47 protein-coding genes (1 of these 47 running past the window's edge) are annotated in these 57,671 nt (G+C 33.4%); 21 read left to right on the forward strand and 26 right to left on the reverse strand.

The genetic code is table 11. From position 1 onward, the window contains the following. Window positions 1-253: 253 nt before the first annotated feature. The 10 genes from nagA to OIU80_RS17445 form a co-directional block, all read right to left on the reverse strand. Window positions 254-1,378, reverse strand: coding sequence for an N-acetylglucosamine-6-phosphate deacetylase (nagA, locus tag OIU80_RS17400; protein WP_264288250.1), 1,125 nt, complete (start codon window positions 1,376-1,378; stop codon window positions 254-256). A gap of 10 nt (window positions 1,379-1,388) precedes the next feature. Continuing rightward, window positions 1,389-4,589 carry a LamG-like jellyroll fold domain-containing protein gene (locus OIU80_RS17405; RefSeq protein WP_264288251.1) on the reverse strand — a complete coding sequence of 1,067 codons (3,201 nt, stop codon included), beginning with the start codon at window positions 4,587-4,589 and terminating at the stop codon, window positions 1,389-1,391. A 282-nt stretch (window positions 4,590-4,871) separates the two neighbouring features. Next, window positions 4,872-6,059 carry an AGE family epimerase/isomerase gene (locus OIU80_RS17410; RefSeq protein WP_264288252.1) on the reverse strand — a complete coding sequence of 396 codons (1,188 nt, stop codon included), beginning with the start codon at window positions 6,057-6,059 and terminating at the stop codon, window positions 4,872-4,874. A 294-nt stretch (window positions 6,060-6,353) separates the two neighbouring features. Next, window positions 6,354-8,447 (reverse strand): GDSL-type esterase/lipase family protein, encoded by a 2,094-nt coding sequence (locus OIU80_RS17415; protein WP_264288253.1) that lies wholly within the window; start codon window positions 8,445-8,447, stop codon window positions 6,354-6,356. 129 nt (window positions 8,448-8,576) lie between these two features. After that, window positions 8,577-9,809, reverse strand: coding sequence for an MFS transporter (locus tag OIU80_RS17420; RefSeq protein WP_264288254.1), 1,233 nt, complete (start codon window positions 9,807-9,809; stop codon window positions 8,577-8,579). Between the two features lie 143 nt (window positions 9,810-9,952). After that, the gene (locus OIU80_RS17425; RefSeq protein ID WP_264288255.1) at window positions 9,953-11,083 is read right to left on the reverse strand and encodes a galactose oxidase; all 1,131 of its coding nucleotides are present in this window, start codon (window positions 11,081-11,083) and stop codon (window positions 9,953-9,955) included. A gap of 71 nt (window positions 11,084-11,154) precedes the next feature. Continuing rightward, complete coding sequence (locus OIU80_RS17430; RefSeq protein ID WP_264288256.1) at window positions 11,155-12,075, reverse strand: dihydrodipicolinate synthase family protein; 921 nt, start codon at window positions 12,073-12,075, stop codon at window positions 11,155-11,157. Window positions 12,076-12,170: 95 nt separating this feature from the next. Beyond that, entirely contained in the window at window positions 12,171-13,634 is a 1,464-nt protein-coding gene (locus OIU80_RS17435) for a RagB/SusD family nutrient uptake outer membrane protein (protein WP_264288257.1), read from the reverse strand. A 17-nt stretch (window positions 13,635-13,651) separates the two neighbouring features. Beyond that, window positions 13,652-17,089 carry a SusC/RagA family TonB-linked outer membrane protein gene (locus tag OIU80_RS17440; protein ID WP_264288258.1) on the reverse strand — a complete coding sequence of 1,146 codons (3,438 nt, stop codon included), beginning with the start codon at window positions 17,087-17,089 and terminating at the stop codon, window positions 13,652-13,654. A 520-nt stretch (window positions 17,090-17,609) separates the two neighbouring features. After that, window positions 17,610-18,842, reverse strand: coding sequence for an ROK family transcriptional regulator (locus OIU80_RS17445; RefSeq protein ID WP_264288259.1), 1,233 nt, complete (start codon window positions 18,840-18,842; stop codon window positions 17,610-17,612). A 486-nt stretch (window positions 18,843-19,328) separates the two neighbouring features. Between OIU80_RS17445 and OIU80_RS17450 the strand changes: the two genes are divergently transcribed. The 4 genes from OIU80_RS17450 to OIU80_RS17465 all read left to right on the forward strand — a co-directional run bounded on the left by OIU80_RS17450 (window position 19,329) and on the right by OIU80_RS17465 (window position 23,901). Further along, window positions 19,329-19,583, forward strand: coding sequence for a hypothetical protein (locus OIU80_RS17450; RefSeq protein ID WP_264288260.1), 255 nt, complete (start codon window positions 19,329-19,331; stop codon window positions 19,581-19,583). Further along, the gene (mqo, locus tag OIU80_RS17455) at window positions 19,580-21,172 is read left to right on the forward strand and encodes a malate dehydrogenase (quinone) (RefSeq protein ID WP_264288261.1); all 1,593 of its coding nucleotides are present in this window, start codon (window positions 19,580-19,582) and stop codon (window positions 21,170-21,172) included. The genes OIU80_RS17450 and mqo overlap by 4 nt, the downstream gene beginning before the upstream one ends. A 326-nt stretch (window positions 21,173-21,498) precedes the next feature. Then, window positions 21,499-21,993: a TlpA family protein disulfide reductase gene (locus OIU80_RS17460; RefSeq protein WP_264288262.1), complete on the forward strand. Its 495-nt coding sequence runs from the start codon at window positions 21,499-21,501 to the stop codon at window positions 21,991-21,993. Between the two features lie 450 nt (window positions 21,994-22,443). Then, window positions 22,444-23,901 carry a glycosyltransferase gene (locus tag OIU80_RS17465; RefSeq protein ID WP_264288263.1) on the forward strand — a complete coding sequence of 486 codons (1,458 nt, stop codon included), beginning with the start codon at window positions 22,444-22,446 and terminating at the stop codon, window positions 23,899-23,901. A 449-nt stretch (window positions 23,902-24,350) separates the two neighbouring features. Here OIU80_RS17465 and OIU80_RS17470 read toward each other — a convergent pair whose 3' ends face one another. Then, entirely contained in the window at window positions 24,351-25,346 is a 996-nt protein-coding gene (locus OIU80_RS17470) for a metal-dependent hydrolase (RefSeq protein ID WP_264288264.1), read from the reverse strand. Between the two features lie 478 nt (window positions 25,347-25,824). Between OIU80_RS17470 and OIU80_RS17475 the strand changes: the two genes are divergently transcribed. From OIU80_RS17475 to OIU80_RS17490, 4 genes are all read left to right on the forward strand, one after another. Further along, window positions 25,825-26,616 (forward strand): polysaccharide deacetylase family protein, encoded by a 792-nt coding sequence (locus tag OIU80_RS17475; RefSeq protein WP_264288265.1) that lies wholly within the window; start codon window positions 25,825-25,827, stop codon window positions 26,614-26,616. A gap of 220 nt (window positions 26,617-26,836) precedes the next feature. After that, window positions 26,837-27,574, forward strand: coding sequence for a CPBP family glutamic-type intramembrane protease (locus OIU80_RS17480; protein ID WP_264288266.1), 738 nt, complete (start codon window positions 26,837-26,839; stop codon window positions 27,572-27,574). A 56-nt stretch (window positions 27,575-27,630) separates the two neighbouring features. After that, window positions 27,631-28,797: a sensor histidine kinase gene (locus OIU80_RS17485; protein ID WP_264288267.1), complete on the forward strand. Its 1,167-nt coding sequence runs from the start codon at window positions 27,631-27,633 to the stop codon at window positions 28,795-28,797. Further along, window positions 28,797-29,507, forward strand: a complete 711-nt coding sequence (locus OIU80_RS17490) for a LytR/AlgR family response regulator transcription factor (protein WP_264288268.1) — start codon at window positions 28,797-28,799, stop codon at window positions 29,505-29,507. The genes OIU80_RS17485 and OIU80_RS17490 overlap by 1 nt, the downstream gene beginning before the upstream one ends. Before the next feature lie 248 nt (window positions 29,508-29,755). On the opposite strand, the gene OIU80_RS17495 is transcribed toward OIU80_RS17490, so the two are convergent. The 5 genes from OIU80_RS17495 to OIU80_RS17515 form a co-directional block, all read right to left on the reverse strand. Then, a complete protein-coding gene (locus OIU80_RS17495; RefSeq protein ID WP_264288269.1) occupies window positions 29,756-30,973 on the reverse strand; it encodes a hypothetical protein in 1,218 nt (405 codons plus the stop codon). A gap of 247 nt (window positions 30,974-31,220) precedes the next feature. Then, the gene (locus OIU80_RS17500) at window positions 31,221-32,138 is read right to left on the reverse strand and encodes a DUF4625 domain-containing protein (RefSeq protein WP_264288270.1); all 918 of its coding nucleotides are present in this window, start codon (window positions 32,136-32,138) and stop codon (window positions 31,221-31,223) included. Between the two features lie 28 nt (window positions 32,139-32,166). Beyond that, entirely contained in the window at window positions 32,167-34,599 is a 2,433-nt protein-coding gene (locus OIU80_RS17505; RefSeq protein WP_264288271.1) for a TonB-dependent receptor, read from the reverse strand. 9 nt (window positions 34,600-34,608) lie between these two features. Continuing rightward, window positions 34,609-35,115 (reverse strand): DUF4625 domain-containing protein, encoded by a 507-nt coding sequence (locus OIU80_RS17510; RefSeq protein ID WP_264288272.1) that lies wholly within the window; start codon window positions 35,113-35,115, stop codon window positions 34,609-34,611. Between the two features lie 466 nt (window positions 35,116-35,581). Beyond that, complete coding sequence (locus tag OIU80_RS17515) at window positions 35,582-35,896, reverse strand: hypothetical protein (RefSeq protein WP_264288273.1); 315 nt, start codon at window positions 35,894-35,896, stop codon at window positions 35,582-35,584. 616 nt (window positions 35,897-36,512) lie between these two features. Between OIU80_RS17515 and OIU80_RS17520 the strand changes: the two genes are divergently transcribed. The 13 genes from OIU80_RS17520 to OIU80_RS17580 all read left to right on the forward strand — a co-directional run bounded on the left by OIU80_RS17520 (window position 36,513) and on the right by OIU80_RS17580 (window position 45,390). Then, window positions 36,513-38,282 (forward strand): type VI secretion system Vgr family protein, encoded by a 1,770-nt coding sequence (locus tag OIU80_RS17520; protein WP_264288274.1) that lies wholly within the window; start codon window positions 36,513-36,515, stop codon window positions 38,280-38,282. A 6-nt stretch (window positions 38,283-38,288) separates the two neighbouring features. Beyond that, entirely contained in the window at window positions 38,289-39,215 is a 927-nt protein-coding gene (locus tag OIU80_RS17525; protein ID WP_264288275.1) for a hypothetical protein, read from the forward strand. Window positions 39,216-39,226: 11 nt separating this feature from the next. Beyond that, window positions 39,227-39,454 carry a hypothetical protein gene (locus tag OIU80_RS17530; RefSeq protein WP_264288276.1) on the forward strand — a complete coding sequence of 76 codons (228 nt, stop codon included), beginning with the start codon at window positions 39,227-39,229 and terminating at the stop codon, window positions 39,452-39,454. A 292-nt stretch (window positions 39,455-39,746) separates the two neighbouring features. Then, a complete protein-coding gene (locus tag OIU80_RS17535) occupies window positions 39,747-40,130 on the forward strand; it encodes a hypothetical protein (protein WP_264288277.1) in 384 nt (127 codons plus the stop codon). A 27-nt stretch (window positions 40,131-40,157) separates the two neighbouring features. Continuing rightward, window positions 40,158-41,561 (forward strand): HNH endonuclease, encoded by a 1,404-nt coding sequence (locus tag OIU80_RS17540; protein ID WP_264288278.1) that lies wholly within the window; start codon window positions 40,158-40,160, stop codon window positions 41,559-41,561. A gap of 13 nt (window positions 41,562-41,574) precedes the next feature. Beyond that, window positions 41,575-42,018 carry an SMI1/KNR4 family protein gene (locus tag OIU80_RS17545; protein WP_264288279.1) on the forward strand — a complete coding sequence of 148 codons (444 nt, stop codon included), beginning with the start codon at window positions 41,575-41,577 and terminating at the stop codon, window positions 42,016-42,018. A gap of 99 nt (window positions 42,019-42,117) precedes the next feature. After that, window positions 42,118-42,540 (forward strand): Imm30 family immunity protein, encoded by a 423-nt coding sequence (locus OIU80_RS17550; RefSeq protein ID WP_264288280.1) that lies wholly within the window; start codon window positions 42,118-42,120, stop codon window positions 42,538-42,540. 7 nt (window positions 42,541-42,547) lie between these two features. Further along, the gene (locus OIU80_RS17555) at window positions 42,548-42,937 is read left to right on the forward strand and encodes a hypothetical protein (RefSeq protein ID WP_264288281.1); all 390 of its coding nucleotides are present in this window, start codon (window positions 42,548-42,550) and stop codon (window positions 42,935-42,937) included. Window positions 42,938-43,212: 275 nt separating this feature from the next. Beyond that, window positions 43,213-43,494, forward strand: coding sequence for a hypothetical protein (locus OIU80_RS17560; protein WP_264288282.1), 282 nt, complete (start codon window positions 43,213-43,215; stop codon window positions 43,492-43,494). A gap of 100 nt (window positions 43,495-43,594) precedes the next feature. Next, complete coding sequence (locus tag OIU80_RS17565) at window positions 43,595-44,047, forward strand: hypothetical protein (RefSeq protein ID WP_264288283.1); 453 nt, start codon at window positions 43,595-43,597, stop codon at window positions 44,045-44,047. 18 nt (window positions 44,048-44,065) lie between these two features. Continuing rightward, complete coding sequence (locus tag OIU80_RS17570; RefSeq protein WP_264288284.1) at window positions 44,066-44,341, forward strand: zincin-like metallopeptidase toxin domain-containing protein; 276 nt, start codon at window positions 44,066-44,068, stop codon at window positions 44,339-44,341. A 5-nt stretch (window positions 44,342-44,346) separates the two neighbouring features. Then, window positions 44,347-44,733, forward strand: a complete 387-nt coding sequence (locus OIU80_RS17575) for a hypothetical protein (RefSeq protein ID WP_264288285.1) — start codon at window positions 44,347-44,349, stop codon at window positions 44,731-44,733. Between the two features lie 60 nt (window positions 44,734-44,793). Continuing rightward, window positions 44,794-45,390 (forward strand): suppressor of fused domain protein, encoded by a 597-nt coding sequence (locus tag OIU80_RS17580; protein WP_264288286.1) that lies wholly within the window; start codon window positions 44,794-44,796, stop codon window positions 45,388-45,390. 149 nt (window positions 45,391-45,539) lie between these two features. Here the strand turns inward: OIU80_RS17580 and OIU80_RS17585 are convergent, their stop codons facing one another. The 10 genes from OIU80_RS17585 to OIU80_RS17630 form a co-directional block, all read right to left on the reverse strand. Next, a complete protein-coding gene (locus OIU80_RS17585) occupies window positions 45,540-46,181 on the reverse strand; it encodes a GNAT family N-acetyltransferase (RefSeq protein WP_264288287.1) in 642 nt (213 codons plus the stop codon). A 412-nt stretch (window positions 46,182-46,593) separates the two neighbouring features. Further along, window positions 46,594-47,313, reverse strand: coding sequence for a 6-phosphogluconolactonase (pgl, locus tag OIU80_RS17590; RefSeq protein WP_264288288.1), 720 nt, complete (start codon window positions 47,311-47,313; stop codon window positions 46,594-46,596). A gap of 11 nt (window positions 47,314-47,324) precedes the next feature. Then, entirely contained in the window at window positions 47,325-48,833 is a 1,509-nt protein-coding gene (gene zwf, locus OIU80_RS17595; RefSeq protein WP_264288289.1) for a glucose-6-phosphate dehydrogenase, read from the reverse strand. Between the two features lie 20 nt (window positions 48,834-48,853). After that, window positions 48,854-50,260, reverse strand: coding sequence for an NADP-dependent phosphogluconate dehydrogenase (gene gndA, locus OIU80_RS17600; protein WP_264288290.1), 1,407 nt, complete (start codon window positions 50,258-50,260; stop codon window positions 48,854-48,856). 375 nt (window positions 50,261-50,635) lie between these two features. Continuing rightward, window positions 50,636-51,046 carry a 5-fold beta-flower protein gene (locus OIU80_RS17605; RefSeq protein ID WP_264288291.1) on the reverse strand — a complete coding sequence of 137 codons (411 nt, stop codon included), beginning with the start codon at window positions 51,044-51,046 and terminating at the stop codon, window positions 50,636-50,638. 301 nt (window positions 51,047-51,347) lie between these two features. Beyond that, entirely contained in the window at window positions 51,348-51,584 is a 237-nt protein-coding gene (locus tag OIU80_RS17610) for a heavy-metal-associated domain-containing protein (RefSeq protein ID WP_264288292.1), read from the reverse strand. Between the two features lie 151 nt (window positions 51,585-51,735). After that, entirely contained in the window at window positions 51,736-53,082 is a 1,347-nt protein-coding gene (locus tag OIU80_RS17615; protein WP_264288293.1) for a TolC family protein, read from the reverse strand. Window positions 53,083-53,106: 24 nt separating this feature from the next. After that, entirely contained in the window at window positions 53,107-56,208 is a 3,102-nt protein-coding gene (locus OIU80_RS17620; RefSeq protein WP_264288294.1) for an efflux RND transporter permease subunit, read from the reverse strand. 22 nt (window positions 56,209-56,230) lie between these two features. Continuing rightward, complete coding sequence (locus tag OIU80_RS17625) at window positions 56,231-57,298, reverse strand: efflux RND transporter periplasmic adaptor subunit (RefSeq protein WP_264288295.1); 1,068 nt, start codon at window positions 57,296-57,298, stop codon at window positions 56,231-56,233. 304 nt (window positions 57,299-57,602) lie between these two features. Beyond that, window positions 57,603-57,671, reverse strand: partial view of a helix-turn-helix domain-containing protein gene (locus tag OIU80_RS17630; RefSeq protein ID WP_264288296.1) — the final stretch only. The gene runs 528 nt beyond the window's last position; 69 of the gene's 597 nt are visible here — the last part of the coding sequence; its start codon lies beyond the right edge, outside the window; its stop codon occupies window positions 57,603-57,605.

The following is a 57,671-nucleotide window of genomic DNA, read 5'->3' on the forward strand; positions in this document are numbered from 1 at the left end:
GGTTTCTGTATCGATTTCCATTTTTGGTTTATTTGAGTTGGTTATTTATTAGCACGCAGGTTTAAACAGATCTTACTTTTATCTATTTTATGGTATTGCGTTAAGAAGTTAGTTTAAGTTAAATTTCTTATTGATAATTCTTTTAAAGATGCAAAAAACACAGAGTTAATTTTCAGGGGAAACTTTTTTATGACTCTGTGTTTTTGCTTATGATTTTAGAAATGAAGAATAAAGAATATCTTAGGGTTATGGTTTAAATAGTATTAAAATTTAATGTTTCTATCATTGATAAATCAGCATTGAATTTGACAAAACTTGCAGGATATCCAGTTTTTATTTTACCTAGTTTGTTTTCCATACCAATGGCACTTGCTACATGGCTAGTAGCCATTTTTATGGCTTCATCTGCAGATACGTTTAAATGGTTGTAGGCATTTTGTACAGCTTCCTGCATTGAGATTGTTGCGCCAGCGAGATTGCCATCATTGTTTCTATAAAAACCATTTTCTAGATGTGCATCAAAATTATCCCATTTAAAATTGGAAACTTTTCGTCCTAAAAATGTAGCATCACTAATTAAGAAAAATTTATTTTGTTTTAGTTTGTAAGCCAATTTTGCTGCAGCATAATCACAATGTGCACCATCCAAGATTACTGGAGCATATACATTTTCGTTTTCAAGAGTTGCTCCAACTAAACCAGGTTCGCGGTGACCAAATTGTGTCATAGCGTTGAACAAATGAGTTACAAGTTTTATGCCTTTCGAAAAATAAACTTGCGCTTCTTTGTGAGTAATTGTTGAATGTCCTATCGAAATCACAATGCCACTTTCTAACAGCATATTTAGTTGTTCATCGGTAAAACATTCTGGGGCAATCGTGATTACTTTTATAATATCTTTTCCAAGGCGTATAATTTCTTCAAGCTCTGTATTAGTTGGTTTTCGGACTTGGTCAATACTATGAGCACCACGTTTTAAAGGATTTAAAAATGGTCCTTCAAGATGCATTCCGATTACACCATTATTATGTTTTTGTTTGTAATTACGAACAGCTTCGATCCCTTGTAGAATGGTTTCATTAGATGAAGATATCAAACAAGGGAGCACATGAGTTGTTCCATATTTTAGACTTGAATCGTATATATCCTGTATTGTTTCTTCGGTAGGGGTTTGACTAAAATAATGTTTTTCTCCTCCATTTATTTGAATATCGATAAATCCTGCTGCAATGTGGTTTCCTTGTAAATCAATCGTTTCAATATCATTTGGAATTTCTTTTTGAACCGAAATTATAGTTCCATTTTCGATAATAATAACACCGTTATTAATTATTTCTTCACCAGTATGTACAGTGGTATTGATAATGGCTTGTTTCATTTTTATAATTTTATTTCTTTATAATTTTACTACTAATAGATGAATTAGCATCATTTGCTTTTAAAATATAAATCCCTTGTGCTTGATTTCCAAATGAAAATGTAATTTCTGTATTGTTGGGTTTTATAGTTTCAGTATGTATAATTTTACCCGATAAATCGAATATTTTAACACTTACTGTTCCCTTCGCATTGTTACTTTTAATTTTTACTAAATCATCTATTGGATTTGGCTCTAAAGTAATACTAAATTTTTGGTCTTTAGCTGGAGTTTTTCCTGTTTCTATACCCAGCGAAGGATTATCTGCAGGAAGATATGTATCTGCTCCGTTTGTTAACCAGTTAAGACTGAAACGTACAAAGTACATTTGGTATGTTGAGTTTTCTCCGTTTTCATAATAAATACCAATTGTACCGTCTTGCAATATGGTTAAACTTGAATATGCTGAGGCTCCTGAAAAAATAGTTTTAGGTGCTCCCCAAGTCGTTCCTTCATCGGTACTTAGTTGTACACTAACATTTTTGCGGCTTCCTGCAAAAGGAATAGAATGCAATAAACGATTTTTATCATACCCATCTAAGGTAGAAGTATAGCGTATAAAATCGCCATCGCAATTAGGATCTGTTATACTCGTTTGGTTGTATGCTGTTCCCCAAGTTGCGCCTTTGTTTGTAGAAATGTTAAATCGGCGTGTTCCCGAATTACGAATACTTATCATGATATTACCATTGTTTAATTCTACGACTTTGGCTTCATCTCCATCTAGTTCGGCTCTTCCTGTAGATGCTGACCATGTAACTCCGTGATCAGCACTAGTAATCATATAATTATTAATACGTTCAATTCCTGACACATCTTCTCTTACAGCAATTGCAGCAACAATTTTTCCGTCACGCAATTGGTGTGCTCTTCCAGAGGCAACAAATAATCCTTTCCAGTTAGGATTTGGACCATAAATTTGATTGGTAATATCTACAGGTGCTCCCCAAGTTATTCCGTTATCAGTACTGTGAATTACTAAAACTTTTGCTGGTGTTGCATTTGTTGATGCAAAAAAGCCTTTTTCGGCGGAAACGATACATATTAATTCGCCAGTAGTTTTATCCAAAACTAATGCTGCATCCCCCGCTCCGGTTGGGGCTCCAAAATTGGCTATAGTTAATGGTGCCGACCAAGTTTTTCCGTTATCAGTACTACGACGTACGACTGGGTCAATTTTGGCAGCCAAATCTCCTGCGTGATTCCATCTTTTATCTGTAACGGTTACAAGTGAACCATCGGCAGCAGTTACAATTGCTGGAATACGATAGTTAGATGAACCGGCATCTCCGGGTGTAAATAAAAGTGTATTAGCTAATAAGATCACGCGATTACCTGCAATTGTATTAGTCACAGTAGTGTAAGTAATGTTATTAGCAATGATAGATTCGCAAGTAGCATCTAATATGTTTCCTTCGGTTGCATTGGCTGCAACATCGTATGCTATCCAGAAATAATTATCGCCAGATAGTAATGCCTGCGATCCATTAACAACCAGATTGCCATTTGCAGGAGCAATAGTTCCAAATAATGTAGCTGTTGCAGGGTTAAAAAGTGCGTTTGCTCCACTAGTATAAATCTTGATATTGGTAACATCGGCAGTATTGGTTGTTCCCGCCATTGTAAATTTTAGAGTATTTACTGTAAGCGGATTAAGTGCGCCAGTGGCAGATACCTTTACTGCAATGATTCGTTGGTTAACATCTCCTAAACCTGTTGGTAATTCGGTTTGCACTAAGGATACTGAATTGATATGCATTTCGTTTGTTTGAGCAATTACCGCAGCTCCATTATTTAATGTACCAGGATGGTTATGACCTGAAATATCGGGAACTGTTACTCCATTTATATTTTCAAAATCCCATGCAGCAATTAAGTTAGTCTCTGTTCCTGTTATAATAGTTGTTTTATCAGTAAGAACTTCTGTGGCTGTCATTGCCTTGTTCCAAAAGCGAATATCATCTAATTGTGCATTCATATACGATGCAAAATTACTGACAGTCCCGAATAATAAATCTCCTGTATTAGTTACTGTGCTTGTACCTCCTATATTTGCTGTTATTTTGGTTTGTTGTAAAACACCATCTACATAAATTTTACAACTTGTTGTAGCAACATCAATAACCATTGCTAAATGATGCCAAACATTATCGGATATATTTGATGTACCATAAGGAGGCCCTGCAGCTCCTGTACTTGTGGTTAAATTAACTCCAAATTGTCCGCCACTTGCAGATGAGTTATTGATAAATTCATATCCTATTCCGGCGCCATTAGGTCGTTTACTCATAATTCGCTTAGCAGAATCTCCTGTTTTTATCTTGCACGTTACAGTCAAACTTTGCCCTGCTATGATATTAAAATCACTATGATTAGCTACCGACATATAATCGTTTATTCCATCTAATGTAAGCACCATCGGAAAAGCGTTGGAAGTTGTTGGAGATCCAAAAAGAGTTCCTGTATGGTTGTTTCCAGAAACATCGGGAACAGAGTTGCCAGTTATGTTTTCAAAATTCCACGCTGCAAGAAGATCAGTTGTAGGTGTATTAATAATTGCAGACATATCTGTTTGTAGTTCTGTAGCTGTCATAGCTTTATTCCAAACACGAATGTTATCTATTTGCCCAGCCCATTTGTAGCTATTTCCAGTATCAGATGTAGCACCTACAACAAAGTTTAAGACGTTAGAAAAATCGGAAGTAACAGAGGTGAATGTTTTGGCTGTATTTGCTAAAACACCATCTATATAACCATAAACGGTTCTATTGCTTGAAGCATCTATTACCATAGCGATATGATGCCAAGTACCATCGGCAATAGAGTTTGGTGAATATCCAGCGGTGCTAATATTAGCAGGCGTTCCTGTGCCGCTTATATTCATTGCAAACTTACCAGCATTTGCACCATTCCCTGTCCATAGTTCATAGCCGTTGCCAGTTGACCCATTTCTTTTGGCAAAAATGCGGGGTGTTCCTGTTGTCATTGTTGTTTTTATCCAACAGGTAATTGTTTTATTTTGACCTGAGCCAAAGTCTAAATCAGCATGATCTGCTACCGTCATATAAGTAGAAATTCCATCGAGGTTTAAAACCTTACCATTTTGTGCTTTTATACTTATGCAGTATAAACATATAAAACACGAACAAAAAAAGAGTAATAAATTTTTCATAGTTTTTAATATTTGGTTAAAATTGGTTAGTTAAGCGTAAGGTTTTAATCTCGAATAACTTGATGGAGTACTGCTCATTTGAGAAGTCAGGTTAATCTGACGGGGTGAAAAAATAGTAAACACATAGGAACATAGATTTAAAGTCGAAGTTTTAGTTATTTTTTTTTTGAAATCATGACTTTTTGTATAGTTCAACGTGGTTTATTTTGAGTGGAACGTCTTTTTTTTATTCTAAAAACTATGTTCCTATGTGTTAAAATTGTTTAGCCCTAATGAGTTCAGTTAGTTTTTTTCTAAGTATTCGTTGAGTATTTGTGTACAATACCATTCTTGGCGCGGTAAATGAAAAGGTCCTTTAAAAAGGTTTCCTTTAGCAGTCTGAGCAATGCTTCCGTCTCTGTGTAAGTACCCAAACCATTCTCCGTTTTCTTTATCATGGAATTTACTGTAGGCATATTCATGAATCATTTTATGCCATTTAGCATATTTTTCATCACCGGTCATTGTATAAGCTAGAAGGGTAGCTATGATAACTTCATTATGAGGCCACCAGAATTTCATGTCTTGCCAATATTCTTGAACGGGTTGACCATATACATCACAGAAATATAAAATTCCTCCATGTTCTTTATCCCAACCACGTTCCCACATATAATCAAGCATTTTACAACCTAATGCTATTAAATGCGGATCATTATTTCGGTATTTTGCTTCGTGTAGTATGAACCAAGCCCCTTCAATAGCATGTCCAGGATTTAAGGTACGGCCATCGATATGGTCTATTATAGATCCGTCTGGAGCCACTTGTTCCATGACGCATTTTATATCGTCTTTTACAAAATCACGCTCGATTTCGGCAATCCATTTGCTAATCCATTCGTCACAACGAGGGTCTCCAATGGTTTCTCTTAGTTGTTGTGCTGTATTAATCATAATCATTGGTGAACCAATTCCTTTTGATGGGCGAACGGAAGTATATTTAGGTTCTAATAAACCAGGAGTGGTCGAATATTTTATACATTCTCCAAATAAGGAGCGTGCCATCTCAGCAATTGCTTCGTCTTTGCTAGCTTTTGCATAAGCGCTCATGGCAATTACAGCAAATGTTTCTGAAAAATAATAACGACGTTTTCTAATCGGATTTCCATCTCTGGTTACATGAAAGAACATTCTTCCATCGGTATCGAAGCAATATTTGTTTAAGAAATCAATACCCGATTTAGCTCCTTCCAGCCATTCTTGTTTTGGTTCAACCGTATTGTAAAGGGTAGCAAGCAGCCAGGCAGTCCGCCCTTGAAACCATACTGATTTATCATCATCGATTAAATCGCCGTTTTTATCACGCATTAATAAATACCCTCCGTATTTGGTGTCTATCGAATGAGGGAACCAAAATGGTATCGTATCATTTAGTAATTGGTTCTGATAGAAATCTTTTAAGTTTATTAAATCAGTTTTTGAATAGCTCATTTTATATATGTTTTATACTTCGTGATTTTATGTTCACTCAGTGTTGATTTCGTATTAATTTTTATTTTATTGATGTTTTTGTGCGTATTTAATTTTTGTTTTTAACACATAGAAACATAGCTTTTTGTCAATAGTTAAGTAGGCATTTCACTTAGAATAAAATCTCAAGACTATGTGAAAAAATTAGGGTTTTCTAAAATTTTCTTCAATCTGTAATTTTTAAATCTATGTTTCTATGTGGTTATTTTTTTAGCACGCAGATGACCTAGATTTAAACAGATTTCAATTCGTGTTTTATTTTTCTAGTTTTAATTTAAAAGTAGAACACGGTAAGTTGGCTTCGTTTACCAAATTGGCTGTCGTATATGGTTTCCATGCATATAAAATTGTTTTTATCTTTTCGTTTTTTGGAATATCAATTAAGATTTGATTTTCACTAATTGTTGCTTTACTCTCGATGCGAATTCCTTTTTCGGTTACTAATTCAAAACCTAGTACTTCATTTTTATTTGCTGTAGCTAGTTGTTTTGTATTTGTAAAAGAAATTGCGATTACATTTCCTTTTTGAATTGCTTTTAAAGGTGATGGTCCATTTGCAGTTACAGGTTTTTCGTAGGTATTACGTAAGGCTAAAAGTGCCAAACGATCTGCAATTTGTTTTTTCTTGATAGGATGAACATTGGTAGAATCTCCATAATCCATGCTAATTGCCATACCGCTATTTGGGATTTCTTTTTGTATTTTGTTTTGCATATCTCTAAACGATGGCCATGTTGGACGATCGATACTCGATAATTGCACGTAATAAAAGGGTAGGGCAGTTCCCCATGCTTTGCGCAAACTATGTACTAATGTTGGCAGTAAATGTTGGTATAATTCAACATTGTGGGCGTTGCTTTCTCCTTGATACCAAAGAATTCCTTTTATCGGGAATTGGGTAAATTGAGTTACGCCTGCTTCATAATTATAAGAAGGATCGTAAGGGTGTCGTTGTTTCGGGTTTGTGGCATTTTTTAAGTTTACATCGGCACGAGATCTAACCCACGGCATGATAAAATCAGATTTGCGCCAATTGGTCAATACATCGACTACTTTATCATCATGTTCTAAGGTATATCGGTCTATCCAGGATTCTATAGGAGATCCGCCTACTGCAACTTGTATTAATCCTATTGGTATGTTTTCTTCGCGAATGATATGTTGCCCAAAATAATAGGCTATTGCCGAAAAATCTTTGGCACTAATAGAATCACTTATTGCCCATTTTCCTGAGAAGTATTTTAATTGATTGGTCTTTGCCAAAGTGGTAGAATCCCAAGCAATATCATCGGTTTCCTGAATCACTTTGAAGTTGAGTAAACGAAGGCTTGTATTGCTGATGGCGTTTTTAACTTCGGCAGTTCCATTTTCAGATTTTTGCAGCGGGAATGCCATATTTGATTGTCCAGAGCAAAACCAAACATCGCCAATTAGTATATTTTTTAGAACTAAATATTTCCCATTAGAAGAGACATTTATTTGATGTGTTCCTCCAGATTTCATAGCAGGAAAAGAAGCTTTCCATTTTCCGTATAGGTTGGTTGTAACAACTTCTTTATGATTGTTTAAAGTTATTTCTACTTTGTCGCCACCATTGGCATTGCCATAAATTGCTATCGGCTGGTTGCGTTGCAATACCATATTATCTGTAAAAATGGGTGCCAATTGTAATCCTCCAAAATCTTGAGTTATATTTCCATAAACGGTTTGTGCCAGAATCGTCGCTCCTTCTGTTGTGGGATGTAAAGCATCTGGGAATAGGTCGGGACGATTGTATAAATTTTCGTGAAGGTCGATTAGGTTTACTTTATTAGCAATGGCAATTTCTTCAATATGTTCCTGTATTTGCCAAAACCAATCTCTGGTTCCCGATTTAAAACGTTTATGCTCATTAAATATCGGAGTCATCCGACAGATGTATAATTTTACATTTGGATTTTGTTTTTTTAAAGTATCTAATAGCCAAGAATAATCGGCATCAAAATCTTCTTTATAATTAGGCCAATTTCTAGGATCGGTATCATTTAATCCCAAATGAATAATTGCAATATCTGGGCTATATGCTATTGCCTGAGCACATGCTGCCGTTTTATAATAAGGTGTACTTCCTTTCTTTAAAAGGGTTGCTCCGCTATGCCCAAAGTTTTTTACCTCATATTTATTTCCCATCAAAACCTGAAGTTGCGACGGATAGGACTCGGTTGTAGCATTGGTTAAGAGATAACCTGCCGTTACTGAATCGCCAATACATGCAATTTTTTTTATTGCTTGTTGTGCAACAATTTCAAGATTTGAAAGCATTGAAATTAAAAGCAGGTATAAAAATAAATATCGTTTTTTTGTACTCATTTTTTCTTAGATATTTTTTAAAATAATGCTTAGTATAAGCTGGGCAGAACGCAAGGCTCCGCCCTAGCTTATAAAAAACAAAAGCCAACTAATTATTTTAAACTTAAAAAAGGGGTGAACTAATTAATGCTATGCATCCATAAAATCATTGACTTTGGGACGAAGAAAACTTATTTGGACTATTAGTGCTACCAAAACAACTCCTGCCATTAGTGCAAAACCAAAACCTAAAGTTCCTGTATCAGCAGATTTTCCTAATAATGATGTTACTAATGCTCCGCAACCAACTCCAGTCATATTAAGTACTCCGTAGGCAGTTGCTCTATATTTGGATGATACAAACTGACAAATGATAGGCATATTATTGGCATCAAACATTCCGTAACCTATCCCAAAACACAATACTGCACTTACTACATGAAATAGTGAATCGCCGAAACCAATTAACATCAATGCAGGGATGGTTAAACTCAAACCTATTGCACTGGTGTAAACCCTGCCTTTGATATTTTTTTGTACCCATTTGTCTGATAAAATACCACCAAAGATTACTCCTAATAAGGATGAGAATGAGATTGTAATTGTTGCCAAGGGACCTGCCTGATCCATTGAAATTCCTAAATTATCTGAGAATAGGGTAGGCAGCCAGTTTTTGGTAGCCCAACCTGGTAAGCTGATTATGGCAAAATAAAATAAAATTACCCAAAAGGAGATATTAGTAAACAATAATGCTAAACCTTTAAATAATGGATAGCCTTCCTCTTTTATAATTACACTTTTTACTTCCGAAACTTTTTTCTCACTTAATAAGAAAACCAAAACCACTGAATAAATTATACCTACAATACCGAAATGATGGAAGGTAGAATGCCAAGAATATTTTGCAGCGATTGTTGCTCCAAAACCACCTAAAGCTGATCCTACATAAAGCCCTGTCATGTGAATACCTATGGCTAGTGATCTGGTTTTTTGCTGATGATAGTCGGCAATTAATGATAATCCTGCAGGAATATATAAAGCTTCGCTAACTCCCATAAGTGCTCTTAACCAATAAATTTGATTGTAGGTTGTTGCATATCCCATGGCGTAGGTTACTGCCGACCAAACAAATAAGCTTCCGATAATTAACCATTTTCGGTTTAGTTTGTCGGCTATAATACCTGATATTGGGCTCATTAAAGCATAGATCCAAAGAAATATAGCCATTAAGCGTCCGAAGTTTTCGCCCGAAACCAATTCAGGAATGTCAGCTTCCATAGAGGGTCTCATGGTAGCCAGCATTTGCCTATCCATATAGTTTAGTAATGCTACAATCCATAGCAACGCTACTATTACCCAAGGATAATATTTAGAGTTTTTCATATTTTGATATGCTTTAAAATCTTTAGTTTTTTAGTTTTTTTGATAATACATAGAAACATAGTTTTTTTTCACTGGTGGTTAATCAGGTGTTTTACTTAAAAATAAAACGAAAAGCACTATGTTTTAAATTGTTTAAGCCAAAGCTATTTCACTGTTCCCAACATTACATCTGGTGTACGTACCCCAGGCTTTATCTCTCCATTAGATAAAACAATTTTATCATCCCATATTGTTGCCGTTGTGGTAACATGAGCAAGAAAAGGCAATTCGCCAATTTTTAACCATTTATCGGTTAGTGTATTGTACAGCAGAACGTCGTTATAAAAACCTTTATGTGTCGTATTTAATAGGTTCTTTTCGGCGATAAGTTTTGATTTTTCTTCTTCAGATTTGGCTTGTGCAATCTGGGATAAATACGTTTCGATTTTATGAAATGTAGTTCCGTTATCTCCACCAAGAATTAAAATATATTCATTTCCTATAGCTACTCCTGCGCCAGCCGAAAAGTTAGTTGTGTTTTCTCCATTAGATATAGTGGCGCGACTTTTCCAAGTTTGTTTTTTTAAGTTAAAAGCAAAAGTAGTATTGTGTAGATCACTTATACCAGATGCCGTTTTAGTTCTTCCGCCTACAATATAAATGTTAGTTTCATTTTTATCTTTTTGTACTACAGCAATTGCATTTGCTAAAGCGAAAGGTAATTTAGGTAAGGCTTTCCATTCGGGTTTAGCATTATTTAAATCGATGCTAAAAACTAAATCAGAAGATTTTTTTGCTTCATCGCCACCTATTGCATAAACAACATTATTAATATGTGTAAGGGCAATATTGGTAACAGAAATCGGAAAATCTGGTAAAGATTTGGTTTCAACCTCGTTTTTATCAGTATTCCAATTTAATATATATGCTTTATTCGAAAGTCCGTTTTCATTTTCTCCGCCTACATAAACTACTCCTAAACTTGTTGAGGTATTTCCGGCGTAAGCAATTGGTTCTGGTAAAGTACTTAGTACGTTTTTGTTCCAGTTGTATTCATTACCATTTTTCTGTAATACATGAATTTCTTTTGAATAATGTTTTTTTCCTCCTTCCCATGGCATTTTATCCTGAAAGTTTGCACCACCAGTAACAATCAATGCATCATTGCTAATGCCATTAATTGGACCTGCAAAACCTAATGACAGACTTCCATCTGCATTTAGCAATTGCGCTGCTTTTTTCCATTCGACGTGGCTAATATTTGTTTTTTGCGAATAACCAACTGTTGTTGACATAATAAAAAAGGTAAGGATTAGTGAAAAAAAGGATTTATTCATAGTATTTGTTTTGAGAAAACGAACTAAGATTATTTTGATTTAAAATCATTGAAATTTAAACTTTCCACATCTTTTTTGAATAACTCAAATTGCTCGGTTGACATGTTTTTAACTGGTAATCTAAATTCGCCTAGATTATGTCCTACCAATTTCATATATGCTTTCCCTACAGAGATTCCTCCATATTTCCCTAACAATCGAATCATGTTAATTGATGTTTGTTGTAAAACTCGTGCCTTAACTAAGTCATTGGTATTAAATGCATCAATTAAATCATAATACAATGGAGCTGCATAGTTAAACGTACTTCCTACAGCACCTTTAGCTCCTAATACTAGGGCTGATAACATATTCTCATCACGTCCCCAAAGCATATCGAATTTCCCATTTTCATAACTCATGCAACTTTGGAAATCCATAAAATCTTCATGGGTATATTTTACTCCTGCAAAATTGGGAAGTTTACCATCTAATGCTCTCACTAAATCAAACATAGCTACATTAACTCCTGTTAATACTGGAATGTGGTAGTAATAAAATGGCATGTTAGGAACACTTTTTCCTACTTGGATACAAGCCTCTGCAAGCATATCGACATTTGCGGGTTTAAAATAAAATGGCGCTGTTAATGAAACGGCGTATAATCCTATTTCGTAAGCATGTTTTGCTAGGTCGATGCAATCGCTTAAACAAGTTCCGCCAAGAAATACCATTACTTTAAAATCGGCATCATGATTAGAACAGTCTGCCCAAGCTTGTGCAACTGCTTTTTTCTCTTCTAATGTAATCGAAACGCCTTCTCCTGTTGATCCATTAATAAAAGCACCTGTAATTTTGTTTTTCTTTAAAAAAGTATAATAGGCTGGAATTAGGCTTACATCTAATTTTCCGTTACTGTCAAATGGGGTGAAAGGTGCTGAAATAAGACCTTGTAAGTGTTCGATTTTCATGAGTTTATTTTTTTTAGTTGTTTGTAGTGCTTTGTTTTATTAGACTGGAAACTTTTAAATTCCCAGTCTAATTTTAAACTATAGTTCTTAATATCTTATTTACTAAGTGGATTTTGAACAATTTTTGGATTGAAATTAATAGTATTTTGAGATATAGGAAATAAGATTTCTTTATTAGCTGTCATTGATGGTACTAAGCTTGTTTTATTGAAACGAACTAAATCCCACCATGCTTTCCCTTCAAACGCTAATTCTTTTAAACGCTCATTTAAGATCACATCATCATTTGCAGTTTGTGAAGCATTTGTAAATGAAGCTGAAGCATCTGCTCTTTTCATTACTAAATTCATTTCTGTAGTTGGGTCCTGACCTAAAGCATTTTTAATTTCGGCTTTCATTAATAATACATCTGCCCAACGGTATATGATAATATCACTTACAAATCTTCTTGTTGTACCATCTACAGTTCCGTTATATTTTACCAAACCAGTTACTACGGGAGTAGGTCCATTGTATAAGGTTAAATAAGTAGCATTTTTTCTTGTATCAGTCGATGTAAAGTTAAATCTTGTGATATCTGGCTGTACTCTCGAAATTCCTGCATTACCTGCACCAGATCCTAAAGTTCCAAATGTTGCTATCGCTGTTGCAGCTGTTAATGGAGCAAAATCACTTGGCCCTACAAACATAAACGAGTTCCAGTTGTCTGATAAATTTGAAGGTAAATCGGCTAGAGAATAGCGAATGGCAAACAATACTTCGGCATTTCCTTTTTTGTCGTAAGCAAAAACATCTTTAAAATTTGGTAATAAAGAGGGAGCAGTTGGTATTGCATTAATTGCTGCCAAAGCGGTATTTAAATCAGTAAGTCCACCATTTAATTGTTTGGCTGTCCATAAGTTTACATCAGCTTTTAATGCATAAACAGAAGGAAGCGATAGTTGCGTCGTATTGTTGTTTGCATCTGGAAAATTAGCAATTGCCAAGTCGATATCCGATTTTATAAAAGCAAATGTTTCTTGTATTGTATTACGCGGAACAATATATTCAGATTGATTGGTGTTTTCAGTTGGTTTGGTAACAATTGGTACACCCCCCCAAGAACGAGCCATAATAAAATAAGCCAATGCACGCATGGTATATGCCTGAGCAATATATCTTTTTTGCTCATTTACTGTTGATGGGCTAAATTGTATACCCGGAACATATTTTAAAACTAAATTCGCCTGATGTATTACTGTATATAAACCAGCCCAGTCTGTATCTATGTTTGATGGGGTAAGGTTGTTGTTGTAATAATTTGCCAGAGTCAATGGAGATTGTACACCAGTAGTTATTTCGGCACTTCTAGCTCCTCCCAATAAATAATAGCTTTGTTGGGTTTGAGTTCTAAAGTTAACGTACATGCCGTTTACACCAGCTCTGGCATCATCTTCAGTTTTCCAGAAATTATCTGTGGTAATAACACTATCAGATGTTAGTTCTAAATCATCCTGACATGAGTTAAATAGAGAAAGACTAGTAAAAAGTATTGTGTATAAAAGAATTTTCTTTTTCATGATTTTAGTATTAAAATTTACAAAGTGATATTTAAACCAAGTATAATATTTCTAGGAACAGGATAAGTACCTGTTGAACCGGCCGCGCTTAGTCCTAAACTAGAACCTCCATCGATACCTTGTACTTCTGGACTTAAACCGCTGTATTTAGTAAAGTAGTATAAGTTACTTCCTGTTACATAAACACGTACTGCTGTTAATCTTGCTTTTTCAACAAGTAACTTAGGAAGGTTATAACTAAATGTGATTTCTCTTATACATAGGTAATCTCCACTTTCGTAGTAACGGCTATTTCCTTGAAACATATTGGTATTATAACCTGCTCCACTAGCTTCTGAACGGAATAAGTTATTTTGATTGGTTTGATCTGCCCAACGGTAACGAGGCACATCTGTAATATCTCCTTCTTTTTGCCAAGACTGAGAACTTTCTGCCAATAATCCGTAGTTACCCTGAAACTGTCCTAGGAAACGTGCTCTTGCTTCGTTGTAAATCGTAGATCCCAATGAATAATCAGTTCTTACTGTTACTGAGAATCCTTTGTAAGAAGCATCAAAGTTGAAACCTCCCGTAAATTTCGGGAACATATTCCCCATATAAGTTCTGTCTCTACTATCGATGATTCCGTTGTTATCTGTATCTTCAAATACAGCATCTCCAGCAAATTTTTTCCCTGTTGGGTTGTTTCCACCTGCTGTTTTAGTTACATAAGTATCGTGTACTTTTGCATTGTATGCATCTGCTTCGGCTTGAGTAGAAAGGATGTATAATTGTTTGTGTGCATAGAAGTCTCCAATTCTTTGTCCTTCTTGTAATCCTCCAACAAATTTGTAAGTACCACTTCCAGCATCCCAAATTTCGGTTCCACCAATTCTATTATTTAAATTTCCATTGAAAGGAAGTTTTTCGATAACATTTTTATTGTGAGAAACGTTTGCTCCAACATTAATTTTTAAATCATTTTGGTTGTAAACATTTGCAATAAGTTCTAATTCGAAACCTTTACTTCTTAATCCCCCAAGGTTTGTTAAAACTGTAGAGAAACCACTATTAGAAGGAAGTGTTAAGTTTGTCAATAAATCAGATGTTAGTTTATTGTAGAAATCTCCAATAATTCTAATTCTGTCTTCGTTTAATCCTAAATCAAAACCTCCATTTATAGTTTGTGATTGTTCCCATTTTAAACCTGGGTTTGCAATTTGAGAGTTTATAATTGCCGATTGCCCATTGTAACTATTAGGAAGTCCATTTGTAGTTCCTGAGTATAATCCTCCTGCTTGGAAATCTCCCAATGTTCCTAAGTTACCATTTACACCATAACTTCCACGAAGTTTAAGTGAAGAAACAAATTTAGGTGCAACTTTCCCCCAAAACTTTTCTTCTTGGATATTCCATCCAGCAGATATTCCAGGAAAAAAACCATATTTATTATCTGGTCCTAAACTTGATGAACCATCGTAACGGAATGATGCTGTCGCAAAATACCTGCTTTTGTAATCATAATTTACACGACCAAAAACACTATTTAAAACTAGTTTTGTATTGTTACTAAAAACGGAAATTGGTATTGGAGAAGAGTCTAGAGTTTGAGCCAAATCTGAAGGGCTTCCTTTACCAGATGCATTAAAAGATTTTATTGTTCTATCGAATTTAGAAACTCCCAATTTGGCATCGATATCACCAATTGTTTCTAATGATTTAGTATAAGATAAAACGGCTTCATACTGAACTTGTGCTATTTGATTACTTAATCTGGTTGCAGTACGAGTATTATCTACCAAACCATTGCTACCGCTTAAAAAGGCTTGTTGGAATGTGTTATCGTTTTCATTTTCATTATAAAGTGACATCGATGGAGTGAAAGTTAAATCTTTTGTGATTTTTAAATCTCCATCAACACTCATTTGTAATTTATTGTTTTCATTTATTCCTTTTACTTTGCCCATTTGATATAATGGATTTCCGTTGATGTTATTTTGCCCAGGAGCAAGAGTACCATCTTCTAAGTATAATTTTGTAGTAGGAGAGTTTCCTAAATACCTGTTGAAAACAACACTATTGGCTACCACTTGATTATTGCTCGATTTTGAGAATAATACACGACCATTAATTGTGAAATTATCTGCTAGTTTTAAAGAAGCGTTTAATTTACTTGTAAATCTTTGATATCCTGTAAATATGGTAATACCATCACCTTTTAAATAGCCTAAACTTAAATCAAAAACACCGCGTTCGGTACCACCACTAAAACCAAGGTTATGATTTTGAGTAATTGCATTTTGGAATAAAACGTCATTCCAATTGGTGCTTTTGTACATAATTGTATTATTAGCATTAAGAGGATCTGCTATTTCCTGCCAGCCTTTTGCTTGTAATTGTCCAACTGTTTCTGCTGACAAATTAGATTTTAATAAGGTTGCAAACGGAGTGTTATTTTGTAGGTTGTTACCTGTTCCGGCTGGAGTTGCTCCTGTTAGCTGACCTAATCTTGCAATACCAGTTGTTGTGTTCAATCCTGCAATTTCGGCTGCATTGTATAAACCTAAACGTTGCAGTCTAATATACTCTCCACCATCCATGAAATTGTATTTTTTGCCAATTTGACTACTTTGGGTTGATACATTATAACTAATCTTAAGCTTGCCCGCTTTACCAGTTGTTGTTGTAATAATAATTACACCATTAGAAGCTCTTGCGCCGTAGATTGATGTTGCAGCAGCATCTTTTAATACTTGAAGCGATGCAATATCCGCAGAGTTAATATCGTCGATTTGAGTACGAATAACACCATCTACAATATATAAAGGAGTAGCTCCAGATGGATTATCGATTGATGTACCTCCACGCACTAAAATATTTGATGCTTTACCAGGTTGTCCAGATGATGTACGAACTACTAAACCTGTAACGTTTCCTTGTAACGACTGAGTCACATTTGAATATGGTACGTTTTCTAAAACTTTTTTGTCAAGTTTAGAAACGGCAGTACTTAATGTTCTTCTGTTTTGAGAACCATATCCTACTACAATAACTTCATTCATTTGTTGTCCTACCTCTTTAAGAACAATAGTAAGTGATGTTGAACTAATAGCTACTTCTTGATCCTGAAGACCAATATAAGATACTAATAGTGTAGTAATATTATCTGGTACTTCTATAACGAAAGTACCATCAAAATTGGTTTGTGTACTAATATTGGTTCCTTTAGCAACAATATTTACACCAGGCAAAGCTTCTCCTTTTTCATTAGTTACAGTTCCAGTAACCTTTTTTTGAATTGGGTTTAATTTAGTAATTACATTTTTTTCTGAGGCTAAAATAGTTTTTGTAGATACTGTTGCCGACGCCTCTTGTGCAGTTAAGGCGAGTAGAAAAACAGATGTTAATTTCATAACATCTACGAACTTAGATGTAAGTCTAAAATTTTTAGGCTTACTTTTTGGTAATAAATTCATACTTTTGTAATGGTTAGTTAGTAATAATTTTCCTTCGTGGTTTATTTATTTGATTTCTAATCGTTATTCTTTTTGTTAAGAATCTCAGCCAGCAACGTTTTCTCGACCTGCTGGCTTTTTTTTTAGATGACAAATGAATTTCTTGTAAAAGGGTGTTTCCTTTTTATATATGTCTTATAGTTAATGTTCTTCAAACTTCCTTTAATCTGGAGAACGTATATTTAATTAATTTTTCAAGATAGTATCTTTCCAATAATAATATATCTGTCAGCTAAATATTGATAGGTTAGTTCAATATCCTTGCAGAAATAATATTAGAGTAGTAAATTTTTTTATTAACGATTCTCATTTTTAATGTAATTAAAAACAGTTATAAATGAGATGTATAAAAGAGGAGTATTAATATTATTATATAGATTACCTCCGTGTAATTTACTATCACGGTGTAAATATATAAATATATTTAATAAATGGTAAGTAATTATTAAAAAATTTTAATAATTAAAAGAAGATGTGAAATTTAATTGTTAATTAATGGAGATAGCATCTTTTCCTTTATCACGCAACAAGCCCCAATTACGCCTGCTCGACGACCTAAAGTAGATTTTTTAAGCTTCATATCTCTATTAACTAAACCAAGAGAATATTTTTTTAATGCAGACTGAATTGGTAAAAGGGCGTAATCCCCCAATTGTGCGAAGTCACCACCAATAACTAATAAATCAGGATTGAATATATTAAGCAATATAGATAAGTAACGTCCCATTTTCTCACTTTGCTTAGTAATCAAATCGATACACAGCGTATCTTCAAGATTTACTGCTCCAGTAATAATGGCATTGTGCTGTATGGCAGGAGCGCTATCATCAAGAATAACCTTTGATTGTTTTCCTTCTTTTATAGCATCTTTAAATTGGTTTATTAATGACCAGCCAGAAATTTCGGTTTCTAAACATCCTAATTTTCCGCATTGGCACATAATATCATTGTCAAAAATTGTGCTGTGTCCGAATTCACCAGAATAGCCTGATTTTCCATAATAAAGTTTTCCTTCGGTAATAATACCAATTGCAACTCCCCAGCTATAATTTACAAATATGATATTCTGTTCATCATCTACCACACCTTCACAGTATTCGCCAAAAGTCATTGCCCGAGTATCATTTTCTAAATGAACAGGTAAGTCTAATTGCTCCGAAATGATTTCTGTTAAAGGTCGGTTTTCACTAAAAAAGTAATTGTAACTAAAGCCTTCCATAGAGTTAATACGTCCAGAAAAGTTAATACATACACCTACAATCAATTTTTTTTCTACCGAACTATCTTCTATAAATGAATTAATTAAGGTGCAAAATTTTAATAATGATTCCTGTGTGTTTTGTAAAACAAAAGGAGTTCTTAAATCAACACTAACAAGTTCGTTTTTTATGTTTTGTAGACCAATAGACATTCCAGAAATACCAACTTCGACTCCTAAAAAGTAAGCGCTGGTTGGGTTAATACTATATAAAGAAGGTCTTCTTCCGCCGCTATTGGTAATTTTACCCATATCGACTACATATCCTTCTAGCAATAATTCATTAACAGCTTTGGTAACTGTAGGAACGCTCGATTGTAATTCAGCACTTAATTCAGCAATTGTTGCATTACCATCAGAGAGTAAGCGTTTTGTAATTGCCTGTCTTAGCATATGCCATTTTTGGCCAGAAAGGCTTTTGTCTTTGCTAATGTCTAATAAGTCTTTTAAGTTCATCGTATTGCTTTTTATATTCAGGAATGTATTACAAACTTAGTATAAATTTTAAACAATGATAAGGATTTGATTTTCAATATTAAAATATTTTTCTATCAGAAGGTATATTTTAAATAATTTTAAATAATTGGTTGATTAGTGGAGATGAATTAACCAAAAAGGGCGCAATCCCGATCACGAAACGTCGGGACAGACATGCAAAGGGCGTAGAGTTTTGAAATCTGTAGCAAAAAAATTATGCGCAAAGAATGTCATAAACATTGTTAACAGTTTAAACCGTTGTAGCGCAATGTATTATTATGATTCGTACCACACTGTTGAAATCGTTGGCTATGATCAAAATATGATAGAATTTAAGAAAGGTAAGATGAGAACTAAAAGTGAACACTAAACATAGTATTATTAATTTTTAGTGGTAATGATATTTTTTTTATCTTTAATAGGAATTAAGTATCTTATTATTAATAACTTATAAATGTGATAATTATGACTACAGCTACTTCTATTACTATTTTAAAACAGCAAAAAACACTTAAAACGCTAGCATCCATATTCCAATTTCTGGCATATGTTATAGGTCTGGTAACACTAATAGGGACAGTGTACCTTATTGCGACTCCAAGAGGAATTGGGGGATGGATTTTGCCTGCATTTACTTTTTTATCAGGATTTATTCTGTTTTTATTTTTATTCTCTTTTTCAAAAATTATAGATATTCTAATCGAAATTAGCAGCAAATGAAAAAGAGCTTCATCTGTTTGTTATGCATCTTAATATTAGGATCATGCGCTGATAAGAAAAGTAGCGAAAGCGAAACAGTAGATGTAGTTTTGGTTGGTGGCGGTATCATGAGTGTGACTTTGGCAAATATGCTAAATGAGCTTGATCCAGACATGACCATGGTTGCCTACGAAAGGCTTGATGCTGTTGGTCAGGAAAGTTCATCGGCATGGAATAATGCTGGAACAGGACATTCTGCACTATGCGAACTCAACTATACACCCGAACTAAAAGACGGAAGTATCGATACTCATAAAGCTGTTGAGATAAACGAATCCTTTGAAATTTCAAAACAATTCTGGTCTTATCTTGTAGCTGGTAATAAAATTGGCCCTCCCAAAACGTTTATTAACCCAACGCCACACATGAGCTTTGTGATAGGAGAGGATAATGTAAAATACCTTAAGAAAAGATTTTTGGCATTACAGAAAGAACCGCTTTTTACCGGAATGGAATTTTCTGATGATCAAAAACAAATCAATAATTGGATTCCGCTTGTAATGAACGGAAGAGATCCTTTGCAAAAAGTTGCTGCTACAAAAATTGATATTGGAACCGATGTTAATTATGGAGCGCTTACTAATGAACTGACTTCTAATCTTGTGAAATCTGGAAAAATGAAGTTAGAAGTAAATCATGAGGTAACCAATTTTAAAAGGAATGAAGATGGTACTTGGAAAGTGTATATTAAAGATTTAAAAAATAACACAACCAAAACCATTAATGCCAAGTTTGTTTTTATAGGGGCAGGAGGAGCAACATTACCCTTGCTAGAAAAAACACATATTCCCGAAGCAAAAGGATATGGAGGTTTTCCTGTAAGCGGGGAGTGGTTGGTGTGTAATAATCCTAAAATAATAGCGCAACATCAGGCCAAAGTCTATGGGAAGGCTTCGGTAGGTTCGCCACCAATGTCGGTTCCGCATCTTGATACGCGTGTTATTGATGGTAAAAAAGAACTTTTGTTTGGTCCCTTTGCTGGATTTTCATCCAAATTTCTTAAAAACGGAACTTGGGCAGATTTACCTGCATCGTTTAATTTTTATAATATAAGACCGATGCTGGAAGCTGGTTTAGACAATGTTCCGCTGACAAAGTATTTAGTAGAACAAGTGGTACTTACACCCGAACAAAGATTGGCAGCATTGCAAGAATATTTCCCAAAAGCCAAAATGGAAGATTGGGATTTAAAAATTGCTGGGCAAAGGGTTCAGGTTATAAAAATTGATAATACAACACAAAGAGGGATTTTGCAATTTGGTACCGAAGTTGTAACAGCATCAGATGGAAGTGTTGCTGCTTTACTTGGAGCATCTCCAGGAGCATCGACCTCAGTTTCGATTATGCTCAAAGTAATAGAAAAATGTTTTAAAAATGAACTCAAAACATCAAAATGGCAAGAGAAAATAAAGGAGATGATTCCGTCATACGGACAAAAATTATCCGATAATATTCCGCTCGCAAATGAAATAAGGAAAAACAATAGTGAGAAACTCGGAATCGTTTGGAAAGAAATCTATACTGTTGCTCCAAAAACAAATACTCCATAATTGATTTTTGGTTTTCAAAGAATATCCATATGCTGTAAAAGGTGTATGGATTTTTTTTGCATTTTAAGTAGCCGTAATAGAATGTATTACATAATTAAATGAATTTACTTTTAAAAATGATACGGTTGTAAAAACGGAAAGCAAAAGAGTAGAAAGTAATGTCTATTTCGTTTTATAATGTAGTTATGATTTTAGTTTTTAATATAGCTTAAAGGAAAAAATATTTATAAATTCGCCAGAAGAAATACAAACGAAATACTATTAACCATGCTATTTCTTATAAGATAGTCTGTTTTGTTTTGATGCCCCTGAAAATAATATAACCTATGAAGAATTTATTTTTTACGCTTACATTTTTAATCTGCTCTTTTACAAGTTCGAATGCACAAACCGAAGGTCTTGATGTAGGAGATATAATTCCAGACATTGATCTTCCGGATGCAAAAGGAAATGTGATTTCACTTTCTTCATTAAGAGGCTCATTAGTGTTAGTTGATTTGTGGGCATCATGGTGTGGACCTTGCGTTAAGGAGCAACCCGAATTATTAAAATTATATCAAAAGTATCCTAACAAGTTTATGATTTACGGTGTTTCTTTAGATTCTAAAAAACCAGCTTGGTTAGGAGCTATGGCAAAATTAAAACAACCTTGGACTCAAGTAAGTGATTTAAAATTATGGGATTCTCCAGTTGTAATAAACTACAAAATACAATCAATACCTTTTAATGCTCTAATTGATAAAAACGGAATTATTCTTGCCAAGAATATTCATGGAAATAAGTTAGAAGAACTCATTAAAGCATTAACTGCCGATAAATAATCTTTTCTTTTTTTTCAATTTTCTCCATCAACTTACGATTACGAATATTTTCTAATACTTGTAAAGATTGACGGGGCTGAGATAGCTATATATATACTGTAAAGAATTTTTCATGGCATCTTGGTGAGTAATCTAGCTATGATGTAAAAGTATAAAATTATAGTGTTGTACTGATTGTTCTTATTTTACAAATGGATACAATGTGTGTAATTTTTACACAATTTGGGTAACGCTTATACATCATAAATTTGTAAAAACTATCGTAAATACCTCATTTTCTATTAAAAACGATAATGGCATGAGGCTTGCTAAATATGATTTGTCCATTCTTTTATACAATTTAATTTGATCGTTGGATTCAGTAATTAACGACAAAAACGAATGAAAAAGAAGTGATATTTTAATTAAGAGCCATAATATAGAAATCGATAGTAATACAACAATATAAGCATGAAAACTGAAACAATTTCAAAACAATTATACACTACAAGCAGCGATACAAATAACAATGAACATTCTTTAGCAAGTTCTTTTTTTAGTATTAATAGCAAATCTTTTAAGAAGGCAATAAAAGAAAACTCTAGTCCATTAGGTTTTATTGTACTTATAAGCAGTTTCATATTAATGATTACTGGAGCTTTCTTAGTTTATAAATTCCAATCAGATTTTGATCAATTTCATATTGATAGAATAAACTCAACATGGGGTTATCCGTTTTTGGTAATAACGACAGTCTTTTTTGTATTTAAGGCCGGAGTTTTTCTATATAATTTATTTCTATATTTTCGTTACAAACCTATCGAATCAGTTTCAGATGAATTATTACCAACCTGTACGATAATCGTTCCTGCATATAACGAAGGTAAGTTGGTTTTGGATACCTTAATAAGTTTAGCAGATAGTGATTTTCCTGAACAAAAAATGCAAATTCTTGCTATTGACGATGGAAGTAAAGACGATACTTGGTACTGGATGCAACAAGCAAAAATAAAATTAGGAGATAGATTGTCAATTTATCAGCAACCTAAAAACCAAGGAAAACGTCATGCACTTTACCGTGGATTTGAATTAGGTACTGGGGATATTTTTGTTACAGTAGATAGTGATTCGGTTGTGAAAAAAGATACCGTACGAAATTTAGTTAGCCCATTTATTACTAATGAAAAATGTGGTGCTGTTGCAGGAAATGTTCTTGTTTTAAATAATAAGAAAGCGATACTTCCTAAAATGCTAAATGTAAGTTTTGTAATGAGTTTTGAGTTTGCACGTTCTGCCGAAAGTGTTTTAGGATCAGTTCTTTGTACTCCAGGAGCTTTAGCAGCTTATCGTAGTGAAGCAGTATATGAATGTCTTCCAGAATGGATCAATCAAACTTTTATGGGACAGCCTTCAGACATTGGCGAGGACCGTGCGATGACTAATATGATTTTAAAACAAGGACATCAGGTATTGTTTCAAAGAAATTCATATGTGTTAACTAACGTACCCGAAGATTATACAGGATTGTATAAAATGTTTATCAGATGGGGTAGAAGTAACGTACGAGAGAATCTAATGATGGCAAAATATGTTTTCAAAGATTTTAGAAAGGGACCTAAATTAGGAACAAGACTTTTATATATAGATCAAACATTAAAGATTATTATGGCATATCCATTCGTCTTATTTATGTTCTTTTTTATAGCAGTACATCCAATATTATTTTTTGGTTCTACACTTTTAAGTATTATGATTGTATCAAGTTTTTCAGCTTTATTTTATGCTAAAAGACATAGTATCTCTGAGTCATTTTGGGCTTATTCATATAGTATTCTTTTTACTTTTGGATTGTTCTGGATTACGCCTTATGCTATTGCTACTGCCAATAAAAGCGGTTGGTTAACACGTGGTTTAGCTCAAGGTAAATAAAAATATAAACAATGATGTACTTCGGTATAGCATTGTTTCACTAAACAAGATAATAGGTTTTTATTATCATGGTTACATATTGGAAAAGCATGAGTATTTATCTAAGTTTGAGTGTATTCTTGAACGAAATAATAAACGTAAGATAAACGACTAAATAGAACTAAAAAGGGGAGGTTTTTGGCTATCTATTTAGTAGTTTTGATTACTAGAAATATAAAAGATATCATTTGATAGTTCATCGAATTTACTTTTATAATTTCATAGGATAAATATTTTGGAAATCAAATCATGCTTTTCCATTATAATTTAATCTGCTTATTGCTGATAATCTGAAATTCAGTAGCTGTTTTATAATTCTTGCAAAATAGAATTTAGAGGTTTTTATAAGGTCATTTAAAAACTATAATAACATCAAAGTAAATACCAAAAATTAGTTACTGCTTGGGTTTCTAATTTCCCTTAATTCTATTTAAAATTCCTTTCATTAAAGCTTTTCCATCACGTTTTTGTTTAGGAACTTCTTCTGCTTTTAATTTTCCATTTTCATCTTTAAATACATAACTAAATGCAAATTGTGGCTGTTTTGGATCTTTAGTAAGTAAACCAAAACGCAAGTCATTAAAGTGATATTCATTATCTTTTTTAGTTACAATATACCATCCTTCACTCACTTTTTTTAAGGTTTCAAAATCAGAGTTTCCGCTAAGCTGTTCTGATAAGCTGTTGTTTTTTTTATAGCTTTCAAAAGTAATTGGTTTGCTATCAAAAAGAGAATAATCACCCAATAAATAGGCATCTTTAGTAGCTACATTGGCATTCCATAAAATACAATTAAAGGCAGTAGGTTTTACGATAAGATTATCATAAGAAATATGTTGCTGTTGCAATGCATTTTTAAATTGCTGTAAAGCATATAGTTTTAATCCGCAAGTTACTAAGAGATAAAACGAGCTAATGTATATTCCGCGTAAAACATATTTTTTCCTTAAAGAGAAAGTAGGTTTTCGCCAAGCTAAAATCAAACAAATAAGTAGCGGAAGTGTATAGAGCGGATCAATTACAAAAATAGTTTTTAGGGCTATGCGGTCAGTTAGTGGCCAGAAAAATTGCGTACCCCAAGAAGTAAACATATCCAAAAGAACATGAGTCAGTAAACACCAAAATACCATAAGACTAGCAGTACGGAAATTAATTTTCCCGCGTTCAATTTTGGCAATAGCCCATCCTAAAATAGGCGAAAGCAATCCAAAAAATAATAAAGAATGACTTAGTCCCCGATGTATTGCAACACCATCAACAGGATTTAAAAATTGTCCAAGAACAACATCCAGATCAGGGATAGTACCTAGAATTGCACCATATAAAATAGTTTTTCGTTGCAGTTTATCGCCTGCACATAATTCGGCAGTTGCAATTCCTAGCACAATCTGAGTAAAAGAATCCATGAGGTAATTATTGAGTTACAAATTTAAACAGAAAGAAGCTTTGATTCTGTTTTAAAGAAAATGTTTTTTTCACGCAGATTCGGCAGATTTCGCAGATTTGATTTTAAAAGTAGTGATAAAAAATTCTGCGTTCATCGGCTTAAATCTTTTGTAATCTGCGTGAAAATTTTTGCTATAGATTTACCTCGTTATTCGTAGCTCCAGCGGAATGGAATGATTATTACTAATATTACCTATATAAGGGATGCTGATGATACTGATTTACAAAAGTAAAGACGCGGATAAAAACAGATTTCTTTCTATTGCTTTAAAAAATCCGTTTTTATCCGCGTTCCCTAGGTAAAGGGGTAGGTAGTTTTTGCGTTTAATGAGTTCAATAAGTTAATAAAAGGGGAGTCTTCATTAATAAATCAATTAATAACAGTAAGTAGATTTTTTTTAGAGGATAATACTTAAATTTGATTACAAAATCTACACTATGAAGCGAATTATATATGCACTTATTGGTTTCTTTACCATTGGTATTTTATTTTATGCAGCAAGTACTTATTCAGAAGAGAAGAAATCAGATCCACTTCTTCCTGTGCACAAAGAATTTCAGCCAGGTATAATATTAACCTTCGATGATAATTATGTTGAAGACTGGTATAATGCCGAAAAAAGATTGCATCATTTAGGATGGAAAGCAACCTTTTTTATATGTAAATATGATTCTTTGACAGCCAAGCAAAAGAAAAAATTACACTACTTACAGGATATGGGACATGATATAGCTGCACATGGTTACAATCATGAGAATGCACTTAAATATTCGGCTAAATACGGTATCGAAAAGTACATAAATGATGAGATACTACCACTAAAAGCAGCAATGGGTAAGGATGGGTTTAATTTACGCTCATTTGCTTATCCTGATGGGGCTCGCAATGCAGAGCTAGATAAAGAATTATTAAAATATTTTGATATAATAAGGGGTACAACTTATGGTAAACTCTACCCTGATTCACAATTTTGTTATTATGAAGGAAACAGAGTTATTTACGGTTTAGGAATTGATGATGATTATAAACAGTTTGATGTAGCGTATTACAAAACCCTTATGGATTATGCCAAAAAGCATAATAAGATTGTTATTTTTTACGGGCATAAAACAGTAGAAGTTGCCGATGAAAAAATAGAAACACCACTTGCAGCTTTAGAAGAGTTATGTAAATATGCGATAGCTAATAATCTTAAGTTTTATACGGTTGATGATTTGAAAAATTTATAATTCATTAAACTAATATGCCTGTAGGTTTTCAAAATTGAAATAGAATTGTTCTTATAAAATGTTATTTGGCGTGAGTTATTAAAAAGAAATATAAGAAAAGTAAAAAGACATAACTGCTCATCGATTAATAACTATTTTTTATCGGTGGCAGAAGCGCTTTCGTCGGTAGGTTTTTTAATCTAGGTATTGTGCTACTACTTTTGAATAAAAAATATAACCTATGTCACCACTTACACCACTTATTTGGCTTTTAACGATTCTGCCACTTTTCATCTTTGCTTTTATCAATGTTAAAAAAGTAAACCTGAAGTTTCTCTTATTTTTTGTGCTCTACTTTTTAGCAGATTGCTACTTACAACAGTTTAGCCAACGCTACCTCAGTCTTGAATTTATTGGATTAAAATTTACATGGATTGGGAAAATATTAAGTTTGATTTTAGCGCTTGGAATTGTCTTTTCAGTAAGTAAAAAAGACCGTGAAGAAATTGGATTTACGGCTAAAAGCAATTCAGGTAAACAACTGAAATTTGGTGTTTTATTTTTCCTCGGATTTTTACTTTTTGATGTTGTTTTTAAGTTGATTTTGTTTCCAAAAGGGGGAACGTTTGATTTTGAAACTTTTGCATTTCAGGCAACAATGCCTGGTTTAACGGAGGAAATTGTATTTAGAGGAATTAGTTTATGGCTTTTGGATAAAGCATTTTTACCAAAATGGGATTTTAAAGGAATTAAATTCGGCTGGGGATTTTTTATAGTTACCATCTTATTTGGTATTGGTCATGGAGTAGTCATGACAGAAGATTATCAATTCAAATTTGATATTATTACAATAATTTACCTAACCTTAATTTCTTCTTTAAGCCTTGGTGTACTCCGAAAATTCTCGGGTAATCTTATCTATCCAATTCTTGGTCACAATGTCATTAATATAATAAATGCTATTATCAGAATATTATAATTAAAGCAACAACTTAAAAAACTATATTTAAATTTGCTTCATTTAAAATGTATTTAATGCAAGACACAAAGATTTTCTCAAATTATCTGGCAAGTAAAATAGCTGCGTTTAATTTTGATAAATATTACACCAAGAAAAATCGGATTTTGCTTCATGTCTTTATGTGGCTGAGTTTTTCAATATTGTTAATTTTGAGTTATGTGCTGGCATATCAACTTTCATATTTTGAAGCTTTTATTCTTACCGTTAGAATGACAACTGTTAATATGATCGTATTTTATATGTTCTTTTATTTGTTGTTACCAAAGATTTTTTCAGGAGGTAAAGCTAGAATGTTGATTTTATTACTGTTTACTTTTATCATATCTATTTTTGTTTGGATGGCAGTAACTTATTTTTTTTCGTTACTATATCATTCACTCGGTTTCGAAATTGGTAAAGGCGAACTAAAAGGCGCTATAGGAATGAGCGCAAGTCAAACGTTTTTGCAAGCAATTTCGGTAAGGAGAATGTTTTCTCAGGCATTTATTATTATTTCAATTTTATCTCCTTTCTTTTTTGTGAAAATCCTTTTTGAAATTTCTAAACTTTATAATAAAACTTTAAATATTCAGAGTCAGAAAGCGGCATTAGAAATTCAAAATATCAATATCGAAAAGAATTTTCTGAAAGCACAGCTCAATCCGCATTTTCTTTTTAATACGTTAAACAATCTTTATGGGCTTTCGATAAAAAAAGATGATAGTACGCCAGAAGTTATTTTGAATCTGTCGGATATTATGAGTTATACTCTTTATGAATCGAATACCGAAAAAGTAGCATTGGAAAAGGAATTGGATTTTATAAAAAATTATTTTGAATTAGAGAAAATGAGATATTCTGCTCATAAAAATATTCAATTTCATATTCCAGAAGGAGAAGATTTATCAGGGCTGTACATAGCACCACTTTTGACATTTACATTTATAGAAAATGCATTTAAATACGGACTTAAAGGAAATCAGAAACAGTTTATACATTTGGAAATAAAAGTTCAGGATAGAAAATTTTATTTCGAACTCGAAAATGATGTAGAGCAAGGAATTCATGATAATGAATTTGGCGGCATAGGAATTACAAATGCTCGTAAACGACTGCAATTACTATATCCTAATAAACATCAATTGGATATTGAAAATTTGGAAACAAAATTTAAAGTCAATTTAAAAATAGATTTAGACTAATGAATAAATTAATTTGCATTGTTATAGATGATGAACCACTTGGGAGAGCGGTTATTGAAACTTTCGTAAAAGAAATTCCATATCTAGGACTTTCTGCTTCATTTGAAGATCCAGTTGAAGCATTGGCATACTTACATAATAATGCAGTGGATATCGTTTTTAGTGATATTCAAATGCCTAAAATTAGCGGGATGGAATTGTTACGTTCACTAGTGTATCCGCCAGTGGTGATTTTTATTACAGCACATCGTGATTTTGCTTTGGATGGTTTTGAAGCTGGTGTAACAGATTATTTGGTAAAACCAGTTCGATTTGATCGGTTTTTAAAGGCTGTTAACAGAGCTAAAGATAAAATCTCATTAAGCCAGATGGCAACACTTCAGCAACAAATTCATACAGACAGGATATTTATAAAATCGGAAGGAAAGCTGGTAAAAATTTTATTTGACGAAATCCTTTATATAGAAGCGCAAGGAGATTATCTTAAAATTATTATTCCTTCGGGAAGTTTTACAACACAAGTTACTCTTAAAGCAATGGAGGAGATTCTTAATCTTCCGAATTTTTTCCGAGTACAGCGTTCGTTTATTCTTAATTTAGAAGCAGTGAGAAGTATTAATGGCAATACGGTAGAGCTGACTAATGGTAAATCGATTGCTATAGCTTTAAACAAAAAAGAAGAACTTTTTAGCTTATTAGGTATAAAGTAAAATAACAGAAGACACCAAAATATATTGGCATCTTCTGTTATTAATCAATACTTATTTAAAGTGTTTGAGAAAAAACTTAAACACATAGAAACATAGATTTTGTTCTCTTAAAAAAGGCATTACACTTATTTTAAATTCACATAGCTATGTGAAAGAAATATAATTTCTCTTTCTTGTTCTTTTCTACATATTTTGACTCTGTCTCTATGTGTTAAATAAATTTTTAGAATAAAATAAGAAAACCAAGTTTAATGGCCTTTACTATTTTCAAAACCAAGAATCGTAATTCTATATGGAGTAGTAGAGACTTTTATTTTCTTTGTAATAGTCATAGTAGGCAAGCTAAGTTGCAATAATTCTCCAGTAGTTGGAGAAGTAATGTAAGCAAAATTTTCAGTTAGTTCAATTTGGGGTTTCATAGAAGCATCTTTTGCTGTTTCTCCAATTACTTTTCCTTGTTTTTCAACTTGCAACGTAGTTAAATTAAATAATTTAAATTCTCCGTTATGCAATAAAACGCCTAGTTTAGTCTTATTGTAGCTTACTTTACATTGTAGAATATCGACACTTTGTAAAATTGGTTTAATAGTCTCATTTACAACATCAATTAAATAGGCACCTTTTGCAGCAGTATAACCTATAAATTTCCCTTGCGCTTTTGTTTCTAAAATACTTCCAAACCATGCAGTTCCAAAACCTTCAGGAAGTGCTATAAGTTTTTGTTTTCCAGAACTTTCAACTACAAGTACACCGCTTGCTGAGCCGAAAACAGCATAAGTTCCATCAGACGCATTTCCGTGAATTCCCTTTGTCGCAATTGTAGCTTCATGCAAGGTTTTACCTGTATTATCTATAATTTTTACTTTTTCAGGAAGTGTTCCTGCAACCGAATTGTCTTTTTCGGTAATGGCATACGTTCCATTCGTAAAAGTAGCCATAGCACCATGATGTGCTAATAAGCCAGCATTTATTACTTTAAATTTAGCTCCAGCCGTATTGATTTCAGATTCTTTGGCTACAGATAATGTTCCGTCTCCATCATTAAAAGTTAATAGCTCTCCAATTTTACTTTTAAAATGAGTAGGCTTAGACGATTGTCCTGTTAAAGAACCAAACTTTGGAATTCCGTCTACATCAACATGGTCACCATGACCTTCAAATCCACTGTCAAAAGTTTCTACAGTATTGTTTGCTCCATGAATGATACCTGCATATCTACCAGATTCAGTAGTGTAGATAGTTGACTTTGCAAATTTTGCATTAAAGAAACTTGAAGTACCATCAACTGGATTTACGAGTGTAATTTCTGTTGTTTTTTCATCAGAAAGTAATACTCTCAGAAATTTATATTCAGCCAAAGTTTCCTTTGGAGTTTCATTAGTATTGTCATCGTCGTCATTGCTACAAGAGATTGCAAAAGTGGATAAAGCGAATAGGAAAATTAGTTTGAAATAATTGTTTTTCATTGTAAGTGGGTGTTTAAGATAATATTTAGATTAATCCGTTGGGTGTAATTAATTTAACATATAGTAACATAGGTTTTGCACGCTCAAAAAAAGCGTTACACTTGTTTTAAATGCGTATAGCTAGCTTTGTGAGAGAATGTGTTTTTTGTTTTTTTTACAAATAAAATCTATGTTTCTCTGTGTTAAATGAAATTTTGCGACCCGAGCTAAGCGAGTAGACGAAGTAATTGCACCCAACAGGTTTTGATTAGTATTTAATTGTAATAGGCATTGATTTATATGCATTGAGATTGTAGGTTGTATTTTTATACAAAACGACCCAATTATATACACCAGATTCCCAAGCTTTCTCACCAGTTATTGGATTTGCATTAGGTAGGTTAGCATCAGTCGCAGCACCGATAACAATTTTTTCACCACCCCAAACATCATTCACTTTTTGTAAAGTCGAAATCTTTGATGCAGATGCAAGACCTTTATGCTCGACTTTAGAAATTACGATTACTTTTTTAAAATCAAGATTGTCAATGTTCTCAGGATGATAATTAGCGCTTTTTTTAATCAGTACAGAATACAATATTCCATCACCTTTAATCTGGATTACTTGCGCATGAGCAGTTAATTCATCATTCTTTTTAAAGATGAGTTCAGGTTCAACCCAGGTTCCCATATGGTAAATTAGAGTTTCGTTACGAGAAATCATATCTCTGCCAATTAATGGATCGGTAGGTAAATTTGCAGCATCGATAATCGTAAAATCTTCTTTAATTTCTAGTTTAGATCCATTGCTATCTAATATTATGAAATAGAAATCATATTTACCTTCTGGGGCCTCATTAGGAATATTGAAGTGTTTATGTACAGTTGTATTTTTGGCTCCTACATATTCAGCCCAGCTTAGTTCTAATTTCCAATCGCTTGTATATTTTTCTCCTTTTTTAGGAAGTATTTTAAGCTGCACCGCTGCAATTTTATCTCCAGCTGTAACATCGGCATTAAAGTGAAAATCACGACCAATGACTCCTTGCTTATTATTCGCAGAACCAATCTCTACATTGGTCATGGTTGGCTTTGCAACTTCAGGGGCATTATCATCATCATTGTTACACGCGGTAAATGCGCTAACAAATAGTAGAAATAAGGGGAATAATTTTGCTTTTTTCATAAGGGTTTTTTGTTTAAAAGGGTTCATATTATTTTTGATTAAGTATTAAAAAGGGAATTTTGATTGATAGAATAATGTTTCTGCTAGCTTCGGGAAGTTCTATTAATCGGTAAAAACTGGTATGATTTAAATATTTGGTATTAAACAAGTTTTGTACTTGCAAGGAAATGGCTAAATCCTGTTGCCTAGTTCTTATTTTTGTTCCCAATGCAAGATTGAAAATAGAGCTGCTGGCAGTTTTCTTTTCGGGTGGTACAATTTGATTTTGCTCAGCAGTAAAGCGATAATCCAAGGAGAAATAAGTATCTCTTAGATTTTTAATTTCTGGACTATATGTAAGACCAAATAAAACTGATGCAGGAGGAGAAAAGGGTAATGTATATCCTTTTTTATTGCCAGAAAGTTGTTCAGAATAAAGATATTCTACCAGAATTTCACCACTTAAATTTTTTAAGAATTGATAACGTGTTTGCAGTTCACAGCCATAGCGCATGACCTTACTTTGCTCATATTCAAAAATCTGATTGCCTGCTCCGTAATAAATATCATGCTGAGAAGTAGGGTTGAGGTAGATGTAATTCGGAAAATAATTAAAAAAGGGACTTAGTTGTACCGACCATTTATTATCCTGCCATTCTAACCCAAGATCTAATTGATAGGATTGTTCGGCTGATAAGTTAGGATCTCCTTTTTCGAATCGAAAATAATGATAATTAACTCCATTTGAAGCCAATTCTTTGGCAATCGGCATTCTGAAACTAGTTCCAGCATTTGCTTTCAAAGAGAATTTTTCCAGATTATAATTTACTCCAGCCGACCATGTAAAACTTTTGAATGTTCGTGTAAGTTCTTCCGAACGGTTTAAGTATTCAAAATTGGTTTGCCCATTAGTAGTTACTTCACTTTCAAACCAATCAGTATATGGTTTAGTTTTGATTCTGCCATAATCCATTCGTAACGCTGCGTGTAGCAACCATTTTTCATTTAGCTGAATTTTGTCATAAGTAAATGCGCCGGCGTTAATTTGAGTAAAAGCAGGAATTAGGAAACTCCAACCACCAATTTTATTTTGTTGCAACTCTGTGTTTATTCCCACGGTAAACTGATGATTACCTAATGAAAATTCGTCTTTTACAGAAGCGGAGAAAACTTCTTTATCGTATTGACGCTCTAAATCTTGAGGAGCATACATAGCATCGGGATATATAGGTGGCATATAACCATGATTTACATAATGGCTCCATTCACGGCGAAAATTCTTTTGAAAACCTATTTGAGTTTCCAATTGATGTTCTCCTAATTGAAATAAAGTGGTATTGCTTATCTTGGTATGATTTACTTCCTGATGTGGCATTTGTATATCACGGCTAGATTTATCATGTAGCTCCGTATCTACGTTTCGAGGTTCAAGTCCGTGCGCATTGGCAAAAAATCCAGTTTTACTATATACATTACTTAGATACATAACCGATTTAAATTTCTGGCTCACATATCCTGTGCTTGCATGAAAATTGAGCTCGCGCCCAGCAGTATTTCGCAAATGATTTTTATAAAGAGGAACTGCATAATTGTAAACCTGAACCACATTGGTAGGAACACGATAATCGCCGTAATCCATTGTAGTGATTCGGGTATCAAAGAACCATTTTTCATTACGACCAAATAGGTTAAAAGAACCACCATATTGTTCGTTATTGCTTTTGCCAGTAATATCAACGCTTCCACCCAAAGTATGTTTGGCTGGAATTGGTAACGGTTTTATATTGATGGCACCACCTATGGCATCAGAACCATAAATAAATGATGAGGGACCTTTAATGATTTCTACACGATTTACTGCATATTGATCTATTTCAAGTCCGTGATCTGCGCCCCATTGTTGCCCTTCGTGTTTAATGCCATTCTCGACAACAATAACCTGATTAAAACTTAATCCGCGGATAAGAGGTTTTGAACCTCCAGAACCGATAGAAATGGTTTTAACACCAGGTAATCTTTGGAGCGATTGCATCAAACTACCACCAAGATTACGCTGGATAAAACTACTGTTTACTACAGCTATGTTAAGCGATTCTTTTTTGTTGAGGCGTGTAGTATAATTATCTTTTATTACAACTTCTTGCAGTTCTTTAACTTCCTGATGTAAGATAATATCAGGTTGGATATTTGGATTTTTATCCAAAGAAAGTTCTATTTCAGATTGGATATACCCCGAATAAGTAACAATGAGTTTTTTTGAGTTTTTAGGAATTTTGTTAAAGAAAAAAGCGCCTTCTTTGTTTGTGAAAGTGGTTGTAAATGAGGGATAAAGCGTTACAGTTGCTCTTTCTAATGGTTTATGATTATTAGAAAATACTTTACCTGATATGCTGATTGTTTGTGCTGATATTTTCGTAAAAATAACTGCGAAAAAAAGCAACAGATAAATAATCTGTAATCGATTTGGTTTATATTCGTTCATCAAAATCACTTATTTAATTTTGATGCTTATACCTTTAATAGTCTGCCAGCCTTCTTTGTCCGTTAAGCGAATAAGGAAATGGTAATCTCCGGGATCGATATCGGCAGGAATGTTGATTTCCTGAGTTGCTTCGTAACTTTTTAATCCTCCGGGAATCGTTACAGAATTAATATAAAGCAATGGTTTTACTGGTTTTTTTATAGCTTCAGCAGCACAGTCATTTACCTCTGTACTATGGTTATGATGGTCGAAATTATGGTGAATATCCAAGCTATATGATCCTAATGCCGAATTGTCGGTAAACTTAGCTCTGAATGTAAATTTTTGTCCACGGATTGCTTCGCTACATTGTATCGGGAATGCATTTGCAGCCGATATATCAATTACAGGATATTCGGTGTCAATTTTATCGTCATCACTGCCGCTACATGCTATTAATACGCTAGTTAACGCAAATCCAGCAAGCATTAATTGTATCGCTTTCGTTTTACTTTGTTTGAGTTTTAATCTGTTCATATATATTAATTTTAGGTTACAGGGTAAGGGAATGCGTTTTTTTTTTAATGACATAGCTAGGAGCAATGACAACTTAAAAAAGAGCATAGAAGGACCTGTTCATAGAAGATTATTCTATGAAATAAGGATTGGTTTTAAAATAGAATTTCAATAAAACTATTTTAAGCCATGTATGATTAAGAAGGCACTGATGGATGCAATTATTACATCTGTTACTCGAGTCATTAAATTTTATTTAACACATCGAAACATAGATTCTATTTGTAAAAAAGAATACAAAAAAGAAATATATTTCTTTCGCATAGCCTAGTTATGGGTTAAATAATTACAGCAATAATTACGAAATACAAGTTTTGTAAAAGCTTCGTTTACATGAGTTTGCATAACTTATAGGATTGACTTTTATAGTACTATTTTAAAATAAAACTATATAATGCCGAGTAGCAAATTGCCAATAGATTTTACTTTAAATTGTTGGAGGTGCTCGAAGTGCAAATAAAGCTCCCTTAAAGAAAGAAGAATAGGATTTGTAATAAAAAGAAACAGATGAGGTTATGCTGCACTTTTTATAAAACTCAAAAGACATGAAAGTAAACGTACTTACAGGAGTGAATTTAAAATGACAAATAGCACATTCTTCAGAAGAATGATTGTGTGTTATAAGTTCAGTTTTAGCAGAATTTAAGTGCGATGTACTTTTATGTGTAACATCATGACTTTGGATATGTTCATAAGAATGGATTGCCGGAAATAGTATAGCAAATACTACTATTAGTGGCATAAGAAGATTAATGATTTTAAATTTCTTTTTCATTCTAATGAATCAATATTAGCAATGCTTAGAGAAGATAAATAGTAGAAAGTATATTATTTCTAGTTGCAATCTTCTTTCATAATGCAATGTTGTTGCAAATATAGAAATCTTATTTATAAATGCAACATTGTTTCATTAAAAATAAAAAAAGAGCAATCAATTCTTGTTTTGTTTTCGATAAAATTAAAATCTGTACTCCATTTTGTAAATATTTAAATGTTTTTAATTCAGCAGAAGGAGTAAATAGAGTTAGCCGAACTTTTTCGATAGCATATTCAGCTATCGAAAGTTTAATTTTTCTTCTGGGTTAATTAGTACCAAATTCTGGTTATGAACCAATAATCTAAATGAATTCAAAAAATATTTACAGTCAAATAATGAAATTTTTTCTCTAATGGGAAGACTTGTAAAATAAGGGTTTTTTATATGTTTATTCTTCTAAATATCCTTATTTATTGTAGGAATATTACAAAATTATTTATTTTTTAAGAAATTTTGTAATATGTTTGCTACAGATGTAATTTATTTCAGTCTTACTTTTCGGTCATTAAATCAACTTAAAAACCTTAAAAATAATGTTACCATGAAACATCCAACTACAATAATCTTTGGGATAGACAGCAAGAAAATATCTCATTTTACGAGTATTCGTTTAAAACAAAAAATAAATGAGCACCATCGATTTGAAATCAGCGTTCCCCACGCTACTGTAGAAAGCCCCTTGGCTTACACTCTCGAAAATGCACAAGTATGGTTAGGCAAAGTAGTGCACATAAAGCTTGAAGATAAGAACAACTTTTTGGGAGTTGTTACTAATGTTGCTTTTAAACAAAAAAAGGGACATTCAGGCAATCAAATTATTGTGTCGGGTTATTCAAAAACCATATTGCTCGAATCGGGGAAAAAACTATACTCTTGGGAAGAATTATCATTAAAAGAAATTGTAAAAGAGGTGTTGAAAAATGGTGCAGGAGAGCAATTACAAAATGAGATAAATCCTGAATATGCCAGTAAAATGGAGTATCAAAATCAGTATCTAGAAACTGATTTTGAGTTTATTCAGCGATTGGCAAAACAGTTTAACGAGTGGTTGTATTATAACGGAGAGCAACTAATTTTTGGGAAACCTCAAAGCTTCGATGATCCCATAATATTGACCTATAATAGAGATATTTCAAAACTAAAAATAGCTGTAAAAGCAGTTCCTAATAAATTTAGTGCTTTTACTTATAATGAAAGCGTAGATAAGCGTTATACAGCTAACTCCAATGATACAGTGGCTGGTTTACCAAAATTAGGCAATGAAGCATTTACAGCCTCCAAAGCCGTTTTTGCCACTCCAGCTTACACACACGGAGTTGTAAGTACAGGCGATGATTTGGTTTTGGAATCGTTCTTAAAAAAGAAACAGGAAAGTGCCGCTTCGGGTACCAATTATATTAAAGCAAGCACGAGAAATCCAAAATTAAAAATAGGAAGCATTGTTAATATACAATCAGATATTCTGGAAAATAAGGTTAGGATTACTCAAGAAGTTGGTACTTATATTATTACCAAAATTAACCATTATGCGACAGATTCAGGCGAGTACGAAAATACTTTTCAAGCTATACCGTCAAAAGTACTTGGTTTACCCGAACCAGATATTGATTACCCAATTGCGCAAACACAACAAGCTGTTGTTGTAAGCAGTACTGACCCGAAAAACAAAGGAAGAATTAAAGTGCAAATGCTATGGCAGCAAGGCACACCAATGCAAACAGCCTGGCTTCGTGTTATGACTCCCGATGCAGGTAGTAGCGATACTGTAAGTAATAACAGAGGTATGGTTTTTATTCCCGAAGTAGGCGATCATGTAATGGTACATTTTCGTTATGGCGACCCCAACAGACCTTTTGTACTTGGAAGCGTTTTTCATGGGAAAAGCGGTGGCGGAGGTGGTGATAAAAACAGTGGAAAATCCTTAAAATCAAAAAGTGGGAACAATATAACACTGGATGATGCTATGGGACAAGGTGGTGTATTAATAAATGATGCCATCGGAAACTCTCTTACTTTCGATGGTTCTGGAAATACAGTTGCACAAGCAGGCGATACTAATGTTGTAAATGTGGGCAAAGGTTCCGAAAGTCATTTTAAGATGGATAAGGAGGGTAATATTATTTTAGAAGGAAAGAACAGTTTTAAAGTTACGGTTGGAGCTAGTTCTCTTGAATTACTAGCCGATGGTAACATCAAAATAAATGGCAAAATATTCAATCTTACAGCAAAAAATAGTATGGACATATCATCTCCAAAAAACCACATAGATGGCGAAACAAAATTTGATGGTGGAGATGTATTTATAAATTAAAAAACTATGAGTAATTTACTAAAAGAAGCAATACGTTTCAGAACCCCTTTTACAGAAAATTATACCCTGATTGCCGAAACCAAAATTAAATCGGGTTATTTTGACATGCAAACCAAAACCAAAACAAGGTGTGCATTACGAGTAATCGCGATTGACGAAAATGGCAATGCCGAATTAGAACTGTTAACTCTAGAACAGTTTATGGTAGAAACAAACAACGAAAACCTAAATGATATCATAAGGCTGAATCAGGTTTTTAGCAAAATGTATAGCGAGTTACACATCATTATCAATATCAAGGGTGAAGTTGAAAGGATAATAAACCTCGAATGCATTAAAGATAAATGGCAAGAAACCAAAACGCAATTACTAAAGATACAGCAACAAGAACCCGCCTTATTGCAATTGCTAACCATAAACGATGAGATTTTTGCCAATACCGATAAAATAAAAATTGCAATAGAAAACAATGAGTTTTTTAATTACTATTTCGGAAAAATTTATGGGAATAAATTGCCTATTTCCAGAAGGATGATTCCTCAAAAAAATGTATTACAAACTGCCGATGCTGAGTGGATTTTTAATTTCAGTTACAGCCCTCAATTTGATACAGAGCATTTAAACGATATTTTGATAAAATATAAAGGAGAAGCAGCAACACATCAAACCGATTGGAAGAGGAAAGCGTATGAACACCTGCCCGACATAGATATTAAAAAATTGGATACCAAATTAATAGAGGAAGGAATATACCGTTGCAATTTTAAAAGCGGTAAGCTGGATTTTGCCGAAACAAAACTGACCGAAATCGCTCTCCCCAACATCATAGATGCCTCGATACTATACACTATAGAAAGCGATTCTTATAAAAATAACAGTAACGATATTCAAAATCAGAGTTATAATGATAAACCTTATCGGGTAATAGATTAAAATGGGAAGCTATGTATTGGAAAATAGAACTAAAAAACACGACGATAGCCTTTGGGTTACAGTATGCTAAAAAAGAAAATGCTACACTTTTTTTGTTTAAAGGGTATTTAAAAAAACAAGCCTCCCAAATAGGTGCATTAACTATTATGCGTGACGTAACTGTAGGAATACAGTATGCCAATAAACGAATTAAGATGCTTACACACCAACACCAAATTATAAAAGAACGTGTTGCTTGATGAAAAGCAAAATTAAATGTTGGTTTATAAATATTAACCCGTTGGGTGCAATTACTTCGACTACTCGCTTGGCTCGGGTCGCAAAATTTCATTTAACACATAGAAACATAGATTTTATTTGTAAAAGAGAAAACAATAAAAAATACATTTCTTTCACAAAGCTAGCTATGTGCATTTAAAACAAGTGTAACACCTTTTTTGAGCGTGTAAAACCAATGTTTCTATGTGTTAAAACAATCCACCCAACGGGTTAAATATTTAAATAAGAATAGGACAAAAAATAGCTAAAAAAATGAATAGACATAACCTAAAAATTAACAACGAAGGGCATCATATCGTTTTTATTGAAATAGACGGCGCTCATACATTTTATAACCCAAAGAACAATTCTTTTTTTCAAGTGCATTTGGCTAGTGGGGATATTACTTACAAGGATAGTATAGGCAATATTATGATTGATTATTCTACTACTATAAAAACAAGCGAAGGGAACTTTTGGCTCGAAAAAATAGGTAGTAATGTCAGTTGCCGAAATGGCGATTTGTTGATTTTTTTAGACACAAAAGACATTCAAGAAATAGCCACAAAAACTTTTTTTGAACCAGATCAAGATCCAATTATAGATTTTTATACCTATACCATAGACAAATCAAGATGTTTGAGTATAAAAATATAACTCCGTTTATAAAAAAGTAGTTAAACAATGGGAAACAAAATAATTACCGAAAAAGACTTTTGGATGTGTACAGGCGGTAATGTTCCTGCGCCCCTCCAATCGATACAAAAAACAACCAAAACCAAAGACGGCAAAAAATACATTACCAAAGTAGATACCGCTACGAGCAGTTATATCGATTTTGGCTGCAATAAGCTCATGCTTATTATGGCAATACTGGCAGCCGTTGTAGCAGTAGCCATTGTAGCCACAGGAGGTGCAGCACTTATAGCTATCGGGGCTCTGGCAGGAGCAGCGGGAGCAGCTTTTGGAGCTGTTTTGGGCGGATTGCTTTGCGGACAAATAGCCAAAATGGCGCGGGTGTGGCTTGGTGACAAAAACAACATGATTGTGCAAGGACAGCCCGCCATAACAGGTGACCATCAAATGAAATGTATGCTTTTTGGCGATACCATATCCTTTGCACCAAATATAAAAAACTGGTGGCAAGCCATAGCTCTTGCAGGAGCAAATTATGTAGGAGGCATTCTAGAGGGTATGATGGCTGGGGCTGCAGTAGGCATGGGAGGGGCTTTTATTAGCGGTGCAAGAACTGCTTTTTTGCAAGGAGGAACCCGTGCTGTAGGGCAAGCAGGATTACAGTTTTTAAAAACCATGCCTAAAAATTTTGGTATTAATGCTATAGAAAGTTTTAGTAAATTTGGGCTAGGCATGCGTGGCGTAATGGGTGCTCAAAACACTGCCGCTACTTACGGTAACACTGGTACTGCCAGCATAGGTGACTTTGCCCAAGGAACAGTTGCTATGGAAACCGGAGCTTACGATTCTTTTAACAACATAAAAGAAGGCAAAGGTACTTGGCAAGATTATGTAGGTATGGCAATGATGGTTGCTCCTGTAGGTAAAGGCAAGCGAGATTTAGAAAGTGAAATCTCTAAAAAAGCAGATGATGCCGAAGCCAAAAAAGTAGACGAAGAAACCACAAAAAAAGCCATCAATCAAGAAGGTGATGCTCCGAAAAAAGAAGGCGATTTTGAAGCGTTTGAAAGTCCGCCAAAACCAAAAAACTCGCCTGATATTGTAAAATGGGAAGCAAAAGGAGGAAAAGTTGAAGTAATTGGCGATACATGGAGATATACAGATTGGGAAGGTAATGTAGTTGACTATAAAAATGGGTACCCTAATTTTGAACCCCATTCTAGACAATCAGTTGATATTGGAAAACAAGAAGCGAATTATACAACTGATTTTACAACTGCAGAAAAAAAATCTAAAAAAATACCTCCAAAATTAGGAAAAGATGAAACGGTATGGCATCATCATGAAGATGGAAAAACCATGCAAGAAGTTGATAGAACAATTCATTATAGATTTACTCATAGAGGTGGAGTTTCAAATAGTAAAAAAGTAGCATTAGGAAGTAAAAAATAAATCACAAATTATTATGAAAATAAATAGTTACGGTATAGGGAATATTGAAAATATCAAAAAAATAGAAGAAGAGTTTGGAATTAATCTACCAGAAGATTATAAGATTTTTTTAATTAATAATAATGGAGGAGAAGTAGATGATGCATATTTCTATGTAAATGATATTAGCCAAAAAATTATGATGGGGCTTTTTTATGGAGTTGATTTAGAAAAAAACGCAGCAAATATTATAAAAATAAATAAAGAATATGAAGATGATATCTTAGATAACTCTTTATTAATTGGGGGAGATGCTGGAGGAGGGTGGATATTATTAGTATTTGATGGAGAAAGCGACGGGATATGGTATTATGACCATTCTTATTTTTTTGAAGAATCAACAGACGAGCTAAATACCTATTTTATATGTGATACGTTTACTGAGTTTTTAGAAATGCTAAAAAACACGAAGTTGTAATTAAAGTGAATGATGGTGATGATTTTTAAGGACTAAACAAATATATAGAATGAAAACAATAGAAGAATTAGAGAAACAGTTGATTGATAATATCGATTAATGGATACTTATGAATCTGTAGCATTATATGAAGAATCAGTCAATAATGTATTTAATGAAGATAACTTCAATGTAATTTATTTACTTATAAAAGGATTTCATAATAATACTAAAAACACTGAGATTATGTACTCTAATTTACATGCTATAGAATACTTCTCTAAATCATTGGGTTTAGAAAAACATATTCAAATTATTTTACCACTATTGAAAACATTATTTCCTGAAGCGAAAGGTTGGGCTGAAACATTTTTTTTAAGACTTTTAAATAATGAAGAATCATTTAAAATTTTATTGGTCAATTTAAAACGAATAAATACTAGTGATAAAGTAATTATTCAAATGATAACAAGAAACTTAGTTAATAGAAACCCTGATAAATTTGAAAATAAAGGCAAAATTATACTGGATTTATTAAAATAAAAAGTTAATGGAAAATAACAAGATATCTATACTTAAAATTAATAATATAGACAATGAAGTCCAAACTAAAATAGTTGAAGTAATTAATTCTTTTGAAAATAATTTTTCTATACCTGCTTGGTTTATATTTAAATTAAAAAATTTAACCGAAGATGATTTATGGAAAAATGAGTATCTAATGGATTACAATACATGGATAAAGAAAATAGAAAATAAAAAATGGAAAATTGGAAAAATAAAAACGGATAATCTATATTTTGAAATCAGTTTTATATTGGAGAATCAAACCAATTTTTCTGAAATTTTATGTATAATTAGTCTTTTAGAAATAAATCTAGATGATGTATATATTGATGATTACTACTTTGGAGTATATTCTCCTAGTAAATTACCATAGTGTCTAGATTTAATTTCTTCTGTTTATTTGAAGATTCTTCAGGTAATAGTCGAAACTTAGATTCATAATAATATATTAAATTACACCAACGGGTTAAATTAATTATGAAGTACACAGAATTACAGGCAATGGAAATAGCTGAAGAATAATAAAAATGTTTATAGAATTTTTTAATAAATACCCAGACTATAAAATAGAAGAAAAACCAACCGATTTAACTATTAAAAAGTATTCGAAAATATTGCCGTCAGAATTGATGGAATTTTGGAAAGAATATGGGGATAGAAAAACCTATTTCTGATATTGCAGAAGCTATGAATTATGATCCGTATGCAGGCAGTAATATATTTAATATACCAGAAGCTTTAAGGAAATTAGGAATTGATAATATAGAAGGACAAAAAGCAGGTATGGATATAACTCAACTTGAAACAGCTTTAAATGACGGAGATAAAGCGATTGTTAGTGTTAAAACTGCAGAAGGAGTTCCTCATGCTGTTATTGTTGATGGTATTCAAAATGGACAAGTTACTATTAGAGAGCCCCATTACCTATAGGGCAGGGATCATCTTATTTGATACCTACTTCTGAATTCAATAGTGCATGGGCAAGATTTGAAGGACTTGGAAAAACAGTAATAATTAAAAAATAAAATTTATGGAAACATATGACTTATATATTATAAACGCAATCAATACTCTTGACCAAAATTCATTAGATATTTATGAGATAAAACAAGAAAAACTGAGTAATAATTCTTTTTTAGAATCAAAATTAGACTTGAAAAAAGCAAAAGAATTAAAAAATGTATTAAGTAAAAAAAATATATCATCATTAATAGTTCCTATTGAATATAAAGAACCAAAGATCGATTATTTTGAAGCAAGGAAAATAGCGGAAGAAGAGTATATAATGGTAAAAAATAAAGAAATTAAAAGATATGGAGATTTAAAAGATGCTCCTAATAATCCTATGTGGTATACTTTTATTGCTGATGATTACAAATTACAAGAAGAAGGCTACGTACCAGGGTATTGGGGGTGTTCCATTGATAAAATTACAGGAAGAATTGTAGATAAAAAAGAGATTATTTATTACCAATTTCTATAATAGCTAATTAGTAATAGTGTGTTAATTTTATTAATTTGTTTTTTAGGTAGTGATTTTATTGATGCACATACTCATCAAAGTCATCATGCTAAACAGCACAATCAATTAGGAGACGAAGCATATAATAAACAAACTCGATTAGAAAAAGAACAATATGTTAGAGATGAATTAATGAAAAACAAAGAAATTTTAACAGAAAAGCAAATTAATCATGCAGAAGCATATATTAAATCTATCGAAAATGGTCATTGGCCAGCTACAGATTTGAATACTGGGCTATACATTTTAAAATAAAAACTATGAAATTAAGCAAGATACAATTAATAGACAAGATTAATATATTTAAAGAAAAATTTCATCTAAAAGGAGGTGAAGTTACAGATTTTAAATTTTATCCTAAAATTGGGAAAGGAGAAAATTATTGGATTGTTACACAGTCATACGAACTATTTGGAGAAATTGAAAATTTTTTTTACATGATTTCTGACGATACTGGGGTGGTAATACAAACCATGAATGGACATGGTATTAACCCCCACCTAGGAGTTCAAATAGAAGATGAAGCCTTAAGAAAAGAATGGGAAGATTTTGATGAAGAAGAATTTAATAAAAAAAATACTTTGCCTAAAGAAAACCCAAAATCAGATAAACCCAAAGGAGATTGGTCTGTTTTGATTAGAAGGTAATATGGTTTTCTATAATTTTTTATATATTCGTATTTTAATTTTGCAAATAAATTCTTACTCATGGAAGTGTCTCAGGATAATATCAAGATTGCCAAGTTTGTTGCTGGTTCAATAGGATTTGAACCCCATGTTTATCCATATTGGGATGACAGTAAGGAGAAATCTATAGATATTTTAAGTTTAGTAGATCCCATTAATAAAAATGTTAGATTTTACTCATCAATTGGAGTCTCAGATTATCCTAATAAAATTGAAATTAAAAATGATGAGGTAATAAACATTCCGATTGAAATTTTAATAAGTGGATATTCTAAATTTGATAAAATTGCTAATATTTTATCTACTTGTTGTTTTTATATTATTAAAGATAAATGGTCTTGTCAGCCTAATGATGTTTATAAGAATATCATTGATTTATATTACCCTAAAAAAGAGATGAAACACATTATGTTTAATGCTCCTTTTCTTTGGGAAGATAAATTAGTTCCATTAAAATTAGATTCCAAGCAAGTACATTTTTTATTTGCAATTCCAATATCAGATAATGAATTAGAATATAAAAATAAAAATGGAGCAAAAGCTTTAATAGCTTTATTTCAATCAAAGAATGTAGATGTTTTTGATATAGAAAGAAATTCGGTAGAGTTTCTTACTTAGTTTTTTTCTATAAAGGAAAGAGTATTAGCTTCAATGATATTTAATCTCTGTGTTACCTTTTTTAGTTTTAGAACTTAAAAATTTGTAAAATAAACTTAGTCTAAGTCTCTTTTAACAAAATAAAATAAGAGCAATCAATTCTTGTTATTTTATTCAAGGATAACAGCAGATGTATAAAGGCTATAAATTTCCCATCCTAAAGATTGATATAGTGATTTGCCTTCTTCTGTAGCAACAAGAAAATTGTTATGAACGTCATTGGCTAATGCAATTTTTTCAAGTTCTTTCATCAGGAAAGTAGCAAGACCATTTCTTCTATGATTAGCTTCGGTTGAGATTCTATCATAAACAGCAAAATCATCAACAAGAACAACTCGGCCTATAGAAGCCAGCTCGCCATCTTTGGTAACAATTCGAACGACAAAGGTAGTATTGTAGTTCTCAAATTCAAGTTTATAATAATCACTTAAACAACCACTAGGAAAACTCATTTGATTATAAGCCGACATCATATAAGCTTGAGGCTGAATCACCCATTTTTTTGGTAATATATCTTTTAATTCGTCAGCAGAAGTACAAACCTTTAAATAGATCCAAGGTTGGTCAATAGATTTTGATAATTGAATATAATCATCATTAGGTTCAGAAAAAACATAGCGTTTTTTCTGATTTTCGTAACCTACATCTATCATATAACCAGATTTATATTTAAGAGGCAAAGGTAATTCTCTTGATAAAGCCCAACCTTTTAGCCATTTTTCTAGAATATTAAGAGGAACACTTTTTTTCATCGCACTATGAAGTTAATGTTGTAAACGGAAGGTAAGGTAAAAATTATATATTAGATTGATACGCATATTTCATTTAAATTAGTAGTTGTAAGAGAGCCACAATAGTATTGGAAAAAAAATAATTCGGAAAACAATTGTCCGTACTTCAGGGGTTTGCTTTTGTTTGAAAAGAAAGTCAAAGAGCTGTTTTAGGAGGACAAACATATCCTATCTGTCTAGGTATTTATCGTATTATCAAGAAGCTTTATGATTGTCTTTTATTATGTAGGCGATTATACTCTTAATTAAGATCTATATAAAAATAAAAAGTGGCAGTTTCACACTTATGAAACTGCCACTTTTTTTATGAAGTAAATTTTAAAAAATATACTATCTAATTCTATTTTTTTTACAAAATAGCTTCAGTTTCCCGTTAGGCGTTTAGCCCAGCAGCACTATTATCTACTAAAAATAATAATTCACCCGAAACTGGTTTAATTAACTGCATTGGGTAGGTATTAGGATTATAATCTCCGTATAATACTTCTTTCAGTGCATGAGTCTTTTTTTGACCAAAAGCAACTACGATTATCTTCTCTGCTTTATTTATTAAAGGAGCAGTTAAAGTAATACGATGCATATTTTGTGATTCTAATCGGTAGGCTGCTACCCATTTTGTTTGTTCCTGAAGCACTGCTTCACCTGGAAAAAGAGAGGCAGTATGTCCGTCGTCTCCAAGACCTAGCAAAATAAGATCAAATTTTCCGTCAGCACCTAAAACAGTTCTAATAGATTGCTCATATTCAACTGCATAATCTTCGGGCGAAACCCCATCTTTATACATCGGGAATACATTGTTCTCAGGGATTGGTACATGACTTAAAAGGGTATCAAAAGACATTTTTGCATTACTGAGATCGTTTTCAAGAGGTACCCAGCGCTCATCACCCCAAAATATATAAACTTTATTCCAGTCTATCTTGGTTTTGTATTCGGGAGAAGCTAATAGTTTGTACATACCTGCTGGAGATGAACCTCCTGTAAGTACGGCTGTAAAGCTTCCTTTTTCGAGTATTGCTTTTTTTGCAGCTGCTACAAAAAGGTCAGCAGCTTTACTATTTATTCCTGCTATAGTATTATATACTTGTATCATTTTAAACTTTTTTATTTCACAATATTTTGCGTGTTAGCAACCCAAGCGTGTCCTTGGCGGGCAAGTAATTCATCTGCAGCTTCAGGTCCCCAGCTTCCAGCTTTATAATTAGGAAAATCAGTTGGTGCATTATTTTTCCATACTTCCTGAATTGTATCAATTGCATCCCATGCCTGTTCAACCTGATCCCAACGCATAAATAGAGTAGGATCTCCTGCTAAAGCATCAGAGAGTAGTGTTTCATAAGCCTCTGGTGACATTGTAGAACATTGAAAATAATCAAAAATCATTTCTGCAGGTTGTAAAGAAAGAGATAAGCCCGGTTTTTTAGTCATAAACTGTAACTTAATATCCATTGCAGGTTGAATATTTATGATAAGCCTGTTAGGTGTCATTCCTTGATTGTCATATGAAAATGAGGAATGGGGTACAGGTTTAAATTGGATGATAATAGAAGATTGTTTTTCTTGCATTCTTTTTCCTGTACGCAAATAAAAAGGAACACCCTGCCATCTCCAGTTATCAAGATAAATTTTCATTGCCACATAGGTTTCTGTATTCGAGTCTGGTGCTATCCCTTTATCATTTCGGTAGGAAGGAACAGGCTTGTCTTTTATAAAGCCTTCATCATATTGACCTCTAACGGTGTAATGATTTACCTCATCTGGTTTTATGCGTCGAATAGATTTTAGTACATCTGCTTTACGGTTTCGTATGTCATCTGCTCCTAATGAAGCAGGAGCTTCCATTGCAGTCATACATAAAATTTGCAGCAAATGATTTTGTATCATATCTTTTAAAGCACCAACTCCTTCATAAAAACCACCGCGTTCTTCAACACCCACTTCTTCTGCTACAGTAATCTGAACAAAATCAATGAAGTTACGACTCCATAATGGCTCAAACATAGAATTTCCAAAACGAAACGCAAGTATATTCTGAACCGTTTCTTTACCTAGATAATGATCAATACGGTAAATTTGTTCTTCTTTAAAAGTTTGTGATAGCATTTCATTAAGATCAATCGCAGAGCTTTTATCATAGCCAAAAGGTTTTTCGATAATGATACGATCTTGTTTGGCATTGGCTGCTAAACGTAACTTTTTCATGTTACCAGAGATTGTTGCTATAAATGAAGGAGCTATAGAAAGGTAAAAAAGTCTATTGGCACGCGCACCAAAAGTTCGATCAATACTATTTAACTTCGAATCTAATTCTTGGTATGATTCTTCCTTGTCAATATCGTGCCTCAAATAGGTTATATGGGAAATGAATTTCTGAGTTTCTTCGTTAGAAAGTGCTGCTTTTCTTGAAAAACTATTTAAGTTTTCTATTACATAACTGTGAAATTCTTCATCGCTTTTCTCAGCTCTTCCTAAGGCAATAATCTGAAATTTTTCAGGCATACGGCCATCGAGAAATAGATTTTGGAATGCTGGAAAAAGCTTTCTTTTTGCTAAGTCACCAGATGATCCAAAAATGACAATTATAGTTGGATCAGTATTTTTAACATTATTCATTGTTTTTCACTTAAAGTTTCTTAATCATTCCATTGGGTATGAAAAGTGCCTGGTAGATCAGTACGTTCGTAGGTATGTGCTCCAAAATAATCGCGCTGTGCCTGAATTAGGTTTGTTGGAAGTTTTTCGGATCTGTAAGCATCAAAATAGGCTAATGAGTTCATAAGCCCAGCCACAGGTAATCCTTTTTGTACAGCAAATTGAATAACTTCTCTAATGCCAGTTTGAGTTTCATTGAATTTTTTTGCGATATCAGAATCTAAAAGTATGTTTGGCAGATTGGCATCTTTAGCAAATGCTTTTCTAAAATCTTCAAGAACATCTGCACGGATGATACAACCTCCACGCCAAATTTTTGTAACAGTTTCTAAATTTAACTCATAGTTATATTCCTTAGATGCAGTTCTAAGCTGTGCTAGTCCTTGAGCATAAGTAATTAGGATAGAAAAGTATAATGCATCTTTTAGAGCACTAATAGCTTCGGGTGCGTTTACAGTAGCTTGTTTGTCATTCCAAACTAATTTAGTAGCAGCCTCAATTCTTTCAGGCTTACTTTTTGACATATCACGCATAAAAACTGCTGCATCAATGGTAGGGACTGGTACTTGCAGATCCATAGCATTTTGAGAAGTCCATTTTCCTGTTCCTTTAGATTTTGCCCAATCAGATATCAGGTTAATCAATCTCACTCCATTTGGCTCTTTTACTTTAAGGATAGCAGCTGTAATTTCGATTAAGAACGACTTAAGATCGGTTTGATTCCATTCTTCAAAAGTTTTTTCTATCGTATCTTCATCCAGATTATAACCGCGTTTCATCAGGTCATAAATTTCAGAAATAAGTTGCATGATTCCGTACTCAATTCCGTTGTGAACCATTTTTACATAGTTACCTGCTGAACCATTTCCTAAATATTCTACACATGGTTCACCATCTACTTTGGCAGCTATAGCTTCAAATATAGGGCGAAGTCTCTCGTAAGCTTTTTTATCACCTCCCGGCATCATACTAGGACCAAATCTGGCTCCTTGTTCTCCTCCGGAAATCCCCATACCAAAGAAATGAATTCCTTTAGCAGATAATTCAAGGAATCGTCTATCAGTATCAGTGAAGTAAGTATTACCACCATCTATTATAATATCTCCTTCATCCAGATGTGGCAAAAGGCTTTGAATAGCACTATCTACAGGTTTACCAGCAGGTACCAAAAGCATAATTGCTCTTGGACGTTTGATAAGTTCTACAAAATGTTTAACGTCAGTTGTTGCTTCTAATGTATGTTCTGAATCAGCCTCCTGTTGTAAAGAATTGACTTTTTCTGTATCTAAATCTAAACCTGCTGCAGCAAATTTATGGCTGGCAATGTTTAAAAGTAGGTTACGACCCATTACGCCGAGTCCGACAATGCCAAAATCAAATGTGTTCATAGTTTTTTAAATTAACTAAGTTATTAGTGAGTTTTTATTTGTAATGCATTGAAATAATGAGTAGTTATGCTGTTTTTTTAATGCGTTACAAAAGTCCGAATTCTATTTGGATGACAGTTTTTTGTCATCCAAAAACGGTTGCGCTAAGTTAAATAAAAAGGTTGGAATACTATAGAATAAACTAGTTGATCTATTGTATTGGCTCAGCCGCATTTAAGAATCGTACTTATCGATAGGGATTTAAAAAGCTAAAAAATAAGAATATTAAATGGCATTGTTATTTTAGAACAGCTATTTAGATGTTACTTATGTAGTTTATGTTAATTGAATTTAAACGTATCAATTGGACTTTTTGTTCTGACAAATTAGTAGGTTTTAATCAAAGTTGAAAAAGAAATAAACTACAGCTGCCCATTCTTTGCTCACACCTCTTGCATAGCCAATTGTGCTATGGTTGCTGTTTTCGACAGTTCCGTCATTTTTAATATAGCCAATAGTTGAATGATTGCTATTCTCCACCGTTCCGTTGCTTTTTACGTAGCCTACAGTAGAATGGTTACTGTTTTCGATAGTTCCATTACTTTTTATATATCCGATTGTGCTGTGATTGCGGTTTTCAATAGTGCCATTATTTTTGATATAACCTACTGTAGAATGATTTCTGTTCTCAATAGTACCATCTGTTTTAATATAGCCAACTGTGCTGTGGTTTCCTGATTCTATGGTTTGGGCTTGTGCAATTGAAATACTTCCTAGTACTAAAATAATAAACAGTAATTTTTTCATTTTGTATGTTTTAAGGTTTTAATGATGAGGTTTTTTATTGTAAGCTTGTACAATTTTTATACCTTTTTAAAAGCCATGCTTTATGTTCGATAAACTCAAATGACTATTAAAAGAATGTAGTAATATCAACTAACATAAATATATACATTTTGATGTGTAAAGTATTTATTGGTACTTTATTTATTATTTGGTTATTGTAACTTTCTGATATAAAAAATAAAGTCCCCAGTAAACACTGAGGACTTTATATATAAATGGGGGAGTTATTCAATACAATCTAGTACTATATTTTTAAGAATATCTATTCTACTTTTAGGGCATATGGCTCTATTTTAAAACCTGCTTTCAGTACCGTTTCTATAATTTCCTGTTCAGTAATTCCCTCTGATTTTACAGTAAGTACTTTGTCTCTGCCAGTAGTATCGACGTCCCAATGGCAAATACCCTCAGCATCATCAAGAAAAGGAGTTACTTTTGTTACACATGAACTGCAATTAATGTTTGTCTTGAAATGTAGGTTTTGATTATTGTTTTCCATTTTATTATAAAAAATTATTTGTTAATTGATTAGGGCAAAGTTGGGCAATCAGCACTATATTTTATTGCGCTATTCTCTGTTTTATTTGTAATATTTACTGTAATGTTTTTATTTGCACTAAGTGAGGCTTTAGCCAATTATAATGGCTGAATTATTTTAAAAGTCCAAGAGCATGTTGCAGTTCAACGTGGAGTACTCGCAGGTTATAAACGGCATTCAGGTAATTTATTTTTGACTGTGTTAATGCTAATTCTGCATCTGTTAGTTCAAGTCTTGAACCTAGCCCATTTTTGAAACGATCTTCCATCATCTGGTAATTTAACTCTGCTGATTTTACCGTTGTTTGATGTATATCTAATTGCGTTATAGCTTCTTTCCATTTGCTTATAATAATTGCTAGCTCTGTTTTAATTCCATCTTTCAAATCGATTAAGCGAATTTTTTCTTGCTGGACCCTTATATTTTCTTGATTAATTAGAGAGTTGTTACGATTGCCATTAAAAATAGGTACACTAAGCTGCAAACCTAAGAAAGAGGTTCTTGGCCATGTATAATTGTCTAAATTCATATTATCTGCCTGCGCCTGTAACTGATATTGCCCTATTAATGACAGCTGAGGTAATAGCTCAGCTTTGGCTGCTTGTAGTTTTTTTTGCTGAAAATTAATCGTTAGTTCCTGAATATTTACATCATTTCGGTTTGTTTCGGCAATTTTTAATGCTTCATCAACGTTGTAAAACTCACTTTGATTTGTTTTATGATCAAAGTCAAGGTTGTCACTTAGTTTTATTTCATCAGGATCTTCCATTCCAATGAGTCTTTTGAGCTCAATACTAGATACGTCTATATTGTTATTTAAATAAGAAGCTGAAGATTTTAGATTTTCTACAGCAATAAAACTTCTTAAAGTATCAGCCTTTAGACCTCTACCTTGTGCAAATAATGATCTGGAGTCATTTAGCGCTTTGATATTTCGCTGTAGGCTTTGTTTCAGTAAATTAAGCTGTTGATTCATCATCAGTATATCAAAATATTTAGTAGAAACCTGAAGTGCCACTTGACTTTTTAGTTTAGCAGTCTTTTCATTTTCAATTTTTTCATTGATTACTGCTGCTTTTGTAAGGCGATGAATACCGGGTGCATAAATGGGTTGGTTTAATGAAAGGAATCCGTTATAGGTATTTCTTCCGCCAACAGCTACGTCCTGTACTGCTTTATTCGTACCAGCAAATGAACCGGGTAGGAAAATTTGTTGTTTGTCAAAGTAGTGAGAATAGGCTGCATTTGCCGAAATGTTAGGTAGTAATCCCCCTTTTGTTTCGCGGGTTTTTTCTCGTGAATGCATTTCTTCTAGGGTTTGTACCTGTAGGGTTTTATTACCCTGCTTTGCCATTTCTAATGCATCGGTAAGGGACAGTTCCCTTTTTTGAGCCTGTAATTGGTTACTGCTGCCTATTAGCAACAGTAACATAATTATATATAAAATGTTCTTTTTCATCTGTTTCTTTTTTGGAATTTAGAATCATAATTTTGTAGTTGACCCACTATCGTCACTATCTTCTTCTACAATAATTTTTTCAGGTTTTGTACTTGAGAGATAAGAATACACAGCTGGTATAATAAACAGTGTAAGTATTCCTGAAAAGACCAATCCTCCCGCAATCACAATGCCTAATGACTGGCGACTGTTTACTGTAAGTGCAATTGGTAATGCTCCAAATATCATTGCCAATGATGTCATTAAAATAGGGCGGAAGCGTTGCTCTGCAGCTTGTATAGCCGCATCGTATTTTGACAGTCCAGATTCTTTTAAATGATTGGCAAATTCTACAATAAGTATCCCGTTTTTAGTAATCAATCCTACCAATGTGATAATACCAATCTGACTGAATACATTTAAACTCTGACCAAACCAGTATAAGCTAAGTAAGGCTCCAGTAATTGCCATTGGCACGGTAAGCATAATGGTTAGTGGATCACGAAGGCTTCCAAACTGAGCTGCAAGAATCATGTAAATAAGTACCAATGCAAGGATAAGGGTGAAACCGATATTACCTTGGCTTTCTTGATAATCGCGAGACTGACCTGCCAAAGAAGTTTTGAAGCTCTCATTTAAAACCTCATTTTTTATTTTTTTAATTTCCTCTATTCCTTCAGCAAGGCTAACTCCTGGGGCTGTTGCTGCAGATACAGTAGCCGATATGTATTGATCGTAACGATAAATTGCTGCAGGGCTTACAGCTTCCTCAGTTGTTACCAAATTACTTAAAGGAATCATTTGTCCTGTTGAGGAGCGAACATGAATGGCATTTAGGTCACTCATATCATTTCTATTGGTTTTGTTTAACTGACCAATTACTTCATATTGGCGGTCATTACGTAAAAAATATCCATAGCGCTGTCCTGAAAATGAAAGCTGTAATGTACGGGCAACTTCTTGTATCGATACACCCATTAAGGCAGCTTTCTGGCGGTCGATGTTTATTTTTACTTCAGGTTTATTAATTTTAAGATCGGTATCAACAAACATAAGCTTCTTACTTTGGCGTGCAGCTGCCAGAAATTTTGGGAGTACGGCTGTTAGACTGTCTAGGCTTTGTGCCTGCAACACATATTGTACTGGCATTCCACCACCATAACGGGTACCAATAGTTGGAGGTAGATACGGAAACAATAAAAATCCCCTAAATTTTCCGGAAGCGGCTCCATATTGGTTATACAAATCTTGTATAGTTGTTTTTCTTTCTTTTGGGTCTTTGAGATAAATACTTTGTACAGCTATATTAACAGCAGCAGGTGCGGGGATAAATGAAATGGCTACCATCGAATAGGTCTGATACAATCCTTCGGTAGAGTCGTTCACATATTTACCAACTTCAGTCATGTGTTTTTTCATGTAATCAAAAGAAACTCCTTCGGGTGCAACGGCAATGAGGTTCATATTAGAACGATCTTCTACGGGAGCAAGCTCTGATGGAATTTCTTTTCCAACAAAATAAATAAGAGAGGCTGTACCTGCTAAAAATACCCAAGCTAGCCATCTGAATTTCATAAATGTAATAAGCAAACGGGCATATCCATTGTTCATACGGACGAAAAAAGGTTCGGTTACTTCGTAGAACCATCCTGGTTTTTCTTTCTTCTTTAAAAAATAAGCACCCAACATTGGCGTAAGCGTTAGTGCGACAAAAGCGGATACAAGTACAGAGCCCGATACCACAACAGCAAACTCCTTAAAGAGTTGTCCACTGATGCCACCCATAAAAACAATCGGAAGGAATACAGCTGCCAGTGTAATGGTTGTTGAAATAACCGCAAAATAAATCTCTTTTGAGCCTTTGAATGCCGCTTGTATGGGCGTCATTCCTTCTTCTATTTTTTTATAAATGTTTTCAAGTACAACTATGGCATCATCTACTACCAGCCCTATGGCGAGTACTAATCCCAAAAGGGTTAATACATTGATAGAAAATCCTGCGATATACATGATGAAAAATGCTGAAAGTATAGATACTGGAATAGCCAACACTGGAATAATTGTGGATCTCCAGTCTCTCAAGAATAAAAAGATAATCAGTACTACCAGACCGAAGGCAATAAATAAAGTTTCTTCGACCTCTTTAATAGATTCCCGTACCGGGCGCGTATAGTCAAAGCCTACTATTAGTCGGTAATCAGTTGGAACTTCCTTACGTAATATTTCAAGTCGTTTATAGAATTCATCTACTACAGCAATAGCATTGGCACCTCGCTGGATCTGGATTGCTACCCCAACTCCAATACGATTTAGGTTTCCTGTTTCGTTGATAATAGCGGTTCGTTCGTTTACTTCTCCTAATTCGGCAGAACCTATATCTTTCAAGCGGATTAAGGTATTTCCGACTTGCTTGATGGGCATTTCTTCAAAATCTTTTATCGTGGTAAGACGACCTAATGTACGGATACTTAGTTCACTGTTATTGCCCTCTATTCGCCCAGAAGGGAGATCGATATTTTCTCTTAGTAATGCCTTACGAATGTCTTCGGCAGTGAGCTGATAGGCAGCAAGCTTTACTGGCTCAAATCGAAGGCGCATAGCGTACTTATGTTCGCCTACAACGGCTACTTGGCTAATACCGGGAATAGATTGCATCCTGTCTTTGATAATGGTAGATGCCAGATGACTGACCTCTTTTATATCTTTGGTATCGCTTTCTACTTCAAGGAAAGCCACAAGGTTATCTGGTGAGGAAGATTTTTCGACAATTGGAGGATCAACATCAGATGGTAGTTGATTTCGAGATTTGGCAACCTTATCCCGAACATCATTTAACGCATCTTCGATGTCTATATCTCGGTTAAATTCTATAGAAATCACACTCACTTGTTCTCTAGATTCAGAAGAAATGGTTCGAATTCCGTTTGCTTCCGCAATTGACTCTTCCATTGGTTTAGTCAGCTTAGATGCAATTACATCTGGGCTTGCACCAGGATAGAAAGTAACCACTGATATTACAGGAGGTTCTGTTAATGGAAACTCACGGATGCCTAATTCTTTCCATCCAATGATGCCTAAAATGACAATAAGGACGGAAAATACTCCAGCCAAAACTGGTTTTTTTATACTTAAAGATGATATACTCATAAACTTTACAAATTAAAATAGATTATTTAGACGTAACGGCTTTTACAGCAGTACCGTCGCCAAGGCGTAACGTATTCGAAATAATAATACTGTCGCCAGTTTTTATTCCTGATGTGATGATTGCGTCTGTTTCTGTTCTGTTGGTTATTGTTATTGCAATAGGTTTAGCCAAGCCATTTTTTATTACAAAAACTGTATAGCCTTTTTCACTAGGTATTAGTGCTTCAGTAGGTATCATTACGCTACTTGAACCCTTAGTAGTAATGGGAAAATAAACTTTGGCAGACAAACCAGCCCGGAATTGTCCGTTAGTATTATTAGATATGGCTTGTACCTGTAAACTTCTGCTTGTATCAAGTCCTGGCTCAGTTGCCGAAATGGTTGCCGAATACTGTTGGTCAGATAGTTCAGTGTTAAATTTTATCTGACTACCTATTCGTATTAATGATAGATATCTTTCAGGGACCGAGAAGTTTATTTTAACCCTATTTTGATCTTGAAGCGTTACAAGCTCCATGCTTGGTGATACATATGCACCTTCGTACACTTTAGAAATACCAATTTTGCCAGAAAAAGGCGCTTTAATTACTGTCTTAGCTAATTCTACATGAAGCAACTCTTCTTGTGCTTCTAGAGAATGTAAGCGCATTAAGCCTTCGTCATATTCTTGTTGTCTTACAGTTTCGGTTTTTAATAGATTACCCAATCTGTCTTTATCTAATCGAGCCAATTTTAATTCGGCACCAATCTGTTTTAGTCGGGATCTAATATCTGCATTGTTTAAAGTGTAAAGTACAGCTCCTTGATTAACATAACTACCATCTTTAAAAGCAACCTTGGTAATTTTTTGAGGTAACTCACTCATAATAGAAACTTCACGATAGGGGAGCATTGTTCCCACTACAGCTTCTTCCTGATTGAGTTCCTGTTCATTTGCGATGACTACATCTACAGGTAATTTAGGAACTGCATTGGTTGATGAAGTTGCTTTGGAGGACTTTTGTTCTTTGTTTTGACAAGCAATTAATAAGATGCTCAACAAAGGAATTAAAATTCCAGACCTTCTGGTAATGTATTTATTATATGACATGGTTTTATATTTTAATGATTCATTAAACAATTAAATTTCATTGCCAAAATTACATACAAATGCCAGCGTGCTTCCTGCACAATTACCGCTAAGAGTTATGAAATTTACTTTTGTTTAGGAATAAATTTGAGGTAGTGAATTTGTTTAAATTTGCTGTTAATTGGTGGTTTTAAATACAGCATTGCAGTATTAAATTCATGAAAAAGGAAACCCCTGTTCCTAATTAAATGAACAGGGGTTTCATAAGCTAATTTTACTCAAAATGGTATTGAACACTTTAGTTAATAAAGTTGCATCAAGAGTTTTATGAACTATTATTTTTACGAAATTGATTTTGTACAATATTCATCTTATCGCGTCTTATTTGTTTATA

It is taken from the genome of Flavobacterium frigoritolerans (genome assembly GCF_025847275.1).
GTDB classification, from domain to species: domain Bacteria; phylum Bacteroidota; class Bacteroidia; order Flavobacteriales; family Flavobacteriaceae; genus Flavobacterium; species Flavobacterium frigoritolerans.

Coding starts and splice junctions, on each gene's coding strand:
- OIU80_RS17565 (WP_264288283.1), top strand. CDS start 43,595: ATGGAAACATATGACTTATATATTATAAACGCAATCAATACTCTTGAC.
- OIU80_RS17415 (WP_264288253.1), bottom strand. CDS start 8,447: ATGAGTACAAAAAAACGATATTTATTTTTATACCTGCTTTTAATTTCA.
- OIU80_RS17480 (WP_264288266.1), top strand. CDS start 26,837: ATGTCACCACTTACACCACTTATTTGGCTTTTAACGATTCTGCCACTT.
- OIU80_RS17420 (WP_264288254.1), bottom strand. CDS start 9,809: ATGAAAAACTCTAAATATTATCCTTGGGTAATAGTAGCGTTGCTATGG.
- OIU80_RS17540 (WP_264288278.1), top strand. CDS start 40,158: ATGGGAAACAAAATAATTACCGAAAAAGACTTTTGGATGTGTACAGGC.
- OIU80_RS17620 (WP_264288294.1), bottom strand. CDS start 56,208: ATGAGTATATCATCTTTAAGTATAAAAAAACCAGTTTTGGCTGGAGTA.
- OIU80_RS17585 (WP_264288287.1), bottom strand. CDS start 46,181: ATGAAAAAAAGTGTTCCTCTTAATATTCTAGAAAAATGGCTAAAAGGT.
- OIU80_RS17580 (WP_264288286.1), top strand. CDS start 44,794: ATGGAAGTGTCTCAGGATAATATCAAGATTGCCAAGTTTGTTGCTGGT.
- OIU80_RS17430 (WP_264288256.1), bottom strand. CDS start 12,075: ATGAAAATCGAACACTTACAAGGTCTTATTTCAGCACCTTTCACCCCA.
- OIU80_RS17610 (WP_264288292.1), bottom strand. CDS start 51,584: ATGGAAAACAATAATCAAAACCTACATTTCAAGACAAACATTAATTGC.
- OIU80_RS17535 (WP_264288277.1), top strand. CDS start 39,747: ATGAATAGACATAACCTAAAAATTAACAACGAAGGGCATCATATCGTT.
- OIU80_RS17500 (WP_264288270.1), bottom strand. CDS start 32,138: ATGAAAAAAGCAAAATTATTCCCCTTATTTCTACTATTTGTTAGCGCA.
- OIU80_RS17575 (WP_264288285.1), top strand. CDS start 44,347: ATGAAATTAAGCAAGATACAATTAATAGACAAGATTAATATATTTAAA.
- OIU80_RS17615 (WP_264288293.1), bottom strand. CDS start 53,082: ATGAAAAAGAACATTTTATATATAATTATGTTACTGTTGCTAATAGGC.
- OIU80_RS17560 (WP_264288282.1), top strand. CDS start 43,213: ATGGGGATAGAAAAACCTATTTCTGATATTGCAGAAGCTATGAATTAT.
- OIU80_RS17555 (WP_264288281.1), top strand. CDS start 42,548: ATGGAAAATAACAAGATATCTATACTTAAAATTAATAATATAGACAAT.
- OIU80_RS17450 (WP_264288260.1), top strand. CDS start 19,329: ATGACTACAGCTACTTCTATTACTATTTTAAAACAGCAAAAAACACTT.
- OIU80_RS17515 (WP_264288273.1), bottom strand. CDS start 35,896: ATGCCACTAATAGTAGTATTTGCTATACTATTTCCGGCAATCCATTCT.
- OIU80_RS17410 (WP_264288252.1), bottom strand. CDS start 6,059: ATGAGCTATTCAAAAACTGATTTAATAAACTTAAAAGATTTCTATCAG.
- OIU80_RS17625 (WP_264288295.1), bottom strand. CDS start 57,298: ATGTCATATAATAAATACATTACCAGAAGGTCTGGAATTTTAATTCCT.
- OIU80_RS17470 (WP_264288264.1), bottom strand. CDS start 25,346: ATGGATTCTTTTACTCAGATTGTGCTAGGAATTGCAACTGCCGAATTA.
- OIU80_RS17520 (WP_264288274.1), top strand. CDS start 36,513: ATGAAACATCCAACTACAATAATCTTTGGGATAGACAGCAAGAAAATA.
- mqo (WP_264288261.1), top strand. CDS start 19,580: ATGAAAAAGAGCTTCATCTGTTTGTTATGCATCTTAATATTAGGATCA.
- zwf (WP_264288289.1), bottom strand. CDS start 48,833: ATGAATAATGTTAAAAATACTGATCCAACTATAATTGTCATTTTTGGA.
- OIU80_RS17545 (WP_264288279.1), top strand. CDS start 41,575: ATGAAAATAAATAGTTACGGTATAGGGAATATTGAAAATATCAAAAAA.
- OIU80_RS17495 (WP_264288269.1), bottom strand. CDS start 30,973: ATGAAAAACAATTATTTCAAACTAATTTTCCTATTCGCTTTATCCACT.
- OIU80_RS17440 (WP_264288258.1), bottom strand. CDS start 17,089: ATGAATTTATTACCAAAAAGTAAGCCTAAAAATTTTAGACTTACATCT.
- pgl (WP_264288288.1), bottom strand. CDS start 47,313: ATGATACAAGTATATAATACTATAGCAGGAATAAATAGTAAAGCTGCT.
- OIU80_RS17465 (WP_264288263.1), top strand. CDS start 22,444: ATGAAAACTGAAACAATTTCAAAACAATTATACACTACAAGCAGCGAT.
- OIU80_RS17530 (WP_264288276.1), top strand. CDS start 39,227: ATGTATTGGAAAATAGAACTAAAAAACACGACGATAGCCTTTGGGTTA.
- OIU80_RS17460 (WP_264288262.1), top strand. CDS start 21,499: ATGAAGAATTTATTTTTTACGCTTACATTTTTAATCTGCTCTTTTACA.
- gndA (WP_264288290.1), bottom strand. CDS start 50,260: ATGAACACATTTGATTTTGGCATTGTCGGACTCGGCGTAATGGGTCGT.
- OIU80_RS17475 (WP_264288265.1), top strand. CDS start 25,825: ATGAAGCGAATTATATATGCACTTATTGGTTTCTTTACCATTGGTATT.
- OIU80_RS17425 (WP_264288255.1), bottom strand. CDS start 11,083: ATGTCAACAACAGTTGGTTATTCGCAAAAAACAAATATTAGCCACGTC.
- OIU80_RS17505 (WP_264288271.1), bottom strand. CDS start 34,599: ATGAACGAATATAAACCAAATCGATTACAGATTATTTATCTGTTGCTT.
- OIU80_RS17605 (WP_264288291.1), bottom strand. CDS start 51,046: ATGAAAAAATTACTGTTTATTATTTTAGTACTAGGAAGTATTTCAATT.
- OIU80_RS17490 (WP_264288268.1), top strand. CDS start 28,797: ATGAATAAATTAATTTGCATTGTTATAGATGATGAACCACTTGGGAGA.
- OIU80_RS17550 (WP_264288280.1), top strand. CDS start 42,118: ATGGATACTTATGAATCTGTAGCATTATATGAAGAATCAGTCAATAAT.
- OIU80_RS17445 (WP_264288259.1), bottom strand. CDS start 18,842: ATGAACTTAAAAGACTTATTAGACATTAGCAAAGACAAAAGCCTTTCT.
- OIU80_RS17525 (WP_264288275.1), top strand. CDS start 38,289: ATGAGTAATTTACTAAAAGAAGCAATACGTTTCAGAACCCCTTTTACA.
- OIU80_RS17485 (WP_264288267.1), top strand. CDS start 27,631: ATGCAAGACACAAAGATTTTCTCAAATTATCTGGCAAGTAAAATAGCT.
- OIU80_RS17405 (WP_264288251.1), bottom strand. CDS start 4,589: ATGAAAAATTTATTACTCTTTTTTTGTTCGTGTTTTATATGTTTATAC.
- OIU80_RS17435 (WP_264288257.1), bottom strand. CDS start 13,634: ATGAAAAAGAAAATTCTTTTATACACAATACTTTTTACTAGTCTTTCT.
- OIU80_RS17510 (WP_264288272.1), bottom strand. CDS start 35,115: ATGAACAGATTAAAACTCAAACAAAGTAAAACGAAAGCGATACAATTA.
- nagA (WP_264288250.1), bottom strand. CDS start 1,378: ATGAAACAAGCCATTATCAATACCACTGTACATACTGGTGAAGAAATA.